Origin of the sequence: Cytobacillus firmus DS1 (genome assembly GCF_000565285.1) — a bacterium.
In the GTDB taxonomy this organism is placed as follows: Bacteria; Bacillota; Bacilli; order Bacillales; family Cytobacillaceae; genus Cytobacillus; species Cytobacillus firmus_A.
In genome coordinates, this window is the sequence record NZ_APVL01000010.1 from 1 (window position 1) to 57,671 (window position 57,671).

At 39.9% G+C, this 57,671-nt stretch carries 52 protein-coding genes, 1 pseudogene and 1 riboswitch (1 of these 54 running past the window's edge); of the genes and pseudogenes, 12 read left to right on the plus strand and 41 right to left on the minus strand.

Annotation, left to right across the window (positions count from 1 at the left end):
* Positions 1-481 (plus strand): annotated as a pseudogene (locus PBF_RS26145) (glycosyltransferase family 4 protein); the annotation flags it as partial.
* Positions 482-529: 48 nt separating this feature from the next.
* Positions 530-2,284, plus strand: a complete 1,755-nt coding sequence (locus PBF_RS13970) for a heparinase II/III family protein (RefSeq protein WP_035330459.1) — start codon at positions 530-532, stop codon at positions 2,282-2,284.
* A 54-nt stretch (positions 2,285-2,338) separates the two neighbouring features.
* On the opposite strand, the gene PBF_RS13975 is transcribed toward PBF_RS13970, so the two are convergent.
* On the minus strand, positions 2,339-3,019 hold the full coding sequence (locus PBF_RS13975) for a class I SAM-dependent methyltransferase (RefSeq protein ID WP_035330460.1): 681 nt from the start codon (positions 3,017-3,019) through the stop codon (positions 2,339-2,341).
* Between the two features lie 138 nt (positions 3,020-3,157).
* Here PBF_RS13975 and PBF_RS13980 point away from each other — a divergent pair, with 138 nt between their 5' ends.
* Positions 3,158-3,865, plus strand: coding sequence for a galactosyltransferase-related protein (locus PBF_RS13980; protein ID WP_051488878.1), 708 nt, complete (start codon positions 3,158-3,160; stop codon positions 3,863-3,865).
* A 69-nt stretch (positions 3,866-3,934) separates the two neighbouring features.
* On the opposite strand, the gene PBF_RS13985 is transcribed toward PBF_RS13980, so the two are convergent.
* The 4 genes from PBF_RS13985 to PBF_RS24940 form a co-directional block, all read right to left on the minus strand.
* Complete coding sequence (locus PBF_RS13985) at positions 3,935-4,321, minus strand: M67 family metallopeptidase (RefSeq protein ID WP_268745118.1); 387 nt, start codon at positions 4,319-4,321, stop codon at positions 3,935-3,937.
* Positions 4,322-4,346: 25 nt separating this feature from the next.
* On the minus strand, positions 4,347-4,472 hold the full coding sequence (locus PBF_RS27035; RefSeq protein WP_268745119.1) for a hypothetical protein: 126 nt from the start codon (positions 4,470-4,472) through the stop codon (positions 4,347-4,349).
* A 24-nt stretch (positions 4,473-4,496) separates the two neighbouring features.
* On the minus strand, positions 4,497-5,648 hold the full coding sequence (locus tag PBF_RS13990; RefSeq protein ID WP_035330461.1) for a hypothetical protein: 1,152 nt from the start codon (positions 5,646-5,648) through the stop codon (positions 4,497-4,499).
* A gap of 89 nt (positions 5,649-5,737) precedes the next feature.
* The gene (locus PBF_RS24940; protein ID WP_051488879.1) at positions 5,738-6,898 is read right to left on the minus strand and encodes a hypothetical protein; all 1,161 of its coding nucleotides are present in this window, start codon (positions 6,896-6,898) and stop codon (positions 5,738-5,740) included.
* Positions 6,899-7,437: 539 nt separating this feature from the next.
* Here PBF_RS24940 and PBF_RS14000 point away from each other — a divergent pair.
* On the plus strand, positions 7,438-8,217 hold the full coding sequence (locus PBF_RS14000) for a hypothetical protein (RefSeq protein ID WP_051488880.1): 780 nt from the start codon (positions 7,438-7,440) through the stop codon (positions 8,215-8,217).
* Positions 8,218-8,338: 121 nt separating this feature from the next.
* Positions 8,339-8,530: a CsbD family protein gene (locus PBF_RS14005; RefSeq protein WP_035330463.1), complete on the plus strand. Its 192-nt coding sequence runs from the start codon at positions 8,339-8,341 to the stop codon at positions 8,528-8,530.
* A gap of 46 nt (positions 8,531-8,576) precedes the next feature.
* On the opposite strand, the gene PBF_RS14010 is transcribed toward PBF_RS14005, so the two are convergent.
* The 12 genes from PBF_RS14010 to PBF_RS14065 form a co-directional block, all read right to left on the minus strand.
* A complete protein-coding gene (locus PBF_RS14010; RefSeq protein ID WP_035330464.1) occupies positions 8,577-9,563 on the minus strand; it encodes a LysM peptidoglycan-binding domain-containing protein in 987 nt (328 codons plus the stop codon).
* 282 nt (positions 9,564-9,845) lie between these two features.
* Positions 9,846-12,062 carry a hypothetical protein gene (locus PBF_RS14015; RefSeq protein WP_152539681.1) on the minus strand — a complete coding sequence of 739 codons (2,217 nt, stop codon included), beginning with the start codon at positions 12,060-12,062 and terminating at the stop codon, positions 9,846-9,848.
* A gap of 317 nt (positions 12,063-12,379) precedes the next feature.
* Positions 12,380-14,257 (minus strand): selenocysteine-specific translation elongation factor, encoded by a 1,878-nt coding sequence (gene selB / locus PBF_RS14020; protein ID WP_035330466.1) that lies wholly within the window; start codon positions 14,255-14,257, stop codon positions 12,380-12,382.
* Between the two features lie 77 nt (positions 14,258-14,334).
* Positions 14,335-15,138, minus strand: coding sequence for a type II pantothenate kinase (gene coaW, locus PBF_RS14025; protein WP_035330467.1), 804 nt, complete (start codon positions 15,136-15,138; stop codon positions 14,335-14,337).
* On the minus strand, positions 15,135-15,866 hold the full coding sequence (locus PBF_RS14030; RefSeq protein WP_051488881.1) for a TIGR02206 family membrane protein: 732 nt from the start codon (positions 15,864-15,866) through the stop codon (positions 15,135-15,137). The genes coaW and PBF_RS14030 overlap by 4 nt, the downstream gene beginning before the upstream one ends.
* 66 nt (positions 15,867-15,932) lie before the next feature.
* Positions 15,933-16,307 (minus strand): SET domain-containing protein, encoded by a 375-nt coding sequence (locus tag PBF_RS14035; RefSeq protein WP_035330469.1) that lies wholly within the window; start codon positions 16,305-16,307, stop codon positions 15,933-15,935.
* Between the two features lie 35 nt (positions 16,308-16,342).
* Complete coding sequence (locus PBF_RS14040; RefSeq protein ID WP_035330470.1) at positions 16,343-17,020, minus strand: diphthine--ammonia ligase; 678 nt, start codon at positions 17,018-17,020, stop codon at positions 16,343-16,345.
* A gap of 65 nt (positions 17,021-17,085) precedes the next feature.
* Complete coding sequence (locus PBF_RS14045; RefSeq protein ID WP_035330471.1) at positions 17,086-20,220, minus strand: AAA family ATPase; 3,135 nt, start codon at positions 20,218-20,220, stop codon at positions 17,086-17,088.
* Positions 20,217-21,362 (minus strand): exonuclease SbcCD subunit D, encoded by a 1,146-nt coding sequence (locus PBF_RS14050; RefSeq protein WP_035330472.1) that lies wholly within the window; start codon positions 21,360-21,362, stop codon positions 20,217-20,219. The genes PBF_RS14045 and PBF_RS14050 overlap by 4 nt, the downstream gene beginning before the upstream one ends.
* A 173-nt stretch (positions 21,363-21,535) precedes the next feature.
* Positions 21,536-22,822: a Na+/H+ antiporter NhaC family protein gene (locus PBF_RS14055; protein WP_035330473.1), complete on the minus strand. Its 1,287-nt coding sequence runs from the start codon at positions 22,820-22,822 to the stop codon at positions 21,536-21,538.
* Positions 22,823-22,908: 86 nt separating this feature from the next.
* Positions 22,909-23,013, minus strand: a riboswitch (SAM riboswitch).
* Positions 23,014-23,171: 158 nt separating this feature from the next.
* Positions 23,172-23,756, minus strand: coding sequence for a DUF421 domain-containing protein (locus PBF_RS14060; protein WP_035330474.1), 585 nt, complete (start codon positions 23,754-23,756; stop codon positions 23,172-23,174).
* Between the two features lie 116 nt (positions 23,757-23,872).
* Complete coding sequence (locus tag PBF_RS14065) at positions 23,873-24,073, minus strand: cold-shock protein (protein WP_009334826.1); 201 nt, start codon at positions 24,071-24,073, stop codon at positions 23,873-23,875.
* A gap of 343 nt (positions 24,074-24,416) precedes the next feature.
* Between PBF_RS14065 and PBF_RS14070 the strand changes: the two genes are divergently transcribed.
* Positions 24,417-24,686, plus strand: a complete 270-nt coding sequence (locus PBF_RS14070; RefSeq protein WP_035330475.1) for a phage holin family protein — start codon at positions 24,417-24,419, stop codon at positions 24,684-24,686.
* A 50-nt stretch (positions 24,687-24,736) separates the two neighbouring features.
* On the opposite strand, the gene PBF_RS14075 is transcribed toward PBF_RS14070, so the two are convergent.
* The 4 genes from PBF_RS14075 to PBF_RS14090 all read right to left on the minus strand — a co-directional run bounded on the left by PBF_RS14075 (position 24,737) and on the right by PBF_RS14090 (position 27,917).
* On the minus strand, positions 24,737-25,063 hold the full coding sequence (locus PBF_RS14075; RefSeq protein ID WP_035330476.1) for a hypothetical protein: 327 nt from the start codon (positions 25,061-25,063) through the stop codon (positions 24,737-24,739).
* A gap of 127 nt (positions 25,064-25,190) precedes the next feature.
* Positions 25,191-25,946, minus strand: a complete 756-nt coding sequence (locus tag PBF_RS14080; RefSeq protein WP_035330477.1) for an SDR family oxidoreductase — start codon at positions 25,944-25,946, stop codon at positions 25,191-25,193.
* A gap of 622 nt (positions 25,947-26,568) precedes the next feature.
* On the minus strand, positions 26,569-26,718 hold the full coding sequence (gene rpmG / locus PBF_RS14085) for a 50S ribosomal protein L33 (protein WP_035330478.1): 150 nt from the start codon (positions 26,716-26,718) through the stop codon (positions 26,569-26,571).
* Positions 26,715-27,917 (minus strand): GTP-binding protein, encoded by a 1,203-nt coding sequence (locus PBF_RS14090; protein ID WP_035330479.1) that lies wholly within the window; start codon positions 27,915-27,917, stop codon positions 26,715-26,717. The genes rpmG and PBF_RS14090 overlap by 4 nt, the downstream gene beginning before the upstream one ends.
* Positions 27,918-28,214: 297 nt before the next feature.
* Here PBF_RS14090 and PBF_RS14095 point away from each other — a divergent pair, with 297 nt between their 5' ends.
* Positions 28,215-29,207, plus strand: coding sequence for a permease (locus PBF_RS14095; protein ID WP_035330480.1), 993 nt, complete (start codon positions 28,215-28,217; stop codon positions 29,205-29,207).
* A gap of 10 nt (positions 29,208-29,217) precedes the next feature.
* Positions 29,218-30,195: a TIGR03943 family putative permease subunit gene (locus PBF_RS14100; RefSeq protein WP_035330481.1), complete on the plus strand. Its 978-nt coding sequence runs from the start codon at positions 29,218-29,220 to the stop codon at positions 30,193-30,195.
* 32 nt (positions 30,196-30,227) lie between these two features.
* On the opposite strand, the gene PBF_RS14105 is transcribed toward PBF_RS14100, so the two are convergent.
* The 7 genes from PBF_RS14105 to PBF_RS14135 all read right to left on the minus strand — a co-directional run bounded on the left by PBF_RS14105 (position 30,228) and on the right by PBF_RS14135 (position 39,697).
* Positions 30,228-31,916 (minus strand): methyl-accepting chemotaxis protein, encoded by a 1,689-nt coding sequence (locus tag PBF_RS14105; RefSeq protein ID WP_035330482.1) that lies wholly within the window; start codon positions 31,914-31,916, stop codon positions 30,228-30,230.
* A 370-nt stretch (positions 31,917-32,286) separates the two neighbouring features.
* Positions 32,287-33,315: a VanW family protein gene (locus PBF_RS14110; RefSeq protein ID WP_035330483.1), complete on the minus strand. Its 1,029-nt coding sequence runs from the start codon at positions 33,313-33,315 to the stop codon at positions 32,287-32,289.
* 541 nt (positions 33,316-33,856) lie between these two features.
* Positions 33,857-35,071, minus strand: a complete 1,215-nt coding sequence (locus PBF_RS14115) for a CaiB/BaiF CoA transferase family protein (protein ID WP_035330484.1) — start codon at positions 35,069-35,071, stop codon at positions 33,857-33,859.
* A 63-nt stretch (positions 35,072-35,134) separates the two neighbouring features.
* On the minus strand, positions 35,135-36,307 hold the full coding sequence (locus PBF_RS14120) for an acyl-CoA dehydrogenase family protein (RefSeq protein WP_035330485.1): 1,173 nt from the start codon (positions 36,305-36,307) through the stop codon (positions 35,135-35,137).
* A 38-nt stretch (positions 36,308-36,345) separates the two neighbouring features.
* Positions 36,346-37,146, minus strand: a complete 801-nt coding sequence (locus PBF_RS14125) for an enoyl-CoA hydratase/isomerase family protein (RefSeq protein WP_051488882.1) — start codon at positions 37,144-37,146, stop codon at positions 36,346-36,348.
* 33 nt (positions 37,147-37,179) lie between these two features.
* The gene (locus PBF_RS14130) at positions 37,180-38,103 is read right to left on the minus strand and encodes a hydroxymethylglutaryl-CoA lyase (RefSeq protein WP_035330486.1); all 924 of its coding nucleotides are present in this window, start codon (positions 38,101-38,103) and stop codon (positions 37,180-37,182) included.
* A gap of 208 nt (positions 38,104-38,311) precedes the next feature.
* Positions 38,312-39,697 (minus strand): sigma-54 interaction domain-containing protein, encoded by a 1,386-nt coding sequence (locus tag PBF_RS14135; RefSeq protein WP_064503417.1) that lies wholly within the window; start codon positions 39,695-39,697, stop codon positions 38,312-38,314.
* Positions 39,698-39,913: 216 nt separating this feature from the next.
* Here PBF_RS14135 and PBF_RS14140 point away from each other — a divergent pair, with 216 nt between their 5' ends.
* The 4 genes from PBF_RS14140 (at position 39,914) to PBF_RS14155 (ending at position 44,691) form a co-directional block, all read left to right on the plus strand.
* Entirely contained in the window at positions 39,914-40,462 is a 549-nt protein-coding gene (locus PBF_RS14140) for a hypothetical protein (RefSeq protein ID WP_035330487.1), read from the plus strand.
* Between the two features lie 112 nt (positions 40,463-40,574).
* Positions 40,575-42,089 (plus strand): sodium:solute symporter family protein, encoded by a 1,515-nt coding sequence (locus PBF_RS14145; protein WP_035330488.1) that lies wholly within the window; start codon positions 40,575-40,577, stop codon positions 42,087-42,089.
* A 28-nt stretch (positions 42,090-42,117) separates the two neighbouring features.
* Positions 42,118-43,224 (plus strand): zinc-binding dehydrogenase, encoded by a 1,107-nt coding sequence (locus PBF_RS14150; RefSeq protein ID WP_081757282.1) that lies wholly within the window; start codon positions 42,118-42,120, stop codon positions 43,222-43,224.
* Between the two features lie 18 nt (positions 43,225-43,242).
* A complete protein-coding gene (locus PBF_RS14155) occupies positions 43,243-44,691 on the plus strand; it encodes an NAD-dependent succinate-semialdehyde dehydrogenase (RefSeq protein WP_035330490.1) in 1,449 nt (482 codons plus the stop codon).
* Positions 44,692-44,751: 60 nt separating this feature from the next.
* Here PBF_RS14155 and PBF_RS14160 read toward each other — a convergent pair whose 3' ends face one another.
* The 13 genes from PBF_RS14160 to PBF_RS14220 all read right to left on the minus strand — a co-directional run.
* Positions 44,752-45,132, minus strand: coding sequence for a VOC family protein (locus PBF_RS14160; RefSeq protein WP_035330491.1), 381 nt, complete (start codon positions 45,130-45,132; stop codon positions 44,752-44,754).
* A 108-nt stretch (positions 45,133-45,240) separates the two neighbouring features.
* Positions 45,241-45,804 carry a Fe-S-containing hydro-lyase gene (locus tag PBF_RS14165; RefSeq protein ID WP_035330492.1) on the minus strand — a complete coding sequence of 188 codons (564 nt, stop codon included), beginning with the start codon at positions 45,802-45,804 and terminating at the stop codon, positions 45,241-45,243.
* An 11-nt stretch (positions 45,805-45,815) separates the two neighbouring features.
* A complete protein-coding gene (locus PBF_RS14170) occupies positions 45,816-46,661 on the minus strand; it encodes a fumarate hydratase (protein ID WP_035330493.1) in 846 nt (281 codons plus the stop codon).
* Between the two features lie 22 nt (positions 46,662-46,683).
* Positions 46,684-48,225 carry an FAD-binding protein gene (locus PBF_RS14175; protein ID WP_035330494.1) on the minus strand — a complete coding sequence of 514 codons (1,542 nt, stop codon included), beginning with the start codon at positions 48,223-48,225 and terminating at the stop codon, positions 46,684-46,686.
* Positions 48,222-48,974, minus strand: a complete 753-nt coding sequence (gene sdhB / locus PBF_RS14180) for a succinate dehydrogenase iron-sulfur subunit (protein WP_035330495.1) — start codon at positions 48,972-48,974, stop codon at positions 48,222-48,224. The genes PBF_RS14175 and sdhB overlap by 4 nt, the downstream gene beginning before the upstream one ends.
* Before the next feature lie 18 nt (positions 48,975-48,992).
* The gene (sdhA, locus tag PBF_RS14185; RefSeq protein ID WP_035330496.1) at positions 48,993-50,768 is read right to left on the minus strand and encodes a succinate dehydrogenase flavoprotein subunit; all 1,776 of its coding nucleotides are present in this window, start codon (positions 50,766-50,768) and stop codon (positions 48,993-48,995) included.
* 50 nt (positions 50,769-50,818) lie between these two features.
* Positions 50,819-51,460: a succinate dehydrogenase gene (locus PBF_RS14190; RefSeq protein WP_235192257.1), complete on the minus strand. Its 642-nt coding sequence runs from the start codon at positions 51,458-51,460 to the stop codon at positions 50,819-50,821.
* Positions 51,439-52,797, minus strand: coding sequence for an MmgE/PrpD family protein (locus PBF_RS14195; protein WP_035330498.1), 1,359 nt, complete (start codon positions 52,795-52,797; stop codon positions 51,439-51,441). Before PBF_RS14195 ends, PBF_RS14190 begins: the two co-directional genes overlap by 22 nt.
* Positions 52,794-53,711 (minus strand): succinate--CoA ligase subunit alpha, encoded by a 918-nt coding sequence (locus tag PBF_RS14200; RefSeq protein ID WP_035330500.1) that lies wholly within the window; start codon positions 53,709-53,711, stop codon positions 52,794-52,796. Before PBF_RS14200 ends, PBF_RS14195 begins: the two co-directional genes overlap by 4 nt.
* A complete protein-coding gene (locus PBF_RS14205; protein WP_035330501.1) occupies positions 53,712-54,911 on the minus strand; it encodes an ATP-grasp domain-containing protein in 1,200 nt (399 codons plus the stop codon).
* Between the two features lie 53 nt (positions 54,912-54,964).
* Positions 54,965-55,627: a GntR family transcriptional regulator gene (locus tag PBF_RS14210; RefSeq protein WP_035330502.1), complete on the minus strand. Its 663-nt coding sequence runs from the start codon at positions 55,625-55,627 to the stop codon at positions 54,965-54,967.
* A gap of 89 nt (positions 55,628-55,716) precedes the next feature.
* On the minus strand, positions 55,717-57,180 hold the full coding sequence (locus PBF_RS14215; protein ID WP_035330504.1) for an SLC13 family permease: 1,464 nt from the start codon (positions 57,178-57,180) through the stop codon (positions 55,717-55,719).
* A 23-nt stretch (positions 57,181-57,203) separates the two neighbouring features.
* A protein-coding gene (locus PBF_RS14220; RefSeq protein WP_051488884.1) for an MmgE/PrpD family protein crosses the window boundary here: on the minus strand, positions 57,204-57,671 show its 3' end. The gene runs 885 nt beyond the window's last position; only the last 468 of its 1,353 coding nucleotides appear in the window; its start codon lies beyond the right edge, outside the window; it ends in the stop codon at positions 57,204-57,206.

Here is a 57,671-nt window from a genome sequence, read left to right on the forward strand (position 1 = left end):
GAATTGCGCTAAAGTGGTCAACTTTTATTTTAGCGTTTACATATATATAAAGGGGAAACATCCTTATGACTATTCATGGATTAAAAATAAAAATGAAGAAAGAATTTTTTATGACTCCCTTTTTAAATATATTGAAAAACTCCCTAGCAAAAAAAATATACATTTTGAAGGCTGGAGCGATGATTTATCCGATTGGTATCGTAAGATTGGGTACATTCTTTCAACAAGCGACTTTGAAAGTTTCCATTTATCAGTTGCTGAAGGAATGTCATCAGGTGCAGTTCCTGTCGTAAGAAATTGGAATGGCGCTTCAGACCTTTACCCACCTCCATTCATTTTCACAACAATAGATGAAGCAGTTAAAATCATTAACAAAAAAATAAATCCTGGTGAAATTCAAACATTAACGAAGAATTTTGTTTTAAAGAATTTCGAAAAGAGCAAACTGCTGCCGGAAATCGAAAAATTGTTAACCTCCTAATCAGCTGAAACAGGACAATACAATGCAACTTGCGGAGGGAGAAGTATTATGATAAACCCAAAAAGTATAAACGATCGTGAAAAACTGAATATATTAAAGGTTAAGTTAAAATATTTTTTCAGGAGGACTTCTTTAAGGGGAAAAGACGCTCAATCAGCAGGCGATCAAATACTGGACAACCATATCTATATTTCTAAAGACTTTCCTGTACATCACATTCACAATATTGATGATATGTGGAAATTATCAGCACAGAACTTAAACACATATAAGTCATATTTATATGGACTGCAGCCCATTGGTTATCTTAATAATGCATTTGAATATACAAAAAACAAAAAATATTTATTAAAAGGCATTGAGATAATGATAAGCTGGCTTAATACAGGTGAATTAAATAAGTATGATTCTTTAGTATGGTATGAATTCTCAGTATCCAATAGGGTAATTACACTCATTGAATTGCTTCAGCATTGCCTGCAAGCTGGCTTAACTCTCCCGCAACACGCAAAAATTAAAGTGATTGACTCTCTTATTAATTATGCTAATTTTCTTAGTAATGACTCAAATTATGTCAACAATAATCACGGAGTTATTCAGGATCGAGCTCTCCTTGAAATCTCCTGCCTGTTTGCAGGTCATGATTTCTCACAGAATTGGCAGAATAAAGCATTACAGCGGCTCTCTAAGCAATTTAGGAAAGCATTTAATGAAGAGAGCATAAATGTAGAAAATTCACCTTTTTACCATAAATACAATATTGATTTATTTTCTCAATCCAGCCACTTCTTGGAATATAATGGAATAATTGCCAAGAATCTCTTAAGAGAAGAATTTAGAATAAAAATTAAAAAAGCTATAAATGCCCACCAGGAAATGCTCAAACCTGATCAGTCGCTCCCTTTAATCGGTGATACTGAGGTTCAAAAGTTTCCTGCTAAATATAAAAATAAATCAATTGTATATCCAAATACTGGCCTGGTTTTTTTTAAAAACGATAGATGCTATATATCTCTCAAATCAGGGTATACAAATTTAAGCCATAAACATTTTGATGATCTATCATTTACAGTATTCTATGATAATAAAGACATCCTTATCGACTGCGGAAAATATAATTATGTTCCTAATGACAAATTTCGCAATTATTTAAAATCAGTTCTTGCCCATAATACAATCAGTTTAAATCAAAGCAACTACCCTTTAAATAATCCGGCTAAAACCGGAATTCATGAATACAAATTACAAACTGAATTTGAATATGTAATAATGTATAACTATCTTTATAATAAAATAAAATTAGTCAGATACTTTATATATATAAAACCAAATTTAATCATCATTATAGATAAAGCAAACAATTCAGCTAAACAAATAAATTTATTTAATCAATCGTTCAATATTAATGGGGATTTTTCCGTTGCAGATCTATCAGAGTACCGTACTTTGTTTACAGCTAAAAATAGCAATCATCAAGTAACTATCATTCAGAATATTCCTGTAAGGAATTATCAGTTTTTTTATAATGACAAAAAAAATGTAAGAGGGTTAGCATCTGAGAAGTTTGGAGAGTTGAAGCCAGCTAATCACTTATCCTTCATAAATGAGACCGGTAAGCACGGAGAAATGGTTTTTTTGACCAGTATTTTATTTACTAGTAATAATAATGATGAAATAATAGACCATACAATTACTAAGATAGATAATAATACTTTAAAGATTTCCTGCAAGTATAACCATAAATCAGATTCAGTATACACTTGGAATGCGCTCTCAAACAATAAAATTGTAAAAAGCAGATAGGAAGAGCAGTTGATAATACCTGCTCTTTTTTCGTAGAATCGTAAAATATTTTTCCTAATTATTTTGCTTTATTTGATTCAACATTGTCCTTTCTTTTCTAACAAAGGCTGTTTCTACTTCCTCGAAAAGTTTGATAGGAACTTGTATGTCGTCTGTTTTATTTATTATTTCCTTCCTTCTTACCCCTTTAAATGCAATCCAGTCTTCCACTATGAATGTTTCAACCTGCTGAAACAACGGATACATTTCTTTATAAATTTCTGCAAAATACAATGTCCTTAGATGACCTGGATGTTCATTTATTCCAAAAGGAACAGTTATCAGAATTTGCCCTTTAGGTTTTAAAAATTTATAAGCTTTAGATAGAAATGGAGACGAGTTATTATAATGTTCCAGCACCTCGGTAATAATAATAGTGTCGAATTTATCTGAAGTTTCAAACTCCCTAATAAAATCATTAGTGAAAAATTCAACATTCGTTATCTTTTTTTCTTCATTTAATATCAAACTTTTGGCAAAATTAATAGCTTTTTCTGAGATATCTATTCCGATTACATTTTTTCCTTTCTTTCCCAAAATCATTGAAATTATACCTTGACTGCAACCAACATCTAAAATCTTGTTTCCTTTCGTATTATCAATGATCCAATCCACTCTTTTCTTCGTTTTCCTTTGCATATTTACTCCGAGTTTCCCATTAAAAGCCTCTGTAATACGATCATCATTACTATTCATTCGCTACACCTGCCTTACACCATGTTCTCTCTATATATTATGCATGAGTAGTTGTTAAGCGTGGACTTTTTGAAAAAAGCGATACAAGCCTAAAGTACGATTAAACTGTGGTATTCGACGGGTGGTACGCATAATATAATGAAAAAATGGCAAGGTGATCTCATGATATCAGTTATCATTCCCTTTCATCCTGATTTAGGACCAAGAGACAAAGCATTTAACTGGATTCGGGAGTATTACGAAATATATTTTCCATCTGCTGAGAAGATTATTGCACGTTCAAAGGCACCATTCAATAAATCTAAGGCAATAAATGAAGCAGCAAAGAATGCAAAAGGATCTATTATAGTTATTGCAGATGCAGATATCATTATCAACCCCAGATTATTAAGAAAAGCAATCAAGATGTTAGACAGTTACCCTTGGATTATCCCCTATAATGATGTATTGGATCTTACTAGAGTGAGTACGAATCGCGTGTTGCAGACAAATCCTTCCTGGCCGCTTTTAGCAAACCTTGAATTCCAAAAGAGAAAAACAAAAAATGTGATGCCCGTTGGAGGGTTAAATATTTTAAAGCGCGAATGCTTTGAAGCTGCAGGTGGATTTGATGAACGCTTCCAAGGCTGGGGAGGTGAAGATGATGCTTTTGCAGCTGCAATGAATACTTTCTGTGGCCATTATAAAAGGGTTGATCAAAGTATCTATCATCTTTGGCATCCCCGTTCTAAACCATCTGATAATAGAAATTATCATACAAATTTTGAATTGGCCCTCAGGTATTGTAATGCTCAGGGAAATAAATCAGAAATGAGAAAGATCATACAGGAAAGGGGTAAAAGCTAAGAACGGTCAATCATGAAGTTGACCGTTCTAGTAGGAAGCAAATGGTTTTAGAATGGGATATAGGAAAGGTTAATCAGTTAAAATAACTCTGATTGGCTGTACTTTACCATTATTGATTTTATAGCATTTTAAAATTGGTTTTTTCTTTGCATATGAAATAATAATGTAAGCTTTTTCAGGAATAGCATGACAAATATCATCTCTTGAAGGAACAGGTGGTGCTGTTGGATGCGAGTGGTAGATGCCCACAAAGCATTCCTCCTTTTCTTCTATTCCCGCCAAAATTGAGGTGAACTGTGCTTCATTTATTTCGAAAGAGTTTCTTTTTCGTTGATTATTAATCGCTTTCCATACTGTCTTTATAGAATCCTTTGAACCTGATAATAACCCGCATGCTTCATAGGGCAATTCTTTTTCACCATGACCCAGCATTTGAAAGTATAATTTCCTCGGCAACCGAATTCCACTGCTAAAAGGGAATTTATCTTCCGCAGCACCTTTTATATTGGGGTTGTTCCGGTTTAGCAGCTGCTTTTTTCTTTCTGCCGCTGCCAGCAGCTACCGATTTTGCTTTCTTGTACATTTCCTGAATTTCCTGACGTTTCATCCCTATACACTCCTTGTCTTCACACTATTGTTTTTTCGAATATTTAAAAGGGTTAAACATTGTTGTTGCTGATTGTGGAGGAACAGGCAGCGATCCATGCCTTTCAAAATCTTGGTTTCTTTCAATCTCCGTTTTTCTTTTTACTTGCGGTGATCTTTTCATTTGAGATGAATGCTGCATTTTAGCTTCCTTCGGATTTGCAGGTTTTTCAGCAGATTCTTCATTAACTAGTTTTTCATTTTCTTTTAAGCGCATTTCATGCAGCTCTGATTCTAATTGTTCGATCTTTCTTTGACTTTTTATGTCCTTTTCTCTATATTTAGCCAGCATGTTATTGAGTTCTTCCGACTCTGAATGATATTTCTTTTCCATTTCAATAAACTGACGGTAAATATCATTTAGTTCCTTTACGCTGTTTTTAAATTCTTTTTCAGAATGTTCCTTTTCCAGTAATCGATCATAGACTTCTTCGAATGTTCCTTTATAATGCACAAGTTCATCTCTCAACTGAGAAATTACTTCCTGCAGCTCAGTAAGTTTTGCTTTATACTGCTCCTCCTTCTTTTTACTAAAAAATAACCAGCCCATTTTTTTCAACCACCTTCCTATAATATTCATATTCAGATCGGACTCTTCTTGTCTGTGTGTTACACCAGTATGCTCAATTTCTTCAAGCAATTGGTCTATATGTTTTATTGAATTCTCTATTATAGTTTTAATGTCATAAAAGTCTGTTAACCAGCTGAATACTTCTGCAAGGGATATTTGTGTCTTCTGTATTTCACCTTCGACTTTTTTCTTATTGCTTTTGATAGGATGGCTTTTATAAGTGCTTTTAGCATCTGATAAATTTTTAAGCTTCTTATTTAAATATTCGATATGAATAGCATATTGATTGAAATTTATCTGTTTTGATTTTAATTTATTTATCTCTAGTTCTTTCTCATATGCAAGGTTTCTAAGTTTTGCTTCCCTTTGAAGAGCTGTATATTTCATTTTTAAAATTTCATCTTTTAGAGAAAAAAAAGCAGGAGAAATCACGGTGAAAATTGCATTTTCCGCCACATTTTTTATGGCTTCCCGATCTTTCCTCATCTCTTCCAAAAGCACCTTTAAAGTATTTATATTCTCTTTTGCGCCGGCTAATTGATTTTGTAAAGTACTATTCTCTGGCATCCATCTCCCTCCTATCTCGATTATTATGTATTTCTTTATATGAATAAATTATTTAAAAAGGAGGAGAAGCAACTCCCCTCCTGTTAAGATTAGTCATCCAAGTTATCTAAAAGGTCAGCAAAAGTCTCGCACTCTTCAATAGCAACGGCTGCATCAACATCACCGCTGTCAAATACAATCGTACCAGTAGTGATGTCTCTTAGAACAAGGTTAAATCCTTCTCCTAAACCTTCAAAGATTTCTAGAGTGAATGCAAATCTATCCGTTTCTCCATCCCAATCTCTAATACCTACTCCAGAAACCGTTAAGCTGCCGTCTCCACATTCTGGCTGGTTGAATGACTCAGGAGTAAATGTAAAGCTGTAATCTGGCTCTGTTGGTGTAGGTGTCGGACCTGTAAATTCAGTATCTGTGAAGGAGTATGAGAATGTGCTGTCACCCAGTGAACACTCCTGGCAGATTTCTGCTCTAATAGTAGAGGTTCCTTCCACTTCAACTGTACCTCCTGCAAAAATACCAGTAGTAGCAGCACCTCTTGTAATAGCCGTAGCCTGGCACTCACAGTTTGCTACTGGGAATAACCCCGGACATTGCGGCGGGAATTCAAGCAGGTTTAGATCACACTGAATTCTTGGTTTTGGCACTGGAATATTATTTGGACGCGGGAAGCAGAATTTTGCTAGAACTTCAAGCTTTACAGGGTAGTGTACTTGAACGTCCTTACATAATACGACTCTCACTGGAATCATTGGTCCAAATGGATCTGGACCCATTAGTACAGCACCAGAAGTTTGGCAGATTACCTGGTAAGCTCTTAATCTGATATTATCTTCTGTAATACCAGTTGGTACGCACAGCATAATTTCATCAGTGAATTGCGTGCGGACAGTGAATGTGCAAACTGACGCACCATTTACAAGGATCGTTACATCAACTGGAACTGTCCAGACGATTAATACTCGACCAGGATTTCCGTGTTCCAGGATTGTTGCAGAAGATTGGACATCGTCTACATCAGCTGAACAGCGCACATCTACTCTTTGCCCCGCAGCCAAAGCAGCAGCGACTGCAGCTCGGCATCCCTCATCAGGTATGAAATTCTTGTTTTCATATTTGTTGGCAAAGAATACCCAGTCATATACCTTCTCGACAAAGATACATTCTGGAGCTAAATCATTTGGATCAATCGGAATCGGCGTTGGTGTCGGCGTTGGCTGTGAACCTTTAATCGTTTTACGCTTATTCTTCATGTTTTCCTTCCTTTCTTTCTAATGAGTATTTTTATCACACTATATCCTATGGAAAGAAACCAGTTTTGGTATAGAACAAGTACCTATTTTTATAAAAAAAGAACCTATTTTAAAAAAGTAGTAAAAGAGTCTATTTTTTTATAAATGGGTTCTCTATAGGGTAAATGCCATTGTCCTTTCTTTACACACGGCATATAGTAGAAGTAAGAAAGGTTACTGATTTAAATCTTTCCTTTCGCTTCACTATTAAATGAATAGGGATATTTCTGCTAGTTTAATAATAAATGACAACTAAAAGTCGATTTTCTATAATACTGGATCCACGAATGGCGTTTCAGAGCAATACACGAAATTCCAGCCGATTTTCAATGAGTATTTGACGAACGGATTTTTATCACACGAATTGGATCATTGCAATGATAACCTTTATAATTTATTCCATAGACATGAGGGCCCTCATGTCTTTTTTTAATTTAATGAAACATTAAGGGCTGCATACATAAAATAAAGTTATAAGCTCTTCTGAAAGGAGAATGAATATGCTTCGCAACCATACTCCCGATAAAGACATTCAGCTGCAGCAAATGATTATCCATCTTAAATCGGAATTGGCAAAGTACCAGTCTATGCTCATTCCAGATTTTGAAAAAGAACACAGAGAAAGAATTCAGGACATCGATGAGCAGAATCAGGAAATGATTAGGAAAAATGATACCTTAAGAAAGAAATTGGCCCTGTTAACGGAAGAAAATTTAAGGCAAAGATCTTATATGTATACTATGCAGGACTCTCTGTGCCGGATCGATAGCCGAAAGAACCCTGTCGATGTGCTAATCATTCAGGAAGATAAAGACCTGATTAACAGCTTATGGGGACGTATTTATGAACTGGAGGTAACATATTGGGAGATGTACTGTAAAGCAGAGGACTTATATAAAGAAAATGAACATTTAAAGGCTTTAAAGACAAAATCAAATCTTAATAGGGAGTTACAAACTCCTAATGAGGAGGTATACTCTGGCGAAAGGCGGGATTTGCACAAGGAAAACCGGATCCTTCAGGAAGAGCTGCATAGGGCTGCCCGATATAAAGCTGCTGCCGAATCCAGCATGGAGGAATTAAGGAAAGAAATTAAAGCATATAATGAAGGAAATATGGTTTATCCCCGCGGAACAGAGAATAATGAAGAAACTAATAAGCTGAACTATTTTATTTCGGAATTTGAAAAAAAAGACGAAGAGCTTGAAAAGGCTTTAAAACTTTTACGCCAATTAGAAAAAAAGATTTCCTTGATTGAAAATAAAGTAAATAATGATTGACCATTCACACGCCTCATATTGCGGGCGTGTTTATTATTTTTACAGCTAACTGCTTTATGGTGTTTTTAATCGTTTTTTTGGGGTAAAAAGAAGAAAGCCATTATTCGAGGAGGAGTTACTTATGAACAGAGATCAAACAAATGGAAATGCCGATCAATTAAAAGGTGAATTAAAAAAGCAATACGGTAAACTGACCAATAATGAATCCAAAGAAGCTGAAGGAAATATGGATAAAGTAAAAGGACAGGCACAGGAAAAATGGGGAGATGCAAAGGAAGCACTGTCAAAGACATTCAATGACCGAAGAGATTAATTATAAAAGTACTCAGCGCGTATTAGCGTTGAGTACTTTATTTTAATTAAAAAGTTGTTTTTGCCCCTAAATAACGAGGCTTCCAATAGGAATTGTTCATATCGCTGATCTCGACACCGCGAGAAGAACCGGCATGAATGAACTTGTAATTGCCAAGATAAATTCCGGCATGGGATGGGCCGGATTTGTAAGTTTCAAAGAATACTAAATCTCCCACTCTTGGTGATGCAACATGTTTTGTTGCTTCCCAAATGGAAGCTACAGTACGCGGAATAGAAATTCCTACTTTACCATATACATAGTTCAGGTAGCCGCTGCAGTCGAATCCGGCAGGAGTGCTTCCTGCCCATTCGTAAGGTGAGCCAATATATTTCTTTGCTTCAGCAACCAGCTCATTCACCTTCGAAGTCGATTGGGATGCCACCTGCGATTCTGCCGGCTTGCCTGCAGCAGTACCAGATACTTTCAGTGTGTGGCCGGCATAAATCAAATCAGAAGAAAGGTTGTTCATTGCCTTTAGTTGTGAAACCGATAAGTTATGGCGAGATGCAATACCTGAAAGAGTGTCTCCTCTTTGGATGGTGTAAAATCCAGTGCCTGCAGGAGCAGAAGGTGCAGTGCCTTGAGCAGAACCTTTAACTCGCAGCTTTTGCCCTGGATATATTGTGTCACTGCTGATTCCGTTCAGACTCTTAATTGTACTGACGGAAAGGCCGTGATCTCTTGCAATTCCCCATAAAGTATCGCCTGATTTCACTGTGTAGCTGACTGCAGTGCTTTGCGGGCTGCTTGTTGAACCGTTATGGCTGTGCGGTGACAGCAGATTCAGGGCTTGTCCTTTATATATTGTCGAACCTGAGATACTATTCCAAGTCTTTAACTCTTCAATTGAAAGATTGTTAGAGCGTGAGATTCCCCATAATGTGTCACCAGACTGAACGATATATTTATTTTCATGAGCACTTGCTTCTCCATTGAACGGTGTAATCAAAAAACCAGCTGTCGCAGCCATTGTAAGTAGTTGTTTCTTCAAGTTGTACACTCCTTAAATTTCTTTGACATCCTAATATTAGTAATAATTCTAGTAAAATCCTATCTAAAAATAATGGTGATTCTGGGTTTTTTTATAATAAATTCATGTATTTTCCTTATTCGAGTAATTAATAGACATATTTTCCTAATTAATGCACGTTAATATTTCTGTCCCTTGATAAAAACCAGGATGTTTTACATATAAATATTAAAAATTCTAAATTAAAGTATTTCTAGACATAGTAAAAGGCCAGCTCTCAGGCTGACCTTCTAAACACCTTATTTATTCACAGTCTGCTATAAAAGATTGCGGAGTTGCCTGCGCACGCCACGGCACGATGGTTTCAAACTGCGTCGCAGTTCCGTCAGTTGCAAGAATTTCCCACTCAGCCACTTTAGTTACCGGATCAAGTGTCACCGTTATGGTAACTTCAAAGTCTCTGAATGGCCCATTGTTTACTCTTCCGCGGATGGTGCCTACCACGGTTGCCCTTCTAAAATTATCTCCACAACTGATGAACCGTCTTCTTCCCTGGGTAAAGTTATATACATCCCCATTGCTGGCGTTAAATATAAAGTTGAAATTATCATTTGCTGGATTACATCCTCCGCTCTGGCTAGCTCCGCATTCAAGCACGTTAATATTCATTTGTCCTATTAAATCTTCCTGAACACCAAAACGGGTAACCCGAATCCTAGCACCCGGCTGGGCACCGCCTTGAGTGTTAAGATTAAATTTACAAGGGCAATCATGATGAGGACAATTCACATTAATTATTCTTGAAGCAGAATGGAATTCCTGGCCGGCTACTTCAGCTCGTGCTCTGATTGTTCTTGTGCCTGTCGCTCCTTGTGCCGGAAGGATACGGGAACTGAAACTTCCATCCGGCCCGGTAATCGCAGGATTCTCAATAAAGAATACATCCTGAGCTCCAGAGATAATATCGATAAATACCGCAAAGTTAGGAAGACCTTCTCCTTCACAAGTTAGGCGGCCTGTAAGCAGTGCGCCGTCACATCCTATTACACCTCCTGGGACATTCAACGTTAAGAGAGGATTCTCACACTCGATACATCCTGCTCTGACCCTATTGGTGTTTGATATGATATCTCCATTAACTTCAGCTGTAGCTGTGTATTCCAATCCTTCTGTCTGCGGAGTCGGAAAACGCACTCTAACTGTGCTGGAGAAAACTCCGTTTGCATCTGTTACAGGATTCTCATCATCAAATATTAAAGGACTGCCTGCCGGTGTAGATAAAGTAACTGTAATACCAGGCTGTGGCTCGTTTTGTCCGCAAAGAACCCTGCCTGTGATTAATGCTTCACAGCTGATCGGCCCCGGGTTATTAAGCTCTATCCGGCAGCCTGGACAATCAACGGATACAATACGGGTTGGAGATTCAATAGGGATTCCTCCAACCGTAGTAAAGGCTGTAACAGTCACATTGCCTGCTGCTCCAAAACCAGGTGTTATTCGTGTAGAATAGAATCCTCCAGCATCTGTTACATCCGGTAAAACGAATACAGGGCCCGCAGCCGATTCCACCCTAAAGGATACAGTCACATTCTCAATGCCTTCTCCATCACAAGTGACTCTTCCAGTAATAGGTGCTCCATTACAAGTGACTGTACCAGCAGGTGTGAGTATGGTCAATAAAGGATTTCTGCATTCCACACATCCAGCCCTCGTAAACTCTGTATCCTCAACAAACCTGCCATTCACTATTGCTGATGCATTAATTTCTACATCCTGTATCTCTGTCCCTCTCTGAATGGTTACAGAAGTTTCAAAGATGCCATCCACATCGGTTCTGGGATTGTCATCAGCGAACCGCAGTATAGAAGATCCTCTTAAATTAACAATCGTGTAGGGAACAGGTAAATCATTACAAGTAACGCGCCCTCTTATTAGCCCGGAACAGCTGATTTGGCCAGGATTAAAGAGATCAATAACAGGATTGACACAGGTATGGCAATTCAGATCCACCGATTGAGGGTTTGTTTCGACTGTCGTTCCTCCAACCGTAGCTCTTGCGCTAATGGTTACCGTTTCGGTTATTCCAAAAACCGGTGCAAAATCAATCGAGTATTCACCATTGGCATTTGTTGTTGTAGGATTTTCCTCGAGAATAATGCTTCTCGGATCTGATACAATAAAAGAAACCGACGCATTCGGAACGGGCACGTTATCGCACGTAACCACTCCTGTTAATTGCCCGCCGGCACAGCCAACAACCCATTGAGGAGTAATAAGTGTTATCCGAGGATTTCTGCATGCCACACAGCCGGCACTGGTGGTTAATGAATTTGATACTTCAATTTCATTAACAGTTGCTGAAGCAGTTATTATTACGCCTTGTTGTATTGGAGTGTTTATTGGTACAGTTACGGTGGTTGAAAATTTTCCTCTTTCATCTGTTACAGGGGTATCATCCTCGAAAATTACGCCGGCAAAAGAGCTGGTAAGCTGAACAGTCACACCTGAGACTGGTACCAAGTCACAAATGACTCTTCCTGTAATGGTGCCTTCACAGCTGATAGGGCCTGGATTATCAAGTATTAACCTGGGATTTATACATAAACTCGGAGGGAATAAACCTTGACAGCCATTTGGGGGCCGCTGTATCCGGCAAACAATTTCCCCTTTTTTTCTCCTTCCTTTCACATCGTTCACCTCATTATAGTTAAGTCCCTACTAATGTATGGGATTACCATTAAACCGAGCCGGCAATTACCTAGCATTTAGATAATTTCCATAGATATTGTCACAGTAAAAAAGCACCAGGGGATTAATCCGAGTGCTCTTTTTATGAATTACATCCATATTCTCTTATTTTCTGCTCTCCGTGTAATACCCAAAGAATCAAGCTTTTCAAGAAAAGGAATCATATATTTTCTGGAAAGACCTAATACTTCCTTTGCATATCCCACTTCAAATTCAGCATCTGTGCTCTTTTTCAGTTCTTCTACCGCTTCTCTAAAATGATCACCATGCCAATAGTTTTGTGCATCCAGCGGTATGACGATTTCCTGGTCTTCTAAATATCGTTTTAGATCGCCTTTGAGATTCTCAGGAATCCCTGCAGAAGCATAATATTCATCAAATGGCTTTACTCCATAGCCATCTTTTTTTAATTCAGCAAGAAGATTGTCCGTACGTTTTTGCCAGTTTTTCGGTACATGAGGATGAAAACCTTTATTCTGCAAAAACTGTCCTTTTCGCTGGAATGCATTTTTTTCAATACCTGAATTTAAGACAAATTCAACCAGCATTTTAGGATATTTATTCTGGAGTGCCTGTAGCAATTCTGCTTTATTGACCCCTTGCTTCATTGGATTTTCCAGATGGAACTCATTCAGGCGGTCAGCTATTTCTTCCTCTATTGCCTCTTGGATGGCTACTATAGTGAATTCCTTGCTGCTGATGCTCAGGAAATCTTTTTCTTCAAGTATTTCTTTAACTGAGCATTCATCCAGTGAAGTCTTTGCTGTAATCTCTGAAAGCGAAAGGATCTTATCTTCGGACAACGCCGCTTTTATGCGATCTTTCGGTGTCCCTTCTTTTTTCCTGCTTAAATTCTCAATGGTTTTTTGCCCAAACCGGTATTTTTCCCCGTTGGGATCTATCACCCAGCCTCCTCCGATGGTCTCCTGGGGACTAGGCCGTCTTAAAATGAACCGGTCTCCCCTTTTGGCGACCACATCTTCTTCTAAACGCAGCTGGCAGAGAATATCTCCTTCTGAATTGGATAATTCATTTCGGTCAAAAAAGACGATTTTGCCCATAACCTCAGCTGTACCGATATGGCATTTAATCGGCATTCTCTGCTTCACGATATGTTCTAAATCTCCAACCATTCTAACAGCTACATCAATGGTATTCGTAACGCTGAAATGCTCAGACGATACAAGGACCTCGCCCCGCCCTATATCCTCCTTCGAAACACCTGAAAGGTTAATGGCTGCCCTTTGCCCTGCAAATGCCGTTTTTGCAGACTGATGATGGACCTGCAGCTGGCGTGCCCTGGTCTCGATGCCATTAGGCATGATTTTCAGAAGCTGCCCTTCTTCGACTTTTCCTTCATAAACAGTCCCTCTGACTACAGTTCCCTGCCCTTTCACTGTGAATACCTGATCAATGGGCAGACGGAAAGCACCTTTTGCATCCCGTGTATCCTGTTCTTTCAGCGTGTGGATAATCAACTGCTTTAACTCTTCAATCCCTTTGCCTGACAGGCTATCTGTTAAAATAAATGGAACATTTTCAAAAACAGTTCCTTTCAGTTCCTCAAGAATTTCTTCTTTTACAAGATCGGTGAACTCTTCGTCGACACGATCAATTTTTGTAATAGCGACAATGCCATTTCGGATCCCCAGAAAATCGAGAATTTCCAGATGCTCTCTTGTTTGCGGCATTACTCCTTCATCTGCTGCCACAGCCAGGATGACTAAGTCTATCCCGGCAACTCCGGCAATCATCTGCCTGATAAAGCGTTCATGACCTGGTACGTCTACCACTGATATTTGAATTTCCTCATCTTCATGTAAAGGTGCAAATCCCAGTTCTATGGATATCTGTCGTTCTTTTTCTTCTTTAAGCCTATCTGTATCCACATTTGTTAATGCTTTTGTCAATGTAGTTTTTCCATGATCGATATGGCCGGCCATACCGATTGTAAAGTATCTTTTCATCAAATCTGCCACCTGCTTCTTTTGCGTTCTTTTTCAACTGTATCCCGAAAAAAAGAATCTTTCAATCATCTGGTTTTTTATAAGGACAGCAGCGCACCTAATGCTCCACAATAAGCCCCGTTTTGAATAAAGACAGGGTTTTTGCCAATCATGGCGGTATACTTCTGTAAAAGATGCTTTAACGGGGCATTATGCAGAAGCGTGCTTCCTATATAAATTATATCGTCAATTTGATGACGAACTGCTGCCTGAGTACTTAGGAGTACAATCGTTTCCGCGATCATGTTAGTTAAACTGGCAGCTTTGTCTTCCCTGCTTACCTGATCATCATTTATTTTCCCAAAATTACTGGCAGTCAGGCTACCATCTATTGGCGGATCGGATGGTGAATAAATATCCTTGACCATTATATCTGCATTCTCTGCTTTTCCGCTGCCAGCCAGCGAAACGAGGCTGGAAAAATCCTTTTCACCAGTCAGCAATCTTCCCAATCCCATCAATGTGCCCCCGCCGATGCCGCTTCCCGAAACCCTTGAGATTTTCCCGCCGCTGTTAAGGCAAATCGATGTCCCTGTGCCTATATTAATTAAGAGAAAATTCCCATAGGATAATCCTTCTTGTTTCAGCAAATAGGATGCACCTATACCGGAAGACTCAAATTCAGGAACAATCAGGGCATTTTGAAAAAACTCTTTTTTAAGGTATTCAGACTTTCCGCCTGTCAATACAATTGGCGCATCAGCCGCAGTCATCTTCAGCCAATTCATAGAACTTTGAAGCTCATCAAATGGATACCTTTTGTAATGTATTTGATCTTGTTCTTCAAATGCCATCTTCAGCAGAGAACCCCCAGCATCAATACCTATTTTTGCAGATTTCATGCAGATTCCGCCTTTCCAGCTTTATTTTTGCCAATCATTTTGAATGGAAGCAGCAGTAATGAAAACAGGAATAATGCAGCTATTTCCAGTGTTATGATGTAATAAGGATAAGGTCCGAAGTAATCTAATAATGAATTATTCTCAGGCTTACGGGACAGGAACATATAGTTCCCGCCTGTTAGCTTGTTTGCAAAAAATGCCGCAGCTGCGCAGAGATTCAGGAAGATAAAAGATTGGAACAGACCCTTTCCTGTTGGCCTGAATTGATGAACAAACACGAAATAAAGGCAAGTCCAAACAATTAGATTATGAGTAATAAAAAATTGAAAATACCGAAAATGGGGAAAGCCTAAAAACAGCTCAGGAGTCAGAATGGCCATTATGGCCCCCGTGACGCCTATGTAGTAGACAATCTGGAAGACAGCCTTAGATTTCGATGCCAATAATAACAAGCAAAGAATTAAGCTTATGGAGCAAAGCTGAAGCGGCAGAGTGAAGGAGATATCCCATTTTCCCCCATGATAAAGCCAAAGATGATAAAGCAGTTCCAATATAAAAAGCAGGAGAAACATATAAAGCCTAAATTTTCTATCGTGCCGATACAGCCCTTTTCTGAATATGAATAAAAGCGCGGATACTGCTGCAAATAACACAATCATGACAATATGAGATGCAGAAAAAAACACAAAAGGGAAAGCGCTATAATCTTGAGAAAATACTCCCGGCAAACTACCATCTCCCTCCTGCACTGGAGACAGCTCTCCAGGCAAGGAAAGAACTAGACTCCGATTGTATTATTTATTAAACCAAAGGGGATCATCATTTTCAGCTTCCCCATTATAATTTATCAAAACCTCTTCACCTGCTTTAATATCTTTATAGGCGAAAAAATCAAACGTATGGTTGTCAAAGTTAATATCATATACTGCATTTGGCTGGTAGGAATGATTAAAAAGCATTCCATAGCCTAATAAAAGGGCACTGTGATTTTTCCCGTATTCAAATGCATAGTCTGCCAGAGCCGTTTTTTCAATATGCTGATGCTCATTGTTTGGATAAGGGAGAACCGGTGCCTCATGAATCAGTTCACCCTTCTTGATATCACGAGTAGCAAAGACTCCTCTGTTATGTTCGCCATCGCTTACTGCTGATGTCTTAATTTCGATCATTTCAATACCTGCACATTCCCGTCAATGACGTTTTTTTATTTTTCAGCGAGATTAAACTCACCAAATTCCAATTTCTTTGTGGTCTCAAGCTGAATCACTTCAGGAGAGTTCAGCTGTATCCTATTAGAAAATAACGGACCGTCATACACAAATGTATGATATTCACCTGATTCACCCATCGGACAAACTGGCTCATTTTCAATTTTGCTTACAAAGTCATAATTAAGTTCTATGCCCAGCCAGGAATTGTCTAATACATCTTCCCGAACCCGTATGACTTTGGCTTTATAGCCTGATTCCACAAAAACCTTTAAAGCCTTAAGACTATCTTTCTCCTCCATCCATAGAGGGTATACCGCATCCAATCCTGCTTCAGCTGCTGTTTTTTCTCCCCATTCACGGTGTCCATCCAAGTATAGATCCCCATATGCAATGCCTGTAATCCCATATTGATCTTTTATTTTTCTTAAATCACTCACAAAACGTTCCGTGTAATCTTCATAGGTACAATAAATAAACTCTGCAGGAATGGATAAGCTTTTAGCCTGAAGCTGGATTAATTCCTTTTTTTCCCCATGCCCAAAGGTTCTGCCCATTTCCTGCGGAACCGTTGTCAGAAGGCACGAAACCTCGTACCCCTGTTTTACCAGCACATCCAGAGCCAGACAGCTGTCTTTGCCGCCGCTCCATGATAAAACGACTTTCTTCCTCAACAGTCATCACCAACTTTAATAGTATGGGAAAAAGGATAGAAGGTCTATCCTTTTTCCTCTGAATCCTAATTTAAAAATTGAAACTGTGTGCGGCTGCCTGTCTGGCTTGCAGTTACTTCCAGACGCACATCAATTCTTTCCTTCAGCTCAGGAACATGAGAGATGATGCCTACAAGCCTTCCGCTGCTTTGGATTTCGATCAATGCTTCTATTGCCTGATCTAATGATTCGGGATCAAGTGTCCCAAATCCTTCATCAATAAACATCGTCTCAAGGGATACCCCTCCTGCGTATTGCTGAACCACGTCCGCCAGACCAAGGGCAAGTGCGAGCGCGGCTTTAAAGCTTTCTCCGCCGGATAAAGTTTTAACATGCCTTTCCTGTCCAGTGTATTGATCGAACACTAGCAATTCCAGGCCGCTTTGTGCGTTGCCCTTTGAACGGTCTGTTTTTCGAAGCAGCGTATATCTCCCGCTGGTCATCTTCGATAAACGTCCGTTGGCTTCCCTCAGTATATCATCTAAAAATGCCGCCAGAACAAACCGTTCAAAAGTAATCCGGTAAGTATTCTGTCCTTTTGAAATTTCATATAAGTGCCCGATTACTTTATACCTTTCCTCAAGGGCCTTCATATGTTCATTTATCTCTTTGATTTTTTGCATAGTCTCTTCATTTTGCTTTTTCTTCATAAACAGATTTGTATATTGATCCTGCAGCTGTTTCAATTGACCATCTGTTTCTTGCAATAAATGCTGCAAGCTTCCCAGGTCAGGTTTTTCAATCCCTTCCAAGAGCTGCAGCAGCTCAGCGTATCGATCATGAACAGAACGGACTTCTTCCCGATATTCCCTTACTTCACCTTCAAGCTGTCTGATTTGATCTTCTGATTTTTTGGCATCCCGGTATTCACCGTAGACTTCAAAACCCTGATCCTTCATGCGCTGTACAAAATTCTGCCTTTCGGCTGCAAGCTTTTGCTCGATTTTAACAGCCTGCTTTTGAAGTGTCTCAAGTTTTGCCTGTTCTGCCATATGAACCGACTTTGCATCTTGATAATTTTGCTGCGCAGTTTCCAGCTGCCTTAGCATAATTTCAAGTTTTTCAGCCGCAGTTTCCAAACTTGACTCGAAAGCTTCTATAGACCGCAGGTTTTCAGGAATTGTGTCCGTCATCCTAGCTAAGTTGCTTCTCTTTTCAGCATGCATAATGGCAGCGTCATTTATTTGGCCTTGCAGGAGGTCAATTTCTGCAGCCAGAGATTCTTTCATTTCCTGTGAATTTTCTAACTCAGCAGTGCAGTTTTCAAGTCGTGAAGATTTCATCTTCAGTTCTGCATTAAGTGTCAGCAAATCCTTTTTTTGATCGGCAAGTGTATTTTTCAGCACAAGCAAACTTTCATGTTTAAAATCAGGACGGTGTTTTTGTATTTGAGCTGCAAGTTCCGCCAATCCACTTTCGCTGGAATACATACGGGATCGCGCTTCATAAAATGCGGACTCTGCTTTTGCTTTCTCTGTTTCCATTTCAGCTGCCTGTTTTTTTGCTTCCTTCAAATCCTTTTCATCAGGAATATCTTGAGGTGAGACAGCCGGTTTTGGATGGTGGCCTGAGCCGCAGACTGGACATGCCTCTCCGTTTTTGAGCCTGTCAGCCAAGATTGATGCCTGTCCATGAAGCCATTTGCCCTCCAGTTCCTCTACAAGCAGTTTGGCGTCAGTCAGCCTGGATGAAGTCTGCTCAAAATAACTTTTTTTATTGCTGAAAGCATTGACTGATAAGTGATGCTCTTTATGAAGCTCTTCATATCTATGAAGCCGATCTATTTCGTCTGTCAGTTTCTCCAGGTTTCGTTCATTCTCAATCTGTGCGAGCCTGCTATTTTCAATTTCCTGCTTTTCTGCAGCAAGTGTTTTTATTTGCAGATCAGCTTTTTGAAGGGCTTCATCTTTCTGTCTTTTTTGAAGCCGGAGGTTCTCAAGATTTTTTTCAAGAGAACGGACAAGCTTTTCCACTTTTGCATAAGAGAGAATATCCTCTTTCATGCCTTGCAAGTGATTAACCTGTTCTGCAGCTTGTTTTCTTTCTTCCTCGCGGTTTTTTTCAAACTCCCATTTATCTTGCTTTTCTTGTAGCAGAGATTCAAGAGTGCCTATTTTTTTCTGAAGTTCCTCAAGATCGGCATGTGCTGCATCCAGATCTTTCTTCAGTTCATGACAGAGCTGCTCCTGCTGACTAAGCAGGGCTGCTTTCTGTGCAAGAGCAATGGCATTCTCTTTGGCAGTATATTGGTCCTTCAGCTCTTCCAGCTCTTCTTTCCGTTGCTTTATCTCTTCTTTCATCTTCAGCTGTTTAAGCACCGTTTCAGCTTCATAGAGCTTTTGCTGAAGATGATCTCTCTGTTCCTTCTTTTTCCTGCCTGCTTCTGTCAGCTCGTCAAGACCTTCTGCCATCTCCTTAATTTCCTCAGCCAGAAGCGGCAAGAGGAGGGTGTCATTAACACTTCCTGCTTCGAGGTAAGATTTCAGCTCCTCGCTGTACACAGCCTGCACAAGATTAAAATACTGATCTCTCGATTTAATCTGTTCTTCTACCGTTCTTTTTAATTCAGTTGCATCTTCTTTCAATTTTTCTTCGATTCGCTTGTATATTTGAGTATGGAATAACCGCTGAAGTATGATTTCCTTATCCTTGCTTTCAGAAGTCAGGAGCTTTCGGAACTCTCCCTGGGGAATCATCAGAATTTGCCTGAACTGATTGCTGTCAATGATCATAATTTCTTTTATCTTTTCATCAACATCCCTGACATTTGAAGCCAGGAGCTTTTGCTCTCCATTTTCATCATATATATACAATTCTGCTTTTGCACTCACTGTTGTTGTGCCATCGCCCCGCTCTTTTTTCTTTTCCTGCTGAGGAGATCTAGTAATATGATACCTTCTATTTCTTAAAATGAATTCGAGAGAAACCTCGGTTAGTGTATTATTTTTGGCAAACTGGCTCCGAAGTTCGGGGCCATTCCGATCCTCTCCGCTTGCTTTTCCATAAATGGCATAGCTGATGCCATCAAAAATTGTGGTTTTGCCTGAACCCGTCTTTCCGGAAATGACAAACATGGTCCGATTTCCGAGTTCGGTGAAATCAATGGTTTCACTATCTGCATAGGGGCCGAACGCCTGCATCGTTAATTTTAATGGCTTCATTTCAAGGCCTCCTCCCTAAGCACTTTTTCGATCACATCAGTCATTACCTGCTGTTTATTTTCTGTAAATTCAGAAGTGGTCATTTGTTCATAGAATTGTTTAAACAGGTCAAGCTCCGACTTTTTCTCTTCCTTCATCGATAGGAAGGAGCTTTTTTTCTTCATATCTGTAACAGCTATTCTTCTTTCCAGGTGAAGAACATTGGGGTAGACCTGTCTCAGCTTATTAATTGGATCAAGCAATGCGCCTTCATCAAAAAGGGTGATCTTCAGATAGTCATCAAGATTCTGTTTTTCATAGAAGGCTGGATCCATCAATTCATCCAGATGACCTTCGATTTCTCTCAAGTCTTTTTGGGGCTTCAGTGAACGGGTACGCAAATCAAATTCGCCATTTTCCATCATTTCTATTATAGTAATCGATTTTTCCTGTTTGGCTTCTGAAAAAGAATATTTTAATAGGGAGCCAGAATACCGGATCTTGTCATGCTTTATGGCATCAGGGCTATGCAAATGCCCGAGTGCTGTATAAGAGAAAGGATCAAAGCAGCTTGAATGGACACAGCCTGATCCGCCGACTGAAAGTGTCCTCTCCGAATCACTGGTAGCACCGCCCAGGACAAAAGCATGTCCGACAAGAACGTTCGGCTCGTTTGGGTTCAGATGCTTTTCAATTCTGCTCACAATTGCCTTCATTGCATCATCGTGGGAATGTACCCGGTCATCATCAAGCAAATGCCTGACCAGTCCAGGTTCAGCATATGGAACCAGATAAAAGTTCACACCATTAATATGTATGGGCTTAAAATCATTTGCCAGTTTTCCAGACAGGTAAAACTTGCTTTGTTTATACCAGGAGCTCCCAAATGACAGCCTCTCTGCACTGTCATGGTTTCCTCCTATGGCAACCACAGGTGTATTAAGCTCTACATTTATTTTAAAAAGAATTTCATTCAGCAATTCTACAGCATCAGTCGGAGGTACGGACCGGTCATATAAGTCTCCTGCAATGACGACTGCGTCCGGCTTTTCTTCCTCTACCACATCAATAAATTGATTCAAAAAATGACGCTGATCTCCGGTCATATATACACCATGGACCAGCTTGCCCAAATGCCAATCAGCTGTATGGATAAATTTCATATCTTACACCCTCTTTTCCTTGCCTGAGATTCTTTCTGCAATGTTACCATTATACCAAATCAAAAAACGCCAGAGGCTCAGCGAAATTTAACAGAACATTCGTTCTAATTATATCAGGGATTTTTTCCAAAACATAGCATTGTTCAAAAGAAAAAGAGCCAATATAGGCTCTTTCATCTATTGTTTTTTAGCTTTGGGAAGTTGATCAAAATGGCAATAATACCGCAAATGCCAATTAGTATTGGATAAATGGAATAGGCCATGATGCTGACCGGAGAAATGGCAGCTAGTCCGGAAGCAGCCAGCATCTGTGCCCCATATGGGATAGTACCCTGAACAAAACAGGCAAATATATCAAGAATACTTGCTGATTTACGCGGATCAATCTCATATTGATCTGCCATTTTTTTTGCAAGCGGCCCTGCAATAATGATGGCAATTGTGTTATTGGCTGTAGATAAATTTGTCAGGGAGACAAGTGACGCAATACCAAATTCAGCTCCCCTGCGGGATTTTATTTTGCTTGTAGCCAGGTGAAGCAAGTAATCGATTCCGCCATTAAATCGGATGATCTCAACCAATCCCCCAATGAGGATGGCAATGAGCGCAAGGGTCTGCATGCCAGCCATTCCCTCAGCAATCATTTGCAGGAATGAAACAAACGTATAGCTGCCGTCAGCAATTCCAATCAGGCCTGCAAGAAGGATGCCCCCGCTAAGCACCAGAATAACATTCACGCCAAATAAAGCTGCAGCCAATACTCCCAGATAGGGAACTACTTTCAAAAAGCTGTAATCTCCGCTGGTTACAGTGCTTTCCTGACCTGCTGTTAGAATTCCAAGAATTAAAGCTGTAAGCAATGCTGCAGGCAGGACGATTAAGAAATTCACACGGAATTTATCGGTCATTCTCGTTCCTTGTGTCCTGACCGCTGCAATGGTCGTATCAGAAATAACGGAAAGATTATCCCCAAACATGGCACCGCCTATTATTGCTGCCATGGCCAATGCTACAGATATATCTGTCTCTGCAGAAAGAGCTATACCAATTGGAGCGAGTGCAACAACGGTCCCCATGGAGGTTCCCATCGATAGTGAAATAAAGCAGGCAATGATAAAAATCCCGACCATCAGCAGATTCTGAGGGATGAATGAGAGTGCAAGATTCACGGTCGAATCAACCGCACCCATACCTTTAGCCGTTCCAGAAAAGGCCCCTGCCAGGATAAAAATGATGGCCATTAAAATAATATCAGGATGTCCTGCTCCTTTCGTGAATATCTCCACTTTTTCCATGAACGGCTTTTTTCTGTTCATTGCCAGTGCTATTCCGGCTGTAGCGGATACAATGACAATGATTGGAATGCTATTGAAATCTCCTGTCGCTATGCCGCTTCCAATAAAAATTAGAAGAAAAGCCATAAGCGGCAATAATGCCCAGGGATTGCCTTTGTTCTTCATTAAAAATCTCCTCTCCTAATAGATTTCCCAGCAAAATAAAAAGACCTCTTCAAGCAAGAAGAGATCCTAACAAATCAATCGTTCTCTTCTTATCTGCCAAGCACCTATGCTTGCTGGATTTGGCACAGCGCTCTATAGAGCCCGCTGCCGAGACATCTTCGGGCCAGTCCCTCAGTCTCTCTTGATAAGCGATTCATATGAAATTATTCTGAAATAACTCACGTTTGAAAATTATACAGGAAACTCGCGAAACTTCAAGCACTTTTTTATTGTGAATTTAGAATCTGAATAATACTTTAAACGGGAATAATGGGGGATCGGAAGTAAAAAGCCGCAATGCGGCTAAAAATTAGTGAAGATCTTTGGAATTTGGCGGGGTATGCCCCTTTTTCAGCTCCTGAAAAATATCATCTGATGCCTGAGGTGCAGGCTGAACGGGCGACTGCAAAATCATTTCTCCCATAAGCCTTTTAAACTCACCGACAGTTAAAGGCTTTGCATCATCCATTAACTCATACCCAAGCTGTCCATTCGGTTCAAGAGTAGCCATTTTGACATCTGAAATTTTTGTGATTCCGCTGGTTCTGAGCCTCATTTCCAGCTGATCAGCTGTAAAGCGCAATTTCCTCATATTTGCTGTTTTAAGTTTTCCATCCTCAATCACTATTTTAGATTTGCCCGTGATAAATTTTTCAACAAAATTAAACTTAACCTGAAGATATTCCATTAATATTAATGATCCAATTAAGATAGCTGCTGCCACAATCGTTTTCCAAACACTAGTCTCAACGATTGGCTGAATAATGATGGTGCCTATTGAAATCATCACAACTGTTTGGGCTAGTGTCATTTGCGAGATGGATTTTCTTCCGGCCACACGCAGAAGCAATACCCCTGAAAATATTAAAAGGACTGAATCCCATATAAAGTTCATCTATAGCCACCTCCCTTTTTCTCATAGGGTGTGGCATAGCAGGTACATATATACAATCGGCGAAAAATAAAACAGCCTGACCATATGGCCAGGCTGTTTTTGTATGGGTCTGTCGATTATAGTTTAGTTACGTTAGCTGCTTGAGGTCCGCGTGCACCTTCAACAACTTCGAAAGAAACTTCTTGGCCTTCTTCTAAAGATTTGAAACCTTCAGATTGGATAGCAGAGTAATGTACGAATACGTCGTTTCCGTCTTCACCTTCGATGAATCCGAAACCTTTTTCAGCATTGAACCATTTTACTTTACCGTTTTTCATGAAAAAAATCCTCCTATTGGCTAGAAAAAGCCATGTGTAAATTCACCATATACACGCTTATAACTTTACGTTCATTACTCATCCAGACCATTTCCTAACGGTTGAAAAAGCAGCTAGCAAAATATAACACGATGCATAACGGCTGATTCAAATTTAGCATTTATAGGAAGGAATGTCAACTAAACCACCCGTTTACAGTGATAATTTTCTGACTATTCCGCCTTCTGATACTGCCAAAATATATAAATCTTTTGTAGTATATTTTCCATTTAGAGACAACCAGACAAACAAAGTGTTTGATGCATTCATAAAATGTAGAAAACAGATTCGGGAGGTGAGTGGATTGAATTTACTGGATTTTTTAAACCAGAATTATTACATGCTGGTCCCGGCTTTGTGGGTAATAGGGTATGCATTGAAACAGACACCCAAAGTTCCTGACTGGTCCATCGTATGGATTCTTGTAATCATCTCGGTTTTCGCAGGCAGCCTTTCATTTGGTTTATCTTTTGAAGGGCTCCTTAACGGAATCGTTGCAGCAGGCGTGGCGGTGCTTGGACATCAAATGATGAAGCAGACTATAGAAGGTGCATACAGCAATATAAAGAAATAGGTTATATCAAAAAAGTTCATCCAATTGAGATGAACTTTTTATTTAATCTATTATTTTAAGCCAGCCAGTACTTTTTCGATATCTTCGGCAGTCATTTCCTGCGCTTTTCCAAAACTGTAGACATGATTCGATGCCCAGTAATCATAAAGCCTGGCAAGATCATTTCGGTCATATACTTTATTGGCAAACGTGCTGAAAAAATAAACGATCAGGACATTCACAACATTAGGCGGCAGCTGTTTTCTGTTTGCAAGAGCGCCCAAAGCTATTTTTTCCAATCCTCTAATATTGCCGCCTGTTAAGTACTTAACCATATCAAGCGGGGAAACAGTTTCACACTTTTGCATAAAATCAGGGTCATTTAATAAATTTAACATTGTTCTCTCCCCTCTATAGCTTCTATTTATACACATTGGAGGAGATCAATAAACCCTTTTGGGTATTTTGTATCGAAAATGATATAAATAGCTTAGATTTGTTAAGTAAATTTCACTTGCTTTCGCGTTAACCGCGTATGAACCCTCCCTCGGAATGAATCACCTGTCCTGTTATCCACCTTGAATCTTTACCTGCCAGGAATGCTGCCAGATTGGCTGCATCATCTGGCTGGCCAATTCTGCCCACTGGAAACCTGGGCAAAAGGTGATTTCTTATCTCCTCATTCATCCATGCAGAGTCGGTGGGTCCAGGGTTAATCGCGTTAACTGTTATTCCTAAATGAGCAATTTCTGTTGAAAGCGACCTGGTAAATGCCGTTATGGCAGCTTTAGTAGAAGCATAAGCCAATTCACCGGGCATTTGGCCAAGCTCTTGGCCGGAAGTCATATTAATGATTCTTCCGTAAGGCAACTTCCATTCTGGAAATCTTTTGGCGAATTCTGTGCAAAGAAGAAATACGGCTCTCATATTAACAGCATAGTGTGCATCCAGTGTTTTAGCATTAAACTCCAGATATCCATCTCTTGTTGAATGAGCTGCGTTATTAACAAGTATCATCGGTTCCCCAACTTCAAGCGCAGCAAATTCCAGCACCTTTTCAGTGGATTGAACATTAGATAAGTCAATTTCGAGACCTTTGCATACAACGCCAGTTTCCGATATTTCCTTGCTGAATTCTTTTTCCCAATGGGGTACAGCATCCCAATAAGTAAAAAATATATTAAAATTCTGGCTGGCTAATTTTCGGCAAATAGCTGCTCCGATACCCTGATGGCTGCTGACACCTGTAACTATCGCGTTTTTATTGTGCTTTGGGATCATTCAGCGTTCCCTCCATTTAGGGCCTGCCGGGAATAGCATGGAGATTAGCTTCCAATAAAAATGCAGATACACAACAAGGTATCTGCATTTTTATTGGTTGAAATTCCACAGCAAGCATTCCTTGTTACAATCATTTTTTTAAATAGACAAACCTCACCTCAACATATTAGGTAGATGTTCTTTTCATTTAAAATGATTACAAGTTCAGCCACATAAAGAATTTCAATTCCCCTTCCGTATTTCTCCTAGTTTGAGCATATCTGCAAGTCCAGGAAAAAGCAACAAAATTTTTGAGATACTTTTTTAATTTAGGCTCTTTTCGCATAAATAGTTGTTCTTTGCCTATTAATGTTGGCCGTTGATTTCCGCTCCGGGCTGCTCGCTTTCCGCGGGGCGGGCGGTGCGCGGAAAGCAGGGTCTCACCTGTCCCGCTACTCCCGCAGGACTTTGAATAAGCTTCCTTGAGTAAACACCGCACGAAGAAAATGCGATAGCATTTTCGAGGATCTCGCACCTTCCGCTCCAATCAACTCAGTAAATAATATACAAAAAGCAACAAACCTTACGAAAACAGCCTTAATTTATGTCAGAGCTCATCCAGATTTTAAAGGGAACGATTATGTTATTTTGTTTCCCTGTGCAAGGTGTGCTTTTTTAGCTTTGGAGAGTATTTCATTAATTCAATTCTTTCAGGATTATTTCTTTTATTTTTAGTTGTTATATAGTTGCGTTCCCCTGTTTCAGTGCATGCCAAAGTAATTTTCACTCTCATATTATTTCCTCCATCGTATTAGTATGAAAAGCTGGCATCCGGTCAGAAAGCCTGCTCCAATCTGAAATCATTTCTTTATCGGTTAGTAAACAGCCATCCAGACTTGATGCGATCTGATCTTGTTTCATACCCAGGCCAATAAACACGAGCTCTGTCATCCTGTCTCCATAATCCTTATCCCACCTATCAAGCAGTTCTGGTTCCTCTTTTAAGATTTCGTTTCTCTCCATCTCTGGAAGTGCTGCAATCCATTCCCCTGCCCCTTGCAGTGTTATAGATGGACCGGCCTGAGACAGGAGACCGGCTATGTCATTTCGGGAAGCCAGCCAATAAAAACCTTTGGCTCTCACAATATCTACCGGAAAATCTTCAAGCCATCGCATAAATCTTTCTGGATGGAAAGGCCTTTTTCTTCTATAGACAAATGATGAAATTCCATATTCTTCAGTTTCCGGCGTATGCTCCTCATTCAGTTCCTTAATCCATCCTGCTCCCTGGCTTACTTTTTCAAAGTCAAAAAGACCTGTATTAAGTATTTCTTTTAATTCAACCTCTGAATTTACAGCTTTAATTATTTTTGCCTCCGGATTTAACTTTTCTAATACTGCCTTAAGTTCATCCGCACTTTCTGAATCAACCAGATCCAGTTTGTTCAGCACCACGACATTTGCGAATTCAATCTGATCAATTAATAAGTCAACAACTTCCCGGACGTCACTTTCATCTGTACCCTGTTTGCGGTCCAAAAGTGTTTCACCGGATGCAAAGTCATGCCAAAAACGATTAGCATCTACAACTGTAACCATGGTGTCGAGCGTGCACCTTCTTGAAAGATTAATTCCCAAACTTTCATCCATATAAGTAAAAGTCTGGGCAACCGGAATAGGTTCTGAGATGCCTGAGGATTCAATCAGAATATTATCGATACCCCCTTCTTTAACCAGCCTTTCCACTTCTATCATTAAGTCTTCTCTCAGGGTACAGCAGATACAGCCATTTTGAAGCTCTACGAGTTTTTCATCAGCCCTTGAAAAACCCCCTTTTTTTACCATTGATGCATCAATATTGACTTCACTCATATCATTTACAATCACTGCCATTTTCTTATTGCCGTGATTATTTAAAATGTGGTTCAGCAGAGTGGTTTTTCCTGAACCTAAATAGCCGCTCAGTACAGTGACGGGTATCTTCTGTGTCATGAATTCTCTCCTTTTAACATAAATAGTATTCATTACGATTTACAGCAGGTTAGTACCCCCTCATCTGATTAGGTGTAATGTTGACTCGAAAATATTGATGAGTTTCTAATAAATCGTAATTGTTACGATTTAAATCATATTTAAGTTTTCTTTCGATTGCAAGGATAAACTATATATTTTTTTACCCTTCGATTCTCCTATCCTTTCAAAATGCTCATAATATCATTTACATTTTCATAAAATTAATATAGAGTATAAAACGAAATCATTACGATTTTTAAATACAGGAGGATCCTTATGAACCGAGTTTTTCGCAGCCATATCATTGATATAACGGGCATAATTTTGATAGCCATTCTGGTATATTTCATATCTTTCAGCTCCGGCTTAGGTTTATCTTTTGATATTCCCCCTTCTCTGTTAAATCTGAATGTTATCTTTATCAGCATCCTAATAGAAGCGTTGCCTTTTGTCCTGATAGGTGTGCTGATTGCAGGGTTTATCCAAATTTTCATTACAGAAGACCATATAAAAAGGTGGATTCCGAAAAATAGAACGGCTGCTGTTGTCATGAGCTGTGTGGCAGGCGCCCTTTTTCCAGCGTGTGAATGCGGTATTGTCCCCATCATCCGGCGGCTTATGTCTAAGGGTGTTCCAGTATATGCAGCGATTGGTTTTATGCTGACTGGTCCCCTGATTAATCCCATCGTCATTGCTTCTACATACATGGCTTTTGGAAACGATTTTGAAATGGCGGGCTTACGAATGGGACTGGGATTCCTAATTGCCATAATAGTTGCCTTTAGCGTGAGCATCATCTTTAAGTCCGGGCAATTAAAGGAAAGTATTCACTTGCCCCACAGCAGCGAAAAAAATCGTTCCTTCCTTGACAGGGTTTGGTCGATGCTGACCCCTTCAATCGATGAATTTTTTGACATGGCCAAATATTTAATTATTGGTGCTTTATTAGCTTCCATTGTACAAGTCTATATGCCGGCAAAAACATTTTTGCAAAGTGCAGATAATCCGGTAGTATCCTTGCTGATCATGATGGGTTTTGCTTATGTTTTGTCACTATGCTCCGAGGCCGACGCATTTATTGGTGCTTCATTCAGCAGCATATTTCCTAAGTCTTCCGTACTGGGGTTTTTGATCTTCGGGCCGATGATCGATTTTAAAAATACAATCATGATGCTTAGTGTGTTTAGGATGAAGTTTGTTCTTGGAATATTAGCGCTGACTGCTTCGGTTGTCTTTTTCACGCTGCTTTTTGTACAGAATTTCATTTAGGAGGATTGCTATGAAAATCCATTTTCAGCAGGCTTTGAGAGCGCTGATTCTGCTGGCTTTTTGCGGATTGATTTTTCAGCTTCATCATACAGGAGACATAACCAAGTATATTAATCCGAAATATGTCCGCTTAAGTCAATCCGCTTCCATACTGTTTTTATTTTTATTTTTCATTCAGATTACCAGGATATGGACTTCCAAAGGAGACGAAGTTGTTCATAAACACCATCACGGTCAGGACTGCTTCCACCAAGATGATCATACCTGTTCTCATCATCATCATGATCATGGTGATACACCGTTTACAGTGAAAAAGCTGCTGTCTTATTCCATTATATTATTTCCGTTATTAACGGGATTCTTCTTGCCTGCAAAGACGCTGGATGCTTCAATTGCTGAAAAAAAAGGCGGGCTGTCCATACTTGGCAATCAAAAACAAGAGGTGAACTCCTCGGAAAGTTTTGATGAATCAGACTTTGATCTTGAAGATTATTCTTTTGAAGAGGAGATTGCAGAAACCGGGGAGCTCGAGCATGACCTGTCAGTAAATGAAGAAGCAGAGGAAATATCCAATGAGGAGTTTGAGCGATTAAAAAAGGAACTTTATTCGGCTCCTGCTATTAAAATGGATGATAAAGTTTTTAGCTTGTATTATGAGGAAATCAGTAAGGATATTGATAAATTCATTGGCAGGGAAATTGAATTTCAGGGATTTATTTATAAGGAAGATGGGCTGGATTCCAATCAGCTTGTCATTTCGAGATTTTTAATTACTCATTGTGTGGCAGATGCGAGTATGATTGGCTTTCTATCAGAGATAGAGGAAGCTCCGGAACTCTATGATAATATGTGGGTCAAAGTTAGCGGAGTCATAGAAAAGGCAGCCTATAATGGGACAGAGATGCCGATGATTAAAATTAAAGAATGGAAAGAAATTGAGGAGCCTTTTATTCCATATCTGTATCCATTAACCATAAAAATCTTATAGTACAATTCAAAAGGGACTCTGCAGAGTCCCTTTTATAATTTAAATCTCGACACAACGTCCTGCAATTTTTCAGAAAGGTTTGCAAGAGACTCTGCTGATGATGATACCTCTTCCATTGTGGCGAGCTGCTCTTCTGTTGCAGCTGAAGTTTCCTGTGAAGCTGCTGCGTTTTTTTCTGAAATGTCCTGCACACTTGACACGACATCAATAATCTGGGTGGTTAAGGCAGTCAGTTCTTCCACTGAGGATGAGACTTCTTCAACTTTGTATGTTACATCACCCATTGAATGGGCGATCTCAGCAAAAGCTGCACTTGCTTCCATTGTATCTTCGAGGCCATCCCTTACCTGTTCATTTCCTTTTTCCATTGCCAGAACGGCAAACTTTGTTTCTTCCTGAACAAGCCCTATCATTTGCTGAATTTGAATGGCAGATTGCTTGGAACCCTCTGCCAATTTACGGACTTCGTCAGCGACAACAGAAAAGCCTCTGCCATGCTCACCTGCCCTTGCAGCTTCAATCGCTGCATTGAGTGCAAGCAAATTTGTCTGTTCTGCAATATTCGTGATCAATTCCACGATATTGCTGATTTCTCTTGATCGTGATTCGAGCGTATAAATATGCTGAGCGGCGCTGCCTACTGAAGTATTTATTTCATTCATTTGCCTTACAACATTATCAACTGAATTAGTGCCTTTTTTAGTTAAAAAATCTGCCTTTTCCGCTGCTTCAAGCATCAGCTCGCTGCTTAAAGAAATCTGCTGCATTCCGGAAGAAATCTCCTCCATTGAAGAAGATACCTCTCTGAAACGGTGAAGCTGCTGTTCCGTGCCAAGGGCATTTTTCTGCGAAATAGCTGCTACCTGTTCTGAAGCCAAAGAACTTTCTTCTGCACTTGCAGCCAGCTGCTCACTGCTTGATGCGACTTGTTCTGATGTGCTTCTTACCTGGGTGACTACAGACCTCAAGTCCTGGACCATCTTATTTAATGATAAAATAAACGCTCCTATTTCATCCCGGTTTTTTACTTTAATAGAGGTCTGACTTAAATCTCCTCCTGCCACTTTGTCTATTGCTGCTGCAGCCAGATTAATTGGCCTGGATATCATTCTGCTTATAAAATAAGCGATCGTCATCGCAGCCAGGATGGCAGCAATCGTAATGATTAAAGTAATGACCTGAGCCGATTTTACACTGGAAACTGTTTCATTTATCCCGGCATCTAATTGGGTTTCATAAAATTTTACAAGTTCATCCGCTTTTTTGTTAAATTCCTGGCTGACCTGTTTATCAGAGGTTTCAACTAATGACATGTAGGCATTATTTTCTTCCAGCTTAAATTTAATTTCTTTATCAATAATGCTCTGGTAGCGATCATGGAGCACTTTCAGCTCTTTCGCCAATTCCTTTTCTTCTTTATTGCTGGTTAATTTATTCAGTTCATTGATATGATGTTCCATTCTCTTGCGGGAACTTTCATAGTCACTAAGATATGTAGAGTCGCCTGTCAGGAGATAGCCGCGGATTCCCCCTGCTTCATTCATAAGCTCTGTCTTCAGGGTTTTTACCAGCATCACTTCAGAGATATTTTCATCTAGTAAGCTCTGATAATTTCGGTTAACGTTACCGAGTTCAAAATTCGATAAACCGGAGACAAGACCAAATAATAAAAGGACAGATAAAAACCCGAGGAACAGTTTTTTTGCCACAGATAATTTCATGACTTTTCCTCATTTCCAGAAAAAATAGGATATTCCACTTATAATTTACCATGAACACACCTGGTAAGTCAGGTTCTTTTTACCTATAAGCTCGTATAATTACAGAAAGTTCTCCTCCTTTTGCAATTATTTGTATAAAAAACAAAGAAAATGCCGCTAATCCGGCTGGCAGATTAGCGGCAACTATGCAGACCAAAGATCCTTAGGGAGGAGATCTTCTATATTATTGTATTAAAAGGGACTGAAAAGGTGTGGACAAACCCCTCCGCTATTTGCTTATTTTTCGGTAAACTTTTCTGCGCTGTATAAAGTGTATTAAAACCAGTTCATGCACCTCAACTAAGAAACTTGGTATTGGTGCATAATGTCGTTATACTGCTTTCTTAAGCATTCCCTCATATTTTTTTGCGGTTCTGATTTCAATTGTTAAGACACCATTTCCGAAGTTTGCTTTTACAAGAAGCGGGATGCCGGTTGTGTTTTCAAATCTGAAATCTTTTCCTCCATAGGAAACTGTTGCGTCCCTGCCCTTTGGGACATATCCCACCGTTACAGAATGGTGGTGTTTTTCTACATAACTGACTCCGACTTTATCAACAGCATTGTAAAGAGTGGAGGATGTTTGGCAAATACCTCCCCCAATGCCCATTACGAGCTTGCCATTAATTGCTTCTTCTGCAGGCTGATATCCATGCGCTTCATCACTGGGTCCTACTGTTGTATTAAAGGAAAAATGATCTCCCTCACCAAGAATGATATTATTGATGGCTTCTGCTGAGAGTTCAATGTTTTTTGTCCTGCCTGCCACGCCGCTGTTGAAATTGGTTGTATAAGACGCGACGATCACTTCGCCTAAATGCGGTACATCTGCAGGATCATAACCGCTTTCTGAAACATAGAGCGGCAGCTCAACATCCCCGCCGTTTACAGAAGCAGCAAAAACCTTATCCACTAATTCGCTTTCTTCAAGAATAATCTCGGGCTGTCCTTTAATGATATTGCCATCGGGACCAATTTTGTCAAGGGTCATCCTTTGGTCGTAGCCTTTCATTGTATCCGTTCCGCGCGCTATTTCTTTGGCCCATTGCGCAAGATCTGCTTTATATTTTTCATCATCCTCTCCAAATCCCATTTCAGCAGGGCTGAAGGTCTTTAGTACTGCTTTTGTATCAGGATCGATGACATTAACCAGAACCGGCTTTATTTCTTCCTTCTTTTCTTCCTCTTTTGCCTGCTCCTCTGCCTTTGCCTCCTCTTTTGCCTTTTCTTCTTCTTTAGCCTTCTCTTCCGCAGCCTTTTTCTCCGGCTCATTATCGCCGGCAACTTTTCCTGAACACCCGGCTAATCCTATGAAACAGACAATTAACAAAAGTGCTATTCCCCATTTTCGCTTAGTCATTTTTCCCCCAGCTTTTTTAATATTAGCTTCCTTTTTCTATTTAGGAAGCTGTTTCCATTTTCTAATTGTATTCCCCGGCGAAGTAAGGTATTCCTGCCATTCTGCAAGTTAAGTTGTACCTTTTTACCTATTCAAAAACGCCTGCATTTAGGCAGACGTTGTTATCAGCTTAATATTGTCGGTTTAATTGTCGTATATTCTAACTCGGGTTATTCCGACATTCATATGTTTATTGGAGGATTATATTCCATATTTTCACAAGGAGCATCCAAGAGAAGATTTATTTTACAGTTTAAATTTAATCACCATTTATATACCCCTTTAAATACAAGAGCAGAGGACACTTTATACTTAATGGATCACTTTTAGAGATATTCGATAAAAAATATGGAACAACTGTATAAACAATCAAAGCTTATAAGAATTACCGAAGCTCCTATAAAGTTGCAAATAAATTAACTCCCAGGCATTTTTGGCTAGGAGAAACCTCTCAAATACTTACTTGGAGGTAATGGAAAACTCTCTATAAAGAACTTTTCATTTACCGGATTTTTCCTTTATCTTCATGTGTTTGAACGATTTTATCATTTAATAATCCCTCAATCTTCGCTTCACAATACCCAAGATTTTTTAAGATTTCCTTCGAATTTTCTCCCAGTTTTGGAGGGGCTTGTTTAATCTCTGCTGGAGATATGCTTAGTTCAAACGGAAGCCGCGGAAGTTTAAATTCTTCGATGCTCGAATGTTCCACACTCTCCCACATCTTAATGGCTTTAACCTGCTCATCCCCCGCAACTTCTGAAATCTTTTTGACCTTTGAGCTCGGGACGCCTGCTTCTGTCAAAAGTTTTACCCATTCATCAGCAGTTTTTGATTGTAGGATGTTTTCAATGCCTACTCTCAAATTCTCTCTATTTTCAACTCTTTTAGGATTCGTCTCATATCGAGTGTCTGTAACCCATTCCTCTTTGCCCAGCACTTTGCATAACCGGCTAAATAATGAATTATTGGAAATTCCAATCATGACGGGTGCATCGCTTGCATAAAAAGCCCCATAAGGTGCAAAGGCAGTATGGCCTGCACCATTCTTTCGGGGTTCCTTTCCTGTAGCAAGCCAGGATAGCATATGGTAGCCAACCCAAAAAACACCTGTTTCATAAAGAGAGGTTGTTACCAGCTGGCCTTCTCCCGTTTTTTCTTTATGAAAAAGGGCAGAAATAATGCCAATGGCTCCCCACATTGCACTTCCCTGATCCAGTACGGAAACTGGAACTCTTGCAATCTCTGACCCTTCTGCCCCGTTAATTCCAATAATGCCGGAATCTGCCTGGGCGATTGCATCGTACCCGGATCTTTCACGCAAAGGTCCGTTCTGTCCGTAAGCCGATAAAGAACAATAAACAAGGGAAGGATTAATTTCTTTTAATTTTTCGTAACCAAGTCCCATTTTTTCCGCTTTCTTGTAACGGAAGTTCTCTACAAACACATCAGCTTTCTCAACAAGATCGTACACAATTCTTCGGCCAGCATCCTGCTTGAGGTCAATTACCACAGACTTTTTATTACGATTTATATGAAGGAAATACACGCCTTCCCCATTCCAAAAGGGTCCCATGCCTCTTGAGTCATCTCCATTAACCGGCCTTTCAATTTTGATGATATCAGCACCTAAGTCCGCGAGAATCATTGTTAAACTGGGACCTGAAATATTTGTAGTAATATCCACAACAGTTATACCTGATAACGGTCCTGACATCCTTGTTCCTCCTTCTTTTTAAAGAGAGGACCAAATAATACTATGGCCCCTCGGGTTTTGGTTTTAGAATGAACGCGGCAATCCTAGGACATGCTGGCCAACATAGCTTACAACAAGATTGTTGGTAATAGGGGCCACAATAAACAACCGGGCTTCCCTGAATTTACGTTCAATATTGTATTCCTTAGCAAAACCATATCCGCCATATGTGTCCATGGCTGCATTTGCTGCACGCCAGGTGGCTTCTGATGCAAGGTATTTAGCCATGTTTGCTTCTGCACCGCAATCCATACCTGCATCAAACATCTCGGCTGCCTTATCACGCATTAATTTCGCTGCCTGAATATCCATATAGGACCTTGAAATTGGGAATTGCACTCCCTGATTTTGCCCGATTGGCCTGTTAAAAACCACACGCTCATTTGCATATTGAACCGATTTATCTACAAAATACATCCCATCTCCAATCGATTCTGAGGATATTAAAATGCGTTCTGCATTCATTCCTCCAAGCACATAGCGGAAGCCTTTGCCTTCTTCGCCAATCAGGTTTTCAGCTGGAATTTCAGCTCCTTCGAAAAAGACTTCAGTTGTAGCATGATTGATCATCGTATCAATGGGCCGGATATCAATTTTATCTGCCTGTTCCTTCATGTCCAGAATAAATAGGCTTAGTCCATCCGTTTTCTTTTGCACCTGGTCTTTCGGAGTCGTTCTAGCCAGAAGCATCATTAAATCTGAATGCTCAGCCCGGGAAGTCCAAATCTTTTGGCCATGAACGATATATTTGTCTCCCTTTCTCTCAGCAAAAGTTTGGATGCTCGTTGTATCACTGCCTGCTGTTGGTTCTGTAATGCCAAATGCCTGAAGCCTTAATTCACCACTGGCGATTTTAGGAAGAAATCTTTGCTTTTGCTCCTCGTTTCCGTGCCGAAGCAATGCACCCATTGTATACATTTGAGCATGGCAAGCTCCAGCATTGCCTCCTGAGCGATTTATCTCCTCTAAAATAATGCCTGCTTCTTTCATCCCAAGACCAGCTCCGCCATATTCTTCAGGAATGAGCACTGACAGCCAGCCTTCGTCAGTCAAGGCTTTAACAAATGCTGTAGGGTAGGCGTCTCTCTCATCTGTATCTCTCCAATACTCTTCAGGAAAGCGCTCACATAAAGTGCGAACACTTTTCCGAATCATTTCATGTTCCGTGTTTTCCATTGTTTGTGTATTATTTGCCATTTCTGTTCCCTCCAAAATAATTATATTTAAGAATTTATTTACTTACCTTTCCAATGGGGTGGGCGCTTTTCATTAAATGCATAGATGCCTTCCAAACGATCTTCGGAATTTGCACATCTATAATAAGCCTCCAGTTCAAATGCCAGCCCTGTTGCTAAATCTGTTTCTGTTCCTTTATTTACTGCTTTTTTTAATGCTTTTAAAGAAAGCGGCGCATTAGCAGCAATAGTTTCGGCCAGTTTAACCGTTTCTTCAATGAGTGTTTCGCTTGAGAAAATATGATTGATGATTCCAAGCTGCTTTCCTTCTTCTGCGCCAATCCGTTTGCCTGTGAAAAGCAATTCCTTAGCTATCCCTATAGGAATGATGCGAGGGAGGAGCTGTGTTCCCCCAATACCCGGAATAAGGCCTAATTTAGATTCAGGAAGGCCCATTCCTGCATGCCGGGCAGCAGTTCTAATATCACAGCTTAGGGCAATTTCCATACCGCCTCCTAATGCATATCCGTTTACTGCTCCAACTACCGGATAGGGAAAATCATGGATTTTCTCTGTTACTTGTTCAAAATAGTCATGCTGTTTTTTCCATTCTTTTTGTGACATGCCATTTCGCTCTTTTAAATCAGCACCAACGCAAAAACTTTTCGTGCCAGATCCCGTCAAAATGAGTACCCTTACATTTTCGTCATATTTTAATTCATCCAGCACTTGAATTAATTCCACTGCCATTTTTGTATTCAAGGCATTCATTGAATCGGGCCGGTTTAAAGTTAATAAGAATATGCCTTTCTGTTGGCCAGAACTCTCGAGTTTAATCGTTTCATATGTTTGCACCAGCATCTTACTCATCCCTTCAAATGTATAATAGTTGTCTTAGTTCGGTACCGGATACCTTTTGGAGCTCTTTCCTGCTTTGGCTACTTGCCCCGGCAAATCATGGCCAAGTATACTCTTTAATTTTTCAGAAGCAGCAATTAGTGTATCAAGGTCAATGGCGGTTCTCACTCCCATTTCCTCCATCATGTGAACAACATCTTCTGTACATACATTACCTGTAGCGCCAGGAGCAAATGGACAGCCTCCAATCCCTCCAATTGATGCATCATAAATTCTGATTCCCGCCTCCATACCTGCGAGTATATTTGCCATTCCCATCCCTCTTGTATTATGAAAATGACAGCCGAATTCAAAATTTCTCCATTCATCTGAAACCGCTTTTGCTAGGTCATATACCTGTTTTGGATTAGCCATGCCAGTTGTATCTGCTAGTGTAATTCTTTTGATGTTATGTAAAAGGAGGGTATCTACAATTTTCATGATGCGATTCTGAGGGACTGTTCCTTCAAAAGGACAGCCGAATGAAGTTGCGACTGTTACATTTAATCCAATATCATACTTAGATGCAAATTGTGATAAAACCTTAAAGCTATTCAGAGATTCATCTGTTGACTGGCGGACATTTTGCCGATTGTGTGTATTACTTGCTGACAAAACATAATTAACAGACCTGACTCCATTTTCTTTGGCAATTTCAAGCCCTTTTAAATTGGGAACAAGGGCAACAAGCTCCATCTTTGCCTCATGCTGCTGAATCTGAGAATAGAACTCTGACGTGTTCGCCATTTGCGGCACTAACTTGGGATGGACAAAAGAACCAAACTCTACCTCAGAAACCTTTGCCACATGCAATAAATTAAATACATCAAGCTTCTCTTCTGGCGTCAGTATCATGGATTCAAGCTGAAGGCCATCCCGAAGAGCGACTTCATAAATCATTACTTCGTTTATTAACTTCATAGAATTATTCCCCCAATACCAATAGACAGATGGAAAAAATATTAGCTTTATATAAATAGGATACTGTATCCAATCTACAATTTCAATTATTATTATGAATATTCAAAAGATTTTTTATTTCTACCTTTAATAAAAAAAAGAGTCCTTAGACTCTAATTTGATAGTATAATTTCCAAATAATCCTATCAATCAAACAATTAGTAAAATTTTAATGTAATATCCCATACCTTTGACATTTTCTACTCAACGTAGAAACATCTACCCCTAGTTTTTTGGCTGCCTCTCTTAAACTTGAACTTTGTTTCAGCATATCTTCAATTATGTCCCTCTCAAGGATTTGCATCTTTTCTTTTAATGTATTTGCCTCTTTACTAACTTTATCTGCAGCAATGTTGGCCGGAAGGTCCTTAACTTGAATCGTGCTTTCATCTGTCATGATAAAAATCCGTTCAATCACATTTTCCAGTTCCCGGATATTACCTGGCCACTGATAACTTTCGAGTATTTTTATTACGTCTGGAGAAATTGTTTTGAGTGTTCCATACCTGGAGGATAGTTTATCAGTTGTTTTTATTATTAAAGGGATAATATCTTCCTTTCTTTCTCTCAATGGAGGTAAAGTAATTGGCAGAACGTTTATACGGTAAAATAAATCCTCCCTGAACTCTCCCTTTTCCATCATTTCTTTTAATGGCCGGTTCGTGGCACAAATAAGGCGGAAACTCACCTTCTTGGGTTTTGTGCTTCCAAGTCTTGTTACCTCGAAGTCCTGAATAACCCTTAATAACTTTACTTGAAGCTTTAATGGAAGTTCTCCTACTTCATCCAAAAACAAACTTCCGTTTTCTGCTATCTCAATCAATCCGGGCTTTCCTTTTTCACTTGCGCCTGTAAAAGCCCCTTTTACATAGCCAAAAAGTTCAGATTCCAATAAATCACCGGGAATGGCCCCGCAGTTCACTTTAATAAAAGGACTGTCACCGCCATGACTTGTCTCATGTATAAGCCTGGCTAAAACTTCTTTGCCTGTACCAGATTCCCCTAATAATAATACTGGAGAATCCGCTTTGGATATTTTCGGAACTAAATTGAGGAGTTGTTTCATTTGCGGGCTATTTGCAACTATTTTTACACTTTTTAAATGTTCTTTATATAAACTAAGCTCCCTCAAATATCTTTCAGACCTTTCCTCAGCATCATTTAATTGATTTTCCAGCTGAGTTAATTCAGATAAATCTCTTGCAGTTATGACTATTCTAAAAAGTTTACCTTCTTTATATACAGGAGTCCCTGTAACGAGTACGTTTTTGCCGCTCCGGAACTTCTGTATCAAAGAAACCACCTTTTTTTCTCTCTTAACAATAACTCCAACAGCTTTGGAAATTGTCCCGTTTTCCTCAAGTTCAATGCTTGTCCTGCCAATTAACTCTACTTCTGTTAAACCTGTAATTCTTGTATAGGCAGAATTTAACCTGACACATTTCAGGTCTGCATTGCAAATATAGATTCCTTCCTGACATGCATGGATTGCTGCTTCAAGCTCAAGACAATCTTCATAATGATTATGATGCTTAATCTGTTCAGTTTCAACCATCACTTCATATAGCTCCTTTCTATTGCAAAACAGCAAAATCCGTTGCAAAATCGCAACATAAACCGATCAAGATTAAATTCAGAGTTATGTAAATAAATTTTATTTTCTGTCAAATATTAATACCTTCATTATATCAAAGAGGAAATATAAAGTCAGCGATATATTTTGGCACGGCTCTTGCATTATCAAATATGACAGCGCTTTCGGAGGGATTTGATGATTAAGATTAATAGCTTGAAAGTATTAAGCGATCAAGAAATACAAAAGTCATCTTCACAATTAAAGGGAAAAAAACTTGAGAAAGAAGGAACATATTTTTTTCCCGTCCTATTCTCAGTTTGGAACATTGGATATAAGAGTTTTTTTCGGAAGGATCGAAAAAGCCGGTCGATCACTGGGGCAGATCTAGTTAGAGGAAGCACAGGGCTTTCTGACCATTTCCCTGTTTATGGGGAGATTGAGGCAGATGAAACAGCAATAATTACCCCTTACCATTCAATAACTGAGCAGCAGAAAGTAAGCAGGGAGTTCATTAGGACTTACTATATTCATTATAAAAGAATTTGGACACCGCCTGTCATCGAATTGTTTAAAGAAGAAGTTATTCATATGCCTTATACCATCTTGATTGATTCAAACGGGAAAACTGAAAGAACAAAATATTTTCTGCTGGAGCATTCCTCCACTAATCTGGACCTTCTTTCCAACTACCCTCATATTAAAGAATGCTGCTTAGGTGTTTTGAAGGGAGGTGACAATCTATGATTCTGTTTTGGTACCTTGGATTAGTATTGGCTTCCTGGATTATTATGGGATTCATATTATTTAAAACAGACTTAATCAATGATGACTAATTAGATTCTTGGAGGTGTATGAAATGGTCAATAACGCAACAATTATGTATTCCTGGATTTTTATGGTCCTATTTCTAATTGCAATGATTTATATGGGCTGGCTGGGCATGAAGAAAACAAAAAATTCAGACGATTTTGCAACAGCTCGCTCCTCTTATGGCTTTATTACACTGGGTTTGGCCATTACTGCAACAATTGCTAGCGGCTCAACCTTCATGGGTATGCCGGGATTAGCATATAGCATGGGTGCTCCAAGTCTTTGGTATCCTATTTTATATCCTATTGCAACTGTATTCGGTATGCTCCTGATCGCATCCTATGTAAAAAAGTTCGGAGATAAATTTGGCACCAGGACCATTCCTGAATTTATGGGAGAACGTTTTAATAGTGATTTTTTGAGAATAGTATTAGCTCTTGTTTCAGTTTTGTTAATTTTCTACGTAGTCTCCCAATTTGTTGCTGCTGCAACTATGTTCCAAACCATGTTGGGGCTTGATTATAACTTAGGGCTGTTTTTAACAGGCATTGTGTTAGCAGCATATGTGTTTATGGGAGGGTCGCACTCAGATATAATGACTGATGCAGTGCAGGGCTTTTTAATGCTTGTAATCGCCGTTGTCGTTATAGTGACTTTCCTTACTGGAGGCGGGGTCGAAGGCGGTTTTTCAGGCATGATGGACCTAATTAAGGAAAGAAGACCAGAAGGCTCCTTAGATGTATTATTTAAGCCCGGCGATATTACTTATGGCAGTGCATGGCTTGTGTTCCTGTTATTTGTGGCACATATCCCATTCAGCATCCTTCCGCACATCGGAAATAAATTTATGGCCATTAAATCAGGGAAAGAACTTAAAAGACTAATTATGTTCTGCACAATTGTGGCAACTACTTTGCCGGCTATGACACTAGGAGGTTTGCTCGGTATTGCCTTAATTGACCCCGGTGCCAATATTGCAGCTGACCAGGTAATCCCTGTTCTGTTCAACGAACTGTTTCCTCCAATCATTGCCGGACTTTTTGCAGTAGCTGTTCTTTCAGCCATTATGTCAACCTCTGATGGACTAATTGTTTCTCTGACTCAAATTCTGGCTAACGACATCTACCGTAAAACAATCGTTCCCAGAAAAGGAATTGACCCGGAGAAAGCAGAGAAAGTAGAAATGATAATCAGCCGTTATGGGACATTTGTTGTATTAGGAGTTGCTATTTTGATGGCATGGAACCCTCCTCAATCACTTTCTGTCTTCCTTTGGATAGGTATTGGAGGAATTGTTTCAGCGACAGCAGGACCATTATGTGTGGGAACTTTATGGAAAAGATCAACAAAGACAGCTGCCATTTCATCGATGCTTGCGGGTTCCATATCTTATTGGGTTATCTACCTGCCAATCGGCTTCGGCTTTACTAATCCGTTTGGTGCAGCAGGTATCTCCGTGTTAATAGGCATGGCAACTATGTATATAGTTACTTTAGCAACTGCAAAACCAAGTGAGAAAGAAATTGAAAGAGTATTCGGGAGCAATGATATTTCAGCATAAATATAAAAATGATAGGAGAGTATTAAAAATGTCAGAAAAAACAGCCGTAAAAACTGGTAAAGTAGCCGTAATGACCGAACCCTTGAATCTCAAATATCAGGAATACAGCATCCCTACTCCACAGCCAGGTTCACTTGTAGTTAAGGTAACCAGGACAAATGTTTGCGGATCTGAATTGCACATTTGGAGAGGGCATCATCCCAGTATTAAACGGGGAGTTCTTGGACATGAAATGATTGGAACTATTCATGAGCTTGGAGAAGGGGTAACAAAGGATTATGCTGGTAATCCCGTAAATATCGGAGATCGGATTGTTTCAACATATTTCCTCACATGCCGTAAATGCAGCCCTTGCCAGGAAGGCAGGTTTCACCTTTGTGAAAATGCCTATGAATTCTGGACAAAACAGCCGGAAATTGAACCTCATTTTCATGGATCATTTGCTACTCACTATTATATTCACGAAAATCAATACTTTTATAAAGTACCAGAAAATGTATCAGATGTTGCTGCAGCAAGTGCCAACTGTGCCCTTTCCCAGGTATACTTTGGCATTGAAGAAGCTGAGCTTCGATATAATCAGACCATTGTAATTCAGGGTGCTGGGGGATTAGGCTTATATGCTTCTGCAATCGCGAAAGAAAAAGGTGCAAAAGTGATTGTTATAGATAGCATTAAGAACAGGCTTGATCAAGCGAAAAAGTTTGGTGCAGACCATGTTATAGACATGAATGAATATTCAACCCTTGAGTCCAGGGAGAATGTCATTCTCCAGCTTACTAACGGCAAGGGAGCAGACATAGGCATGGAGCTCGCCGGTGTACCGGCTGCATTTGCTGAAGGTATACATTTAATTCGCCCAGGCGGAAAATATGTTACGATCGGAAACGTTTCCATTGGCAAATTTGTTGAATTTGATCCAGGCTTATTAACAAGAAAATCTATTAAAATACTGCCGATAGTTAGGTATAACCCATGGTACTTAAGAAAATCACTTGAATTCTTATCTGCGTCAATTGAAAAATACCCATTTGATCAAATGCTTGATGCCGAGTTTACGCTTGATCAAATACAGGAAGCCTTAGATAAATCCTCAGCACGCGAAGTTACTCGGGCTTCTATTATAGTAGACTAATTGAAAGGGTTGATTATTTTGAGCACTAAAGTTGCAGATCTTAATAAGTTATATATAAATGGAAATTGGGTTCAGGCCGAATCAGGGAAAAGCTTTGATGTTATCAATCCTGCTACCGGAGAAATTGTCAGTCCAGTTCCAAAGGGCGGAGAAAAAGAAGCGAAGCTTGCTGTTGATGCCGCTCATGAAGCATTAAAAAGCTGGTCCCAGACAACCTCTTATGAAAGAAGCTCCTTGCTTAAAAAGTGGCATGATCTTCTTATAGAAAATAAAGAAGAAGTTGCAAGAGTCTTAGTGGAAGAGCAAGGGAAGCCTTTGTCCGAGGCCCTGGGTGAAGTGGGATATGCAGCCAGTTTCATTTCCTGGTATGCAGAAGAAGCAAAAAGAATTTACGGTGAGACAGTACCCGCTTCGTTTCATGATAAGAGAATCCTATTGATTAAACAGCCAGTTGGTGTTGTAGCAGCAATTACACCATGGAACTTTCCGGCAGCCATGATTACAAGGAAGATTGCTCCTGCCCTGGCTGCTGGCTGTACGGCCGTAATCAAACCAGCAGAATTAACTCCCTTGACAGCCATAAAACTAGCTGAACTTGCAGAAAAGGCAGGCATCCCAAAAGGAGTTATCAATGTGATCACCGGGGATGCCCAACAAATCGGGCAAACTTGGCTTCAGGATGAGCGTGTTGCCAAGATTACATTTACCGGATCAACAGAAGTAGGCAAGCTTCTGATGCGCGGGGCTGCAGAAACTGTTAAGAAGGTTTCACTTGAACTTGGAGGTCACGCACCTGTTATCATTTTTGGCGATGCAGATTTGGATAAAGCGGTAAGCGGAGTAATCGGATCAAAATTTAGAAACTGCGGCCAAACTTGTGTATGTGCAAATCGAATTTATGTCGAAAAATCAATTCTTCCTAAATTTACAGCTAAGCTTAAAGAGGAAGTGGCGAAAATCAAAGTAGGTTTGGGCTATGAACCAGATGCGGAAATTGGACCTTTAATTAATGAAGCAGCCTATACGAAAGTAAAGAAGCATATCGATGATGCAGTTGAAAAAGGTGCAGTCATCGAGCATGGCGGGAACAGGATTAAGGAATATAGCAATGGCTATTTCTTTGAACCTACCATTTTAAGCGGGGTTCATGAGGAGATGGTGATTATGCAGGAGGAAACCTTCGGCCCAGTTGCCCCGATCATTGAATTTACGAGTATAGAGGAAGTCATTGAAAAGGCAAACAGCTCCCGTTATGGCCTTGCTGCTTATGCCTTTACTGAAAGCTTAAAGACCGCGATTACAGCATATGAAAAATTGGAATTTGGCATAGTCGGAATTAATGATGGAGTCCCTTCTACTGCACAGGCTCCATTTGGTGGATTAAAGGAAAGCGGGCTGGGCCGAGAAGGCGGACACCATGGTCTTGATGAATTTTTGGAAGTAAAATATGTTTCAATAAAGCTATAAAAGAAATCCCAAAGCTATGATGGCTTTGGGATTTCTTTTAGTGAATGCAAAAATGCGGTATTAGTTGGAGTTTGATAGTTCGCTAAGATTTCCATCCGGATCTCTAATATAGACTGAAGTAATTGCTCCAAGAGTCCCCGTTCTTTCAACTGGCCCTTCTTCTATTGCAATATTGCAACACTCTAAATGTTTTATCACTTCATTCATACCAGTTTTTGTAATGAAGCATAAATCTCCTGATCCAGCTGCTGGATTAAGGGCTTTGGGCTCATATTCATTCCCTTTTTGGTGAAGATTTATTTTCTGGATTCCAAACCTCAAGGCTTTTCTGCCTTCACCAAATGTTATTATCTCCATTCCCAATACTTTATTATAATAGTCACAAGTCTTTTCAATACTTTGTACCGTCATCACTAAATGGTCCAATCTTTCTATTTTCATTCCAATCCACTCCTTAATTATAAAAAATTCCTTTAATAACTAAAAAAAACAAAACCCCGGACAAACACTTCAGAGGTTTTGTTTTATCAGCAATCTTCCTGCTGCATTTTATTGATCTGCCTGCTGCTTAAATTGCTCTTTTCCCACTTGATACCAGTCTGTTCCTTCGCTATCAATTATTACGACTGCCGGGAAGTTCTCTACAGTCAGTTTATAAATCGCTTCAGGTCCTAAATCTTCATAAGCAATTACTTCCATTGATTTAATAGATCTGGCGATCAAAGCTCCAGAACCGCCAATTGCTGCAAAATAGACCGCTTTATTTTTCTTCATTGAATCGATTACTTCCTGGCTCCGGTAGCCTTTTCCGATCATCCCTTTTAAGCCCCGATCCAGCAGCGAGGGTGTATATTTATCCATTCTTCCGCTTGTAGTCGGCCCGGCTGATCCAATAATCTGTCCTGGCTTTGCTGGGGTTGGTCCAACATAATAAATGGTTTGGCCTTTAATATTGAAGGGAAGGTCTTCCCCTTTTTGGAGAGCTTCTGACATTCTTTTATGAGCTGCATCTCTCGCTGTATATATCGTACCGCTGATCAAGACACGGTCACCAGCTTTTAAACTGATCAATACTTGTTCATCTATTGGGCTGCTAACTTTATTTGCACACAAATGAATTCCTCCTACAATCTGACTTCTTTATGTCTGCTTGCATGGCAGTTTAAATTAACAGCTACAGGCAATGCAGCAATGTGGCAAGGCTCTATCTCAACCTTCACATCAAGTGCAGTTGTATTTCCTCCCATGCCCTGTGGCCCAATACCCAGTTTATTGATTTCTTCCATTAACTCGTTTTCTAATTGGGCAAGCTCTGGGCGTTCACTTCTGTGGCCAATTGGTCTGAACAGTGATTTCTTCGCCAAATAGGCACATCTTTCAAAATTGCCTCCAATTCCAACTCCCACCACAAGAGGAGGACAGGCATTTGGCCCTGCGATTGCAACCGTATCAAGGATATACTTCTTAATGCCTTCAAGACCATCTGATGGCTTGAGCATTTTAAGACTGCTCATATTTTCACTGCCCCCTCCTTTTGCAGACATATGGATGACGATTTGATCCCCAGGTACAAGTTCAATGTGGATTATGGAAGGAGTGTTATAGCCCTTGCTTTTTTCCCGGGTAATAGGGTGATCCACGATTGAATGTCTCAAATACCCTTCTTCATAACCTTTTTTAACGCCTTCATTTATAGCATTATAAATGCTGCCTCCAGCAATATGGCAGTCCTGTCCAACCTCAACGATAAATACTGATACTCCAGTGTCCTGGCACATTGGAACCCGTTCGCTTTTTGCAATATCAGCATTTAATATTAGCTGTTCCAGTATGTCTTTGCCGGTTTCAGAAGATTCATTTTTTAATGCTGATTGAAAAGCTTCCACTACGTCCTGCCCTAAATCAAAATTTGCTTCCTGACACATTTTCGAAACTCGTTCAACAATTTCCTCATAAGTAATTGTTCTCATACGATCTTCTCCTTTTTCATCTTTAAGGCATCTCAACTTTGGAAGATAACGGAGTAAATTGCAGGCTAGTTTTGTGTATTCTGTTTTTGCCCTGCCACTCCTTCTTTTCTTCTTTAACATCCTGAATTTTATGTGCTCCGCGGCTTTCTTTCCTTGCAGCTGCGGAGATTGCTGATGCCCACGCGGATCGTACTTTATCACAAATCTGGAGAGCCTGAATACTATTTTCATTCTCCAAATTTAACGCGATTAAATTTAATTCATCTGCAGCTTCCTTCAAAGAAAGGGAGGTTCTTTCAATCCCCACCTTCTGCCACATAACGTCTTTTACTTTTTTGATCATTTCAGATTCCCCAATTATTGGAGAGTTATCTATTAATTCTTCTGTTCCTGAGGCCATAATGCCGGCAATGCTCTCCATCGATTTTTCCTGTACAGCCATCTTTCCCGCACGGTATCCAAAAACCAGTGATTCAGTTAAAGAGCCCCCGCCTAAACGATTCGCCCCATGTAGGCCGCCCGTCACTTCTCCGCAAGCGTATAGACCTGGAATGTTTGTTCTTCCCCATTCATCTGTCTGGATTCCACCCATACAATAATGCTGTACAGGACTCATAACCCATTCTCCCTCATGCCCTTTTTGATACAGACGATACAGATATGGACTGTCAAGCTGAAGAACATTCCCCGCCACCGCAGAAAAATCCAGAAGTACTTTATTTTCCTTAAACATTGCATAACTAAGTTTATCTCTTGTTTCAAGCTCTTTTTTAGGATACTTTTCCATAAACCGTTCCCCTTTATCGTTTACAAGAAAAGCGCCTTTTGCAAAAATTTTTGTCATGATATCGATATTTGCCGGATGCTGCAAACGGTAAGGATAAAATTGCACAAACTCCATATCAACAAGAATAGCCCCATGTCTCCATGCCATGCCGATTCCTTCACCCGACACATCCCTTGGATTATCCGAAGATTGATAGAGTCCTCCAAAACCCCCGGTTGCCAATATAACAGCCGGTGAATAAATAATATGAAACTTCTTATTTTTTTGGATCAGTGCACCTTTTACTTCATTATTATCTTTTATTAAGTCAACAACTTCAGATTGTTCATGTAAATCGATTCCTATTTCTATTGCATAATCACGCATAGGCTTTGTAATATTTTTTCCAAGTCCTGTCCCGGCATAAACTCTTCTTGGAAAGGAATGGCCAGGAGTAATAACCACCCTTTCCCTTTCTAGATGAATTCCAAATTTGCTTTCTAATTCATTGACTCTGACAGTACATTCTTCGGCTAAAATTCTTGCTAACCTTTTATCAGATAAATGCCTGCCTCCTTCTAATAGATCCTTTAAGAAAATATCAGGAGAATCTCCAGGAGAAAATATGGCCGAATGCACACTATCTGAAATAACTGATGAACCCCCAAGCCCTGCTTTTCCTTTTGTGACCAGAACAACAGATGCACCCTCTTCTTTAGCAGAAATGGCAGCAGCCAAAGCAGCCTGCCCCCCGCCAATTACCATTACGTCATATTGATTATATTGAATTTGCCTCATCTCTTTAACCAGCTCCATAATGCAAAACGATTTGCATCTTTATTTAGTTCAGCAATAGCAGTTGTTAATGGGATTTCTTTCGGGCAAACCTGGACACAGTTCTGCGAGTTTCCGCAGTTAGCTAACCCTTCCTCCCCGATCATTACTGATAATCTATCATTCTTTTGCTGTGCTCCAGTAGGGTGCATATTAAAATATTTAGTCTGCCCCAATGCCTGAGGGCCAATAAATGGTAAACTGCTATTAACATTTGGGCATGCATCGAGGCAGCATCCGCAGGTCATACAGGTTGAATACTTATAAGCTTCTTGCTGAACATCTGAGGAAATTAGAGGACCAGCCCCCAATGCATAGGTTCCATCAATCGGGATCCATCCTTTTATTTTCTTTAGAGCACTAAACATGCGGTCTCTGTTTACAACCAGATCCTTTTCTACAGGAAATGTTTCCATTGGCTCTAGATGGATAGGCTGTTCGAGCCGATCCACTAAGGTAGAGCATGCCTGGCGGACTTTTCCATTTATTCTCATGCTGCACGCCCCGCAGACTTCCTCAAGACAGTTATACTCCCAAGCTACTGATCTTACTTTTTCTCCGTTGGCGTTAACCGGATTTTTCTGTATCTCCATTAATGCAGATATTACGTTCATATTCTTCCGGAAAGGGATATTAAATTCCTCCCAATAAAAGGAAGAATCGGATGAATCTTTTCGCTTTATTTTAAGCTTGATATCCACTGCAGCACCCATCTTTTCACCTGCTTTTCCTTATACTTTTGATGCCTCTTCTTTTTTTCCTGATGTTACAATGTCATATCTCCTTGGTCTTAGAGCAATATATTTAAGATCAACTGGTTCATAAGAAAAGCTTGGACCAAACGGGGTATATATAGCAATTGTCGTTTTTAGCCAATTCTCATCATCTCTATTAGGGAACTCAGGCTTATAGTGGGCCCCCCTGCTCTCATTCCGGTTAAGAGCGCCAAGCGTAATGACTCTCGCAAGCTCAAGCATATTTTTAAGCTGGCGGACAAACGGAACGGTTCTGTTATGCCACCTTGATTTATCATCTATTCCAATGTTCCTGAAACGTGCCTGAAGCTCCTGAAGCTTCTCATCTGTTTTTTGAAGCCGGTCATTATATCTGACAACGGTCACATTATCCACCATCCAGTCACTCATCTCCACATGCAGCTGATATGGATTTTCATGACCGTTCATTTTGTAGATTTTTTCAACTTCTTCTTCTTGCTTTCTCTGTTCATTTTCAAAAATGAAGGGTGCAAGGTCTTCACAAGATTTTTCAAGGCAATTTACATAGCTGACAGCATTTGGGCCAGCCACCATCCCGCCATATATAGCCGAAACTAAGGAATTTGCTCCAAGGCGGTTTCCACCATGAAATTGGTAATCACATTCTCCGCATGCAAATAGCCCGGGTATATTTGTCATCTGATCATAATCAACCCAAAGGCCGCCCATTGAGTAATGCATAGCAGGGAATATTTTCATCGGAAGCTTTCTTGGATCTTCACCCACAAATTTTTCATAGATATCAATTATTCCGCCAAGCTTTCTCTGCAGTAATTCCGCAGGCAGGTGGGAAAGATCAAGGTAAACCATATTTTCTCCGTTGATCCCTAGTTTGAGATCTACGCATACATGGAAGATTTCCCTTGTAGCAATATCCCTTGGAACGAGATTTCCGTAAGCAGGATATTTCTCCTCGAGAAAATACCACGGTTTACCCTCTTTGTAGACCCATACTCTTCCACCCTCACCGCGAGCTGACTCAGACATCAGCCGAAGTTTATCATCTCCTGGAATTGCTGTTGGATGAATCTGAATAAATTCGCCATTTGCATATCTGGCACCTTGTTGGTATGCAATGCTATGTGCACTTCCTGTATTAATGATGGAATTTGTACTTTTTCTAAAGATATTGCCTATGCCGCCTGATGCTAAAATGACTGCATCTGATTTAAATGTCTGAATGTCCATCGTTTTTAAATTCTGAGCAGAAATGCCTCTGCATCTTCCTTCATCATCTTTAATAAGCGATACTAATTCCCAGTATTCAAATTTTTCAACAAGACCCTCTGCTTCATATCTGCGAACTTGTTCATCAAGCGCATAAAGAATTTGCTGACCTGTTGTCGATCCAGCAAAAGCCGTCCTGGAATATTTAGCACCTCCTAGCCTTCTAAAATCAATATGGCCTTCTTCTGTACGGTTAAATTGCACGCCCATTCTAGCCAATAAATAAATAATGTCCGGCGCAGCTTCGCACATTGCTTTTACCGGAGGCTGATTGGCTAAAAAGTCACCGCCATAAATGGTATCATCAAAGTGCTCCCATACAGAGTCTCCTTCTCCCTTTGTATTTACAGCCCCATTGATGCCCCCTTGGGCACACACCGAATGGGAACGGCGAACCGGGACAAGAGAAAACAATTTCACTTTCTTTTTGGCTTCTGCTATTTTAATAGTGGCCATTAATCCTGCCAGGCCGCCGCCAATCACAATAATTTCCTGGTTTTTCATAATATCCCCTCTCCATTTGAAAGCACTAAAATTTAAATCCTGGGTGGAGTTTAACTAACAAATGAAATTAGACTTCCTAATCCCAAGACAGTTAAAATAATAAACAATCCAAAACACAGATTCCTGACCGTTTTTTGGGATGAAGGACCAATTGTTAACCCCCAAGTTATGAGAGCAGTGGAAATTCCATTTGTAAAATGATAGGTTGTGCTTAATACACCTGCCATATAAAAAATCATCATAACAGGGTTTGCCAAATGTTCCCCAACCACCTGATGATTAATCTCATTTCCGCTGATTACTGGACTGATTCTAAGTGCCCAGACATGATAGATAACAAAAATAAAGGTAATGATTCCTGTTACCCTTTGGAGAAGAAAACTTATGTTTCGCTTGTATTTATATACATGTGCATTCGGTTTGGAAATGAAAGATAAATAGATTCCGTAGATAGCGTGAAATAAAAGGGGAATGGCTATAAATCCAATTTCAAGCAAGAGCAAAAATGGGAGATTGAGCATAAATTGAATATGTTCGTCATATTTCTCGCTTCCTAGGATAGCCAATGCATTCCCCATTAAGTGCTGTATTAAAAAAAGGCCTAGCGGGATAAGCCCCGCTAGTGAATGCAGTCTTGTAAGAACAAATCTTCTTGAATTTGAAAGAGGCGCTACTGTATTTGTTTGCAACACTCTTCCCCCGCTTCCATCATTTCAGCTGCGCTAATTTCTTCTAATTGTAAAATGGCCTGAACCTTTTCTTCAGCGTTCCATACTTTGTCTAAAGTCATTGTTTTAAATTTTTGAATCAGTTCTTCCTTATCCGCAGGTTTTTCCGGATCACCCTTTGGATATTCTGTTCCTTCACTGAATGTTCTGCCATCTTTTATAGTTATAACTACTTTTGCCCCCCATTTTTCAGGATAAGCATTTTCGTAATAAGGATCGGCTTCAACACTGACTTTTTCCATCAGGTTTCTTATCACAGGCGATTGTAAAATTTCCTTATTATAATCGATTAATGAGGCAGAACCCTTAATGGCAATTAAAGCCGCGCAAAATTGGCTGCTAAATTTAGAAGCATAAACGGTATCAGGATTTGGGTTATCTGTAATATTCAGGACAGTTTGATAGGTTTTAATTGAGATATTTTGTATTTGGTCGTGGGTGAGTGCATTTTCCTTCATGATGTTTAAAATGCAATCCATCGCTGGGTGTGTATGACGGCAGGAGGCATGGATTTTAAAACTATTTTCTATAATCTTGAATTCTTTGCCAAGATTTCTGGTAATTTTATCTGCATCATATTTCTCTGACATGGCATTGAAAAAGCCCCTTCTGCCTTCCAGTATTCTTGATGCGGATGTGAAATCTTTTTTCGCCAGCAAGGCAGCAAGTGCGCCATTATAAGCTGCTTTTGCAGTATGAAGCTGTTTCGTGTTAGCTCCATCCTCAATAAACTCCCATAAACCCGCTGCTTGTGTGCCAGCATTTCCGAGAGCATACATAGTTTGCTCAACATTTAGGTTCAGAAGCTTAGCTACTGCTGCAGCCGAACCAAAAGTCCCGCAGGTTGCTGTGTTATGCCAGTAATAATAATGGGAAGGTGAAACAGCCTCTCCAATTCTGTAGCAAATTTCATACCCCACAGCTACTGCGGTAATAAGTTCTTTTCCGCTTAATCCATAGGCTTCAGCAACAGCTGCAGCTGCTGGAATGACAACCGTACCTGCATGGATAATGGATGATTTATGAATATCATCCAGCTCTACTATATGGCTTGCAGCCGCATTGACCAAGCAGGCATTGCCAATGGAAGACTTTCCCCCATTTATGAGAGTTGCTTGTTCATTTCCGCCCCACTCTCGAATCAATTCCAATATCGATTGAATCGGTTTTTCATCTTTTCCCGCAAGTGCTGAACCATACCAATCCAGAATACAAAGTTTCGTGTACTCGACAACTTCATCTGGCAAATCTTCATATCTAACATTACTCGCATATTCAGCTAACACTCTGGTTAATATCATTTTACTTCACCTACCTTTGCACCTAACACCGTTTGCAAAGCGCTAATGATATCATCATACTTCTCCACTACATGTGCACCTGAATCTTTAAGCGCTTTCATCTTTAAGGAAGGACGGCCTGTATTTCCGGAAATCATCGCTCCGGCATGGCCAAAAACAGTTCCTTCCGGCATGGATTCTGTAAACTTGCCGGCAACAAAGGATATTAACGGCTTTGTAAAACCCCCCTCTTTTAATAATTGGGCAGCATCTTCTTCAAATGAGGTTCCAGGCTCCGAAAAAGTAACAACAGCTTCGGTTTCATTGTCTTTTTCAAACAGAACAAGAAGGTCTTTAATCTTGGTTCCGATTAAACTATCTCCGCCAATGCCTATACTTGTTGTAACACCAAACCCGGCCCTCTTAACCATCCAGGAGGTTTCAGCAGTCATCCCCCCGCTTCTTGATATCACTCCGACATTTCCAGGAACGAAACAGCGTTCTGGCCGATCACCACCTATGGATCCCATCTTTATGCGGTCCTTCGGATTAATCATGCCAACCGTATTAGGACCGATGATCGTAACATTTTTTTTTCGCGCAGCGTATAGCAATTTTACTGCATCATGCTGAGGTATATTTTCCGTTGTAACAACAATCAGCTTAATTCCACTGGAAATTGCTTCGAGAACAGCATCCAATGCAAACGCAGGAGGCACAACAATCAGAGATGCATTTATATCATGCTTTTTAACAGCTTCTGCAACCGTGTCGTAAACTGGTACTCCTTGAACATGCTGTCCTCCTTTACCGGGTGTAATGCCTGCAAAAATATTAGTACCATAGGCAAGAGTATGGCTGACAATCATAGAAGCTTCCCGGCCTGTAATTCCTTGTACAGCTAATCGAGTGTTTTGATTGATTAGAATTGACATTTAGGATACCCCTCTCATCTTTTTAACCATTTCTGCTGCTGCTTCTTCAATTGTTAAATCTTCCCCGAAATAAGTAATACCTGCTTCAAGAAAAATTCTTTTTCCCTCTTCGTCATTAACTCCTGCTTCCCTCACAACTATGGGAAACTCTGCAGGGTCTACGCCTAATTCTTCAATGGCCTTTACAATTCCCCGGGCAAAGACATCGATTTGTGTATTATTGGTTATGTTGTGTGCCACAAACAGGCCCTTTACTCCTTCCTTGGAGAGAATTCCTTTTGTTAATCCCGTTACTTTTTCTTCTGGCGGATTACCTCCCGTTTCTGTGTAATTTGCAGGAGAGGCTCCTAAATTAATAAGGGCGTCAAAACTTAATAAGCTTCCGCCTCCGCCTCCGCACATAAAACCAATTTCACCGCCATCCATTTCCGTATAACGTGCTGTTCCGCGATAATCTGCGTCATTAACTTTTACCATATCCTTCTCAAGCTGGGTTAAAGGCCTCCAGGACCGTTCACTGCCTGATTCTACTTTGCCTTCAAGTTCTGGGTGGCGGTATAGCGCCGAATCATCCACACCCATAACCGAAGCTGCTGCCATTACTTCATCGTCCCTTGTAAGTACCAACGGGTTAATTTCCAATATATAACAGTCATACCTAAGAAAGATATTATATAATTTGCATAGGATTGCTGCAGCTTTTACTAAAGGCTTGCCCGTAACTCCGAGTCTGCTCCAAATTTCCTTTGACTGGTATGGCTGAAGCTCGGCAAAAGGTTCAACATGATAAATTACAATTTTCTCAGGGGAATCTTTAACAAGATCTTCTACTTCAACTCCCCCTTCTGTCGTAGCAATAACTACCGGAACCTGTTTTTGAGGGTCAATTGTAATGGAAACATACCATTCTTCATCTATATCAATCTTTTCTTCTAGCAAAACCTTATCTACAGGAAAGTTTCTAACTGTCATACCCAAAATTTCATCTGCCTTGTACCTTGCCTCTTCTACAGTGTCTGCAAACTTGATAGCCCCAGCTTTTCCTCTTTTCCCTACCGGGACCAAAGCTTTTAAAACACATGGTTTTGTTAAATGCTGTTCAGTTATTTCTTCACTACCTGAAATAACTGCATGGCCTGGCACAGGGACACCATGTTCTTTTAGAATAGTTTTACTAACATTCTCCAGCATTCTGCCCATTTTTCATTTCTCCTTTTTTGGATATTGGATCCAATTTATAAAAGAAAGGGAATTTACTTCCCTTCTTTCTTCAGGCTTTCTATTAAAGATTCTCCTGTTCGGTAGATATGCTCCGATACAATATTAGCAGCGGTTTCCTTATCTTTTTTTACAACTGCTTCAAGGATTTTTCTATGTTCTGTATTTGAGGTTTCAATTTGTCCGGTTAGAAGGTGTGGTGTTTGCTGCGGAAGGCCATTCCACAATGTGCCAATAAATGAATTAAGACGTTCCCAATTACATCTTTTTACAAGCAAACGGTGAAAGTCAATGTTATACTGTACAAAAGTGTCTGCATCATCGGCCTTTTCCATTTCGGCTACAAGCGAAGAAAGCTGGTTGATATCTTCGTCTGTTAATAAATCAACGCTTTGGTAAACAGCCATTTTCTCCAGCTCAGATCTTAAGGCATAAATTTCTTCAATGTCCTTAATGCTGATTGATTTCACTACGGCACCTTTATGCGGCTCCAGCTTAATAAGTCCCTCTGACTCCAGTTTTCTAAATGCTTCTCGGACAGGCATCCTGCTAACGCCCATTTTTTCTGCCAGATCTGATTGCTTTAACCTTTCACCCGGCTTGAAATCCCCTCTGATAATCGCTTCTCTTATTACATTGCACACTTTTAAATGGAGTGTATCCCTATTCTCAATTCGTAAGTCCTGATTCATAGACATATTTCAAATACCTTTCCTTATCCTATTTTAGTTTTAGGATACAGGATCCAAATATTATTGTCTACACTTTTCTGACACTTAAGTTTATTTTACAAAAAACCGATCCAGTTCCACCACGTTACAGCCGTTAATATTGTAACGACCATCATAATAATAGTCATATAGATTCCCGGGATAATAAACTCTTTTTGCTGGATCTGCCCAGTGCTATGGACAATAATATTGGGAGTTGCTTCAACTACAAGAATATATCCATGGAGGCAGGCTAGTGAAGCCGTAATACATATTAATACCGGATCGGCACCTGCCTTGCCTGACAGCCCGATAAAAATAGGAATTAGCGTCACAACTGCTGTCGATACGTTGGCAACAGCCAAATGCAGGATTTGTGTGATAATTAAAATGGATGCAACAGCAGTAAGCGGTGAGCGAAGCAGATCAATAATCCATCCCGCACTTAAAGTAGTCCCTACAAGTTCCGCTGCCCCCGAATGATTAAAAGCATAGCCAAGCGATAAAGTTACACCCATAATGAGAATAGTATCAAAATTGATTTTTACCATACTATCCCACTTCGAACAGCCTACACCTGGAAATGCCATTAATATAACACCTATCAGGGTTGGAATGCTTGGGTGAAGTCCATGCAGCGGTTCGGTAAACCATAAACATACGATAAGAATCAAAATACCGATGCATTTTTTTTCATCTGTATTGATAGCACCTAACTCTTTCAGCTTTTTGTCCATTTCCTCCTTCAAATGATGAAATTCTTCATTTTCTTTTGACAAGGGAAATACCTTGATTAATAACAGCCAGGATAAGGGAATTAAAAGCAGCCATATTGGAACAGTGTACATGAACCATTGTAAATAAGTTATTTGAATCCCCAAAAACTGCTTTAATAATTCTACCGTCAAGATATTTCCGATTGCTGCCGTCATGACAATCGTTCCGCTTATTGTTCCGCCAAATGCAACACCAAGCAGTATCATTTTCCGCAGATTTCCATCCTTCTTAACACCTATATGATCGAGCGCCATTAAAGCAACAGGTAATATCAGGGTAGCTCTTACAGCTACTGCAGGGATAAAAAAAGCCTGCACCTGAGGGATGAGCAAAATGCTTGCTAATAAACCTTTTGCTGTGCCGGCCCACTTTGCCAAAATCAAATATGCCAGTCTTTTAGCAAGTGGGGTATCATTAACTCCTCTTGCCAGCATCATTCCCCCTATTATCAAAAAAATGGCTGGTGAGGAAAAACCGCTGAAGATAATATCCATGTTCACAATTTTAAATAACAGCATTAACACCAGCAGCAGTACAGCAGTAACCCCAAGCGGCAAGGGCTCAAATGTCCAGTAAAAGACACTTAAGACTAAAAGGGCGAGCATGATTTTGGCAGAAACACTGCTTCCAGGCAAAACAGCGTAGACAGATGCAGACAGAGCAGCACCCAGCATTAGGGTAAATGTTTTTGAAGACCCAATAGAATTTACCCAGGATGACTTTGGCATAAAATTTACTTTTGCCTTGGTATTTGGAGCACCCAATTTACTCTCCTTCTTTCTTTTGCTTAAATACGGCTGGCTGATTCAACTGGTGTGCACATCTGGAAAAACCCTTCCAAATCCTCTATTTCTTCCAGGCGGAATACCTGATCAATAAGTAATTTTTTTGCTTCCTCACTAATGATATTCCCCGTAACATCCTTGAATTTATCAATCAATTGCTGATCAGTCATAGGATTATCCATACTGCCAATAGCATGTTCAACGAAATGGCTGAGTTCCCTGCCATCTTTCAATTTTACTGTTAATCTGACCTGGTCTTCTTTAATATTCTCATCTATCTTCAACTGTATTTTTGTCCTTAAAGCCTTTACTTCAGGTTTATTAACGAAATCATCAGTAAACTCATTCACGCCAGCTCTTAAATGAAGGAATCCTGCAGCGACGCAATGGTAAACACTAAATTTCCCTTCAAGACCTGTTTTAAAATCTGTTTTGCCGGTTAGTTCTTTAACTAGAGGATGTCCTGTAAT

Bases quoted from the DNA above. Each gene is read 5' to 3' on its own strand.
- PBF_RS13970 (WP_035330459.1), top strand. From the start codon at position 530: ATGATAAACCCAAAAAGTATAAACGATCGTGAAAAACTGAATATATTA.
- PBF_RS13975 (WP_035330460.1), bottom strand. From the start codon at position 3,019: ATGAATAGTAATGATGATCGTATTACAGAGGCTTTTAATGGGAAACTC.
- PBF_RS13980 (WP_051488878.1), top strand. From the start codon at position 3,158: ATGAAAAAATGGCAAGGTGATCTCATGATATCAGTTATCATTCCCTTT.
- PBF_RS27035 (WP_268745119.1), bottom strand. From the start codon at position 4,472: ATGAAACGTCAGGAAATTCAGGAAATGTACAAGAAAGCAAAATCGGTA.
- PBF_RS13990 (WP_035330461.1), bottom strand. From the start codon at position 5,648: ATGCCAGAGAATAGTACTTTACAAAATCAATTAGCCGGCGCAAAAGAG.
- PBF_RS24940 (WP_051488879.1), bottom strand. From the start codon at position 6,898: ATGAAGAATAAGCGTAAAACGATTAAAGGTTCACAGCCAACGCCGACA.
- PBF_RS14000 (WP_051488880.1), top strand. From the start codon at position 7,438: ATGCTTCGCAACCATACTCCCGATAAAGACATTCAGCTGCAGCAAATG.
- PBF_RS14005 (WP_035330463.1), top strand. From the start codon at position 8,339: ATGAACAGAGATCAAACAAATGGAAATGCCGATCAATTAAAAGGTGAA.
- selB (WP_035330466.1), bottom strand. From the start codon at position 14,257: ATGAAAAGATACTTTACAATCGGTATGGCCGGCCATATCGATCATGGA.
- coaW (WP_035330467.1), bottom strand. From the start codon at position 15,138: ATGAAATCTGCAAAAATAGGTATTGATGCTGGGGGTTCTCTGCTGAAG.
- PBF_RS14035 (WP_035330469.1), bottom strand. From the start codon at position 16,307: ATGATCGAAATTAAGACATCAGCAGTAAGCGATGGCGAACATAACAGA.
- PBF_RS14045 (WP_035330471.1), bottom strand. From the start codon at position 20,220: ATGAAGCCATTAAAATTAACGATGCAGGCGTTCGGCCCCTATGCAGAT.
- PBF_RS14050 (WP_035330472.1), bottom strand. From the start codon at position 21,362: ATGAAATTTATCCATACAGCTGATTGGCATTTGGGCAAGCTGGTCCAT.
- PBF_RS14055 (WP_035330473.1), bottom strand. From the start codon at position 22,822: ATGAAGAACAAAGGCAATCCCTGGGCATTATTGCCGCTTATGGCTTTT.
- PBF_RS14060 (WP_035330474.1), bottom strand. From the start codon at position 23,756: ATGAACTTTATATGGGATTCAGTCCTTTTAATATTTTCAGGGGTATTG.
- PBF_RS14065 (WP_009334826.1), bottom strand. From the start codon at position 24,073: ATGAAAAACGGTAAAGTAAAATGGTTCAATGCTGAAAAAGGTTTCGGA.
- PBF_RS14075 (WP_035330476.1), bottom strand. From the start codon at position 25,063: ATGTTAAATTTATTAAATGACCCTGATTTTATGCAAAAGTGTGAAACT.
- PBF_RS14080 (WP_035330477.1), bottom strand. From the start codon at position 25,946: ATGATCCCAAAGCACAATAAAAACGCGATAGTTACAGGTGTCAGCAGC.
- rpmG (WP_035330478.1), bottom strand. From the start codon at position 26,718: ATGAGAGTGAAAATTACTTTGGCATGCACTGAAACAGGGGAACGCAAC.
- PBF_RS14090 (WP_035330479.1), bottom strand. From the start codon at position 27,917: ATGACACAGAAGATACCCGTCACTGTACTGAGCGGCTATTTAGGTTCA.
- PBF_RS14095 (WP_035330480.1), top strand. From the start codon at position 28,215: ATGAACCGAGTTTTTCGCAGCCATATCATTGATATAACGGGCATAATT.
- PBF_RS14100 (WP_035330481.1), top strand. From the start codon at position 29,218: ATGAAAATCCATTTTCAGCAGGCTTTGAGAGCGCTGATTCTGCTGGCT.
- PBF_RS14105 (WP_035330482.1), bottom strand. From the start codon at position 31,916: ATGAAATTATCTGTGGCAAAAAAACTGTTCCTCGGGTTTTTATCTGTC.
- PBF_RS14110 (WP_035330483.1), bottom strand. From the start codon at position 33,315: ATGACTAAGCGAAAATGGGGAATAGCACTTTTGTTAATTGTCTGTTTC.
- PBF_RS14115 (WP_035330484.1), bottom strand. From the start codon at position 35,071: ATGTCAGGACCGTTATCAGGTATAACTGTTGTGGATATTACTACAAAT.
- PBF_RS14120 (WP_035330485.1), bottom strand. From the start codon at position 36,307: ATGGCAAATAATACACAAACAATGGAAAACACGGAACATGAAATGATT.
- PBF_RS14125 (WP_051488882.1), bottom strand. From the start codon at position 37,146: ATGCTGGTGCAAACATATGAAACGATTAAACTCGAGAGTTCTGGCCAA.
- PBF_RS14130 (WP_035330486.1), bottom strand. From the start codon at position 38,103: ATGAAGTTAATAAACGAAGTAATGATTTATGAAGTCGCTCTTCGGGAT.
- PBF_RS14135 (WP_064503417.1), bottom strand. From the start codon at position 39,697: ATGGTTGAAACTGAACAGATTAAGCATCATAATCATTATGAAGATTGT.
- PBF_RS14140 (WP_035330487.1), top strand. From the start codon at position 39,914: ATGATTAAGATTAATAGCTTGAAAGTATTAAGCGATCAAGAAATACAA.
- PBF_RS14145 (WP_035330488.1), top strand. From the start codon at position 40,575: ATGGTCAATAACGCAACAATTATGTATTCCTGGATTTTTATGGTCCTA.
- PBF_RS14150 (WP_081757282.1), top strand. From the start codon at position 42,118: ATGTCAGAAAAAACAGCCGTAAAAACTGGTAAAGTAGCCGTAATGACC.
- PBF_RS14160 (WP_035330491.1), bottom strand. From the start codon at position 45,132: ATGAAAATAGAAAGATTGGACCATTTAGTGATGACGGTACAAAGTATT.
- PBF_RS14170 (WP_035330493.1), bottom strand. From the start codon at position 46,661: ATGAGAACAATTACTTATGAGGAAATTGTTGAACGAGTTTCGAAAATG.
- PBF_RS14175 (WP_035330494.1), bottom strand. From the start codon at position 48,225: ATGAGGCAAATTCAATATAATCAATATGACGTAATGGTAATTGGCGGG.
- sdhB (WP_035330495.1), bottom strand. From the start codon at position 48,974: ATGGGTGCTGCAGTGGATATCAAGCTTAAAATAAAGCGAAAAGATTCA.
- sdhA (WP_035330496.1), bottom strand. From the start codon at position 50,768: ATGAAAAACCAGGAAATTATTGTGATTGGCGGCGGCCTGGCAGGATTA.
- PBF_RS14195 (WP_035330498.1), bottom strand. From the start codon at position 52,797: ATGATATTAACCAGAGTGTTAGCTGAATATGCGAGTAATGTTAGATAT.
- PBF_RS14200 (WP_035330500.1), bottom strand. From the start codon at position 53,711: ATGTCAATTCTAATCAATCAAAACACTCGATTAGCTGTACAAGGAATT.
- PBF_RS14205 (WP_035330501.1), bottom strand. From the start codon at position 54,911: ATGGGCAGAATGCTGGAGAATGTTAGTAAAACTATTCTAAAAGAACAT.
- PBF_RS14210 (WP_035330502.1), bottom strand. From the start codon at position 55,627: ATGTCTATGAATCAGGACTTACGAATTGAGAATAGGGATACACTCCAT.